General features: G+C 54.8%; 52 protein-coding genes (2 of these 52 cut by a window edge). 31 read left to right on the forward strand and 21 right to left on the reverse strand.

Going from position 1 to position 57,671, the window contains the following annotated elements:
- On the forward strand, window positions 1–187 hold the 3' end of the coding sequence (locus QWI16_RS15290; RefSeq protein ID WP_302714382.1) for a GNAT family N-acetyltransferase. It extends 371 nt beyond the left edge of the window; the window shows 187 of its 558 coding nt (coding positions 372–558); its start codon lies off the left edge, out of view; it ends in the stop codon at window positions 185–187.
- Here QWI16_RS15290 and QWI16_RS15295 read toward each other — a convergent pair.
- Window positions 144–866, reverse strand: a complete 723-nt coding sequence (locus QWI16_RS15295) for a glycerophosphodiester phosphodiesterase (RefSeq protein WP_302714383.1) — start codon at window positions 864–866, stop codon at window positions 144–146. The genes QWI16_RS15290 and QWI16_RS15295 overlap by 44 nt on opposite strands.
- Before the next feature lie 97 nt (window positions 867–963).
- Between QWI16_RS15295 and QWI16_RS15300 the strand changes: the two genes are divergently transcribed.
- Window positions 964–1,488, forward strand: coding sequence for a mechanosensitive ion channel domain-containing protein (locus tag QWI16_RS15300; protein ID WP_302714384.1), 525 nt, complete (start codon window positions 964–966; stop codon window positions 1,486–1,488).
- Here QWI16_RS15300 and QWI16_RS15305 read toward each other — a convergent pair.
- Both QWI16_RS15305 and QWI16_RS15310 read right to left on the reverse strand, forming a co-directional pair.
- Window positions 1,475–2,563: an EAL domain-containing protein gene (locus QWI16_RS15305; RefSeq protein ID WP_302714385.1), complete on the reverse strand. Its 1,089-nt coding sequence runs from the start codon at window positions 2,561–2,563 to the stop codon at window positions 1,475–1,477. The two genes, QWI16_RS15300 and QWI16_RS15305, sit on opposite strands and share 14 nt — an antisense overlap.
- A 158-nt stretch (window positions 2,564–2,721) precedes the next feature.
- Window positions 2,722–3,912: an amino acid aminotransferase gene (locus QWI16_RS15310; RefSeq protein WP_302714386.1), complete on the reverse strand. Its 1,191-nt coding sequence runs from the start codon at window positions 3,910–3,912 to the stop codon at window positions 2,722–2,724.
- Window positions 3,913–4,113: 201 nt separating this feature from the next.
- Between QWI16_RS15310 and hisC the strand changes: the two genes are divergently transcribed.
- On the forward strand, window positions 4,114–5,178 hold the full coding sequence (gene hisC, locus QWI16_RS15315) for a histidinol-phosphate transaminase (RefSeq protein WP_302714387.1): 1,065 nt from the start codon (window positions 4,114–4,116) through the stop codon (window positions 5,176–5,178).
- 6 nt (window positions 5,179–5,184) lie between these two features.
- Here the strand turns inward: hisC and QWI16_RS15320 are convergent, their stop codons facing one another.
- Entirely contained in the window at window positions 5,185–5,736 is a 552-nt protein-coding gene (locus QWI16_RS15320) for an STAS domain-containing protein (RefSeq protein WP_302714388.1), read from the reverse strand.
- Window positions 5,737–6,383: 647 nt separating this feature from the next.
- Here QWI16_RS15320 and QWI16_RS15325 point away from each other — a divergent pair.
- Window positions 6,384–8,657 (forward strand): putative bifunctional diguanylate cyclase/phosphodiesterase, encoded by a 2,274-nt coding sequence (locus QWI16_RS15325; protein WP_302714389.1) that lies wholly within the window; start codon window positions 6,384–6,386, stop codon window positions 8,655–8,657.
- 26 nt (window positions 8,658–8,683) lie between these two features.
- On the opposite strand, the gene QWI16_RS15330 is transcribed toward QWI16_RS15325, so the two are convergent.
- The 3 genes from QWI16_RS15330 to QWI16_RS15340 are packed head-to-tail and all read right to left on the reverse strand — an operon-like array spanning window position 8,684 to window position 11,164.
- Window positions 8,684–9,751 (reverse strand): succinylglutamate desuccinylase/aspartoacylase family protein, encoded by a 1,068-nt coding sequence (locus QWI16_RS15330; protein WP_302714390.1) that lies wholly within the window; start codon window positions 9,749–9,751, stop codon window positions 8,684–8,686.
- Entirely contained in the window at window positions 9,751–10,656 is a 906-nt protein-coding gene (rimK, locus tag QWI16_RS15335) for a 30S ribosomal protein S6--L-glutamate ligase (RefSeq protein WP_302714391.1), read from the reverse strand. The genes QWI16_RS15330 and rimK overlap by 1 nt, the downstream gene beginning before the upstream one ends.
- A gap of 40 nt (window positions 10,657–10,696) precedes the next feature.
- Window positions 10,697–11,164: an ATP-dependent zinc protease family protein gene (locus QWI16_RS15340; RefSeq protein ID WP_302714392.1), complete on the reverse strand. Its 468-nt coding sequence runs from the start codon at window positions 11,162–11,164 to the stop codon at window positions 10,697–10,699.
- Between the two features lie 257 nt (window positions 11,165–11,421).
- Between QWI16_RS15340 and QWI16_RS15345 the strand changes: the two genes are divergently transcribed.
- Both QWI16_RS15345 and QWI16_RS15350 read left to right on the forward strand, forming a co-directional pair.
- Window positions 11,422–11,619: a PA3496 family putative envelope integrity protein gene (locus QWI16_RS15345; RefSeq protein ID WP_302714395.1), complete on the forward strand. Its 198-nt coding sequence runs from the start codon at window positions 11,422–11,424 to the stop codon at window positions 11,617–11,619.
- Between the two features lie 169 nt (window positions 11,620–11,788).
- The gene (locus QWI16_RS15350) at window positions 11,789–13,093 is read left to right on the forward strand and encodes a GGDEF domain-containing protein (RefSeq protein WP_302714397.1); all 1,305 of its coding nucleotides are present in this window, start codon (window positions 11,789–11,791) and stop codon (window positions 13,091–13,093) included.
- 51 nt (window positions 13,094–13,144) lie between these two features.
- On the opposite strand, the gene QWI16_RS15355 is transcribed toward QWI16_RS15350, so the two are convergent.
- The 6 genes from QWI16_RS15355 to QWI16_RS15380 are packed head-to-tail and all read right to left on the reverse strand — an operon-like array spanning window position 13,145 to window position 20,016.
- Window positions 13,145–13,993, reverse strand: a complete 849-nt coding sequence (locus QWI16_RS15355) for a symmetrical bis(5'-nucleosyl)-tetraphosphatase (protein WP_302714399.1) — start codon at window positions 13,991–13,993, stop codon at window positions 13,145–13,147.
- Between the two features lie 7 nt (window positions 13,994–14,000).
- Window positions 14,001–14,369, reverse strand: coding sequence for a Co2+/Mg2+ efflux facilitator ApaG/CorD (apaG, locus tag QWI16_RS15360; protein WP_302714401.1), 369 nt, complete (start codon window positions 14,367–14,369; stop codon window positions 14,001–14,003).
- Window positions 14,362–15,183, reverse strand: coding sequence for a 16S rRNA (adenine(1518)-N(6)/adenine(1519)-N(6))-dimethyltransferase RsmA (gene rsmA, locus QWI16_RS15365; protein WP_302714403.1), 822 nt, complete (start codon window positions 15,181–15,183; stop codon window positions 14,362–14,364). The genes apaG and rsmA overlap by 8 nt, the downstream gene beginning before the upstream one ends.
- A complete protein-coding gene (pdxA, locus tag QWI16_RS15370; protein ID WP_302714404.1) occupies window positions 15,180–16,184 on the reverse strand; it encodes a 4-hydroxythreonine-4-phosphate dehydrogenase PdxA in 1,005 nt (334 codons plus the stop codon). Before pdxA ends, rsmA begins: the two co-directional genes overlap by 4 nt.
- On the reverse strand, window positions 16,184–17,509 hold the full coding sequence (locus QWI16_RS15375) for a peptidylprolyl isomerase (RefSeq protein ID WP_302714406.1): 1,326 nt from the start codon (window positions 17,507–17,509) through the stop codon (window positions 16,184–16,186). Before QWI16_RS15375 ends, pdxA begins: the two co-directional genes overlap by 1 nt.
- Before the next feature lie 14 nt (window positions 17,510–17,523).
- The gene (locus QWI16_RS15380) at window positions 17,524–20,016 is read right to left on the reverse strand and encodes an LPS-assembly protein LptD (RefSeq protein ID WP_302714407.1); all 2,493 of its coding nucleotides are present in this window, start codon (window positions 20,014–20,016) and stop codon (window positions 17,524–17,526) included.
- A gap of 184 nt (window positions 20,017–20,200) precedes the next feature.
- Here QWI16_RS15380 and QWI16_RS15385 point away from each other — a divergent pair, with 184 nt between their 5' ends.
- Both QWI16_RS15385 and murU read left to right on the forward strand, forming a co-directional pair.
- Window positions 20,201–21,274 carry an aminoglycoside phosphotransferase family protein gene (locus QWI16_RS15385; protein WP_302714409.1) on the forward strand — a complete coding sequence of 358 codons (1,074 nt, stop codon included), beginning with the start codon at window positions 20,201–20,203 and terminating at the stop codon, window positions 21,272–21,274.
- On the forward strand, window positions 21,271–21,951 hold the full coding sequence (gene murU, locus QWI16_RS15390; protein ID WP_302714412.1) for an N-acetylmuramate alpha-1-phosphate uridylyltransferase MurU: 681 nt from the start codon (window positions 21,271–21,273) through the stop codon (window positions 21,949–21,951). Before QWI16_RS15385 ends, murU begins: the two co-directional genes overlap by 4 nt.
- A 37-nt stretch (window positions 21,952–21,988) precedes the next feature.
- On the opposite strand, the gene QWI16_RS15395 is transcribed toward murU, so the two are convergent.
- Both QWI16_RS15395 and QWI16_RS15400 read right to left on the reverse strand, forming a co-directional pair.
- A complete protein-coding gene (locus QWI16_RS15395; RefSeq protein WP_302714414.1) occupies window positions 21,989–23,020 on the reverse strand; it encodes a hypothetical protein in 1,032 nt (343 codons plus the stop codon).
- The gene (locus tag QWI16_RS15400) at window positions 22,995–24,416 is read right to left on the reverse strand and encodes an MBOAT family O-acyltransferase (RefSeq protein WP_302714415.1); all 1,422 of its coding nucleotides are present in this window, start codon (window positions 24,414–24,416) and stop codon (window positions 22,995–22,997) included. Before QWI16_RS15400 ends, QWI16_RS15395 begins: the two co-directional genes overlap by 26 nt.
- 219 nt (window positions 24,417–24,635) lie before the next feature.
- On the opposite strand from QWI16_RS15400, the gene rpe reads away from it, so the two are divergent.
- The 18 genes from rpe to QWI16_RS15490 all read left to right on the forward strand — a co-directional run bounded on the left by rpe (window position 24,636) and on the right by QWI16_RS15490 (window position 45,772).
- Window positions 24,636–25,316 carry a ribulose-phosphate 3-epimerase gene (gene rpe / locus QWI16_RS15405; RefSeq protein ID WP_302715596.1) on the forward strand — a complete coding sequence of 227 codons (681 nt, stop codon included), beginning with the start codon at window positions 24,636–24,638 and terminating at the stop codon, window positions 25,314–25,316.
- Between the two features lie 438 nt (window positions 25,317–25,754).
- Window positions 25,755–27,290, forward strand: coding sequence for a hypothetical protein (locus QWI16_RS15410; RefSeq protein WP_302714417.1), 1,536 nt, complete (start codon window positions 25,755–25,757; stop codon window positions 27,288–27,290).
- Window positions 27,291–27,657: 367 nt separating this feature from the next.
- Window positions 27,658–28,716 carry an Ig-like domain-containing protein gene (locus QWI16_RS15415; protein ID WP_302714419.1) on the forward strand — a complete coding sequence of 353 codons (1,059 nt, stop codon included), beginning with the start codon at window positions 27,658–27,660 and terminating at the stop codon, window positions 28,714–28,716.
- Window positions 28,717–28,809: 93 nt separating this feature from the next.
- Entirely contained in the window at window positions 28,810–29,742 is a 933-nt protein-coding gene (locus QWI16_RS15420) for a peptidylprolyl isomerase (RefSeq protein ID WP_302714421.1), read from the forward strand.
- A 23-nt stretch (window positions 29,743–29,765) separates the two neighbouring features.
- Window positions 29,766–31,466: a GspE/PulE family protein gene (locus QWI16_RS15425; protein ID WP_302714423.1), complete on the forward strand. Its 1,701-nt coding sequence runs from the start codon at window positions 29,766–29,768 to the stop codon at window positions 31,464–31,466.
- Window positions 31,467–31,504: 38 nt separating this feature from the next.
- Window positions 31,505–32,707 carry a type II secretion system F family protein gene (locus QWI16_RS15430; RefSeq protein ID WP_302714424.1) on the forward strand — a complete coding sequence of 401 codons (1,203 nt, stop codon included), beginning with the start codon at window positions 31,505–31,507 and terminating at the stop codon, window positions 32,705–32,707.
- A 31-nt stretch (window positions 32,708–32,738) separates the two neighbouring features.
- Window positions 32,739–33,155: a type II secretion system major pseudopilin GspG gene (gspG, locus tag QWI16_RS15435; protein ID WP_368045301.1), complete on the forward strand. Its 417-nt coding sequence runs from the start codon at window positions 32,739–32,741 to the stop codon at window positions 33,153–33,155.
- Between the two features lie 12 nt (window positions 33,156–33,167).
- Window positions 33,168–33,623, forward strand: coding sequence for a prepilin-type N-terminal cleavage/methylation domain-containing protein (locus tag QWI16_RS15440; protein WP_302715598.1), 456 nt, complete (start codon window positions 33,168–33,170; stop codon window positions 33,621–33,623).
- Complete coding sequence (locus QWI16_RS15445) at window positions 33,607–33,993, forward strand: type IV pilus modification PilV family protein (RefSeq protein WP_302714426.1); 387 nt, start codon at window positions 33,607–33,609, stop codon at window positions 33,991–33,993. The genes QWI16_RS15440 and QWI16_RS15445 overlap by 17 nt, the downstream gene beginning before the upstream one ends.
- Window positions 33,983–34,564 carry a prepilin-type N-terminal cleavage/methylation domain-containing protein gene (locus QWI16_RS18805; RefSeq protein ID WP_502552982.1) on the forward strand — a complete coding sequence of 194 codons (582 nt, stop codon included), beginning with the start codon at window positions 33,983–33,985 and terminating at the stop codon, window positions 34,562–34,564. The genes QWI16_RS15445 and QWI16_RS18805 overlap by 11 nt, the downstream gene beginning before the upstream one ends.
- Window positions 34,565–34,636: 72 nt before the next feature.
- Entirely contained in the window at window positions 34,637–35,437 is an 801-nt protein-coding gene (locus QWI16_RS15455) for a type II secretion system protein GspK (RefSeq protein ID WP_302714432.1), read from the forward strand.
- A complete protein-coding gene (locus QWI16_RS15460; protein ID WP_302714434.1) occupies window positions 35,424–36,413 on the forward strand; it encodes a PilN domain-containing protein in 990 nt (329 codons plus the stop codon). The genes QWI16_RS15455 and QWI16_RS15460 overlap by 14 nt, the downstream gene beginning before the upstream one ends.
- On the forward strand, window positions 36,410–36,973 hold the full coding sequence (gspM, locus tag QWI16_RS15465; protein ID WP_302714436.1) for a type II secretion system protein GspM: 564 nt from the start codon (window positions 36,410–36,412) through the stop codon (window positions 36,971–36,973). Before QWI16_RS15460 ends, gspM begins: the two co-directional genes overlap by 4 nt.
- Window positions 36,966–37,559 (forward strand): hypothetical protein, encoded by a 594-nt coding sequence (locus QWI16_RS15470; protein WP_302714437.1) that lies wholly within the window; start codon window positions 36,966–36,968, stop codon window positions 37,557–37,559. Before gspM ends, QWI16_RS15470 begins: the two co-directional genes overlap by 8 nt.
- 27 nt (window positions 37,560–37,586) lie before the next feature.
- The gene (gene gspD, locus QWI16_RS15475) at window positions 37,587–39,776 is read left to right on the forward strand and encodes a type II secretion system secretin GspD (RefSeq protein ID WP_302714439.1); all 2,190 of its coding nucleotides are present in this window, start codon (window positions 37,587–37,589) and stop codon (window positions 39,774–39,776) included.
- Window positions 39,769–40,185, forward strand: coding sequence for a hypothetical protein (locus tag QWI16_RS15480; RefSeq protein WP_302714441.1), 417 nt, complete (start codon window positions 39,769–39,771; stop codon window positions 40,183–40,185). The genes gspD and QWI16_RS15480 overlap by 8 nt, the downstream gene beginning before the upstream one ends.
- Before the next feature lie 75 nt (window positions 40,186–40,260).
- A complete protein-coding gene (locus QWI16_RS15485) occupies window positions 40,261–44,979 on the forward strand; it encodes a glycosyltransferase (RefSeq protein WP_302714444.1) in 4,719 nt (1,572 codons plus the stop codon).
- A 13-nt stretch (window positions 44,980–44,992) separates the two neighbouring features.
- Complete coding sequence (locus tag QWI16_RS15490; protein ID WP_302714446.1) at window positions 44,993–45,772, forward strand: glycosyltransferase family 2 protein; 780 nt, start codon at window positions 44,993–44,995, stop codon at window positions 45,770–45,772.
- Here QWI16_RS15490 and QWI16_RS15495 read toward each other — a convergent pair.
- Genes QWI16_RS15495 through rfbB form a run of 5 tightly spaced genes read right to left on the reverse strand, consistent with a single transcriptional unit; the run spans window position 45,723 to window position 49,878 of the window.
- Window positions 45,723–46,469 carry a glycosyltransferase gene (locus QWI16_RS15495; RefSeq protein ID WP_302714448.1) on the reverse strand — a complete coding sequence of 249 codons (747 nt, stop codon included), beginning with the start codon at window positions 46,467–46,469 and terminating at the stop codon, window positions 45,723–45,725. The genes QWI16_RS15490 and QWI16_RS15495 overlap by 50 nt on opposite strands.
- Entirely contained in the window at window positions 46,466–47,350 is an 885-nt protein-coding gene (gene rfbD, locus QWI16_RS15500; protein WP_302714450.1) for a dTDP-4-dehydrorhamnose reductase, read from the reverse strand. Before rfbD ends, QWI16_RS15495 begins: the two co-directional genes overlap by 4 nt.
- Entirely contained in the window at window positions 47,343–47,933 is a 591-nt protein-coding gene (gene rfbC, locus QWI16_RS15505) for a dTDP-4-dehydrorhamnose 3,5-epimerase (protein ID WP_302714452.1), read from the reverse strand. The genes rfbD and rfbC overlap by 8 nt, the downstream gene beginning before the upstream one ends.
- Window positions 47,930–48,814: a glucose-1-phosphate thymidylyltransferase RfbA gene (gene rfbA, locus QWI16_RS15510; RefSeq protein ID WP_302714454.1), complete on the reverse strand. Its 885-nt coding sequence runs from the start codon at window positions 48,812–48,814 to the stop codon at window positions 47,930–47,932. Before rfbA ends, rfbC begins: the two co-directional genes overlap by 4 nt.
- The gene (gene rfbB, locus QWI16_RS15515; protein WP_302714457.1) at window positions 48,811–49,878 is read right to left on the reverse strand and encodes a dTDP-glucose 4,6-dehydratase; all 1,068 of its coding nucleotides are present in this window, start codon (window positions 49,876–49,878) and stop codon (window positions 48,811–48,813) included. The genes rfbA and rfbB overlap by 4 nt, the downstream gene beginning before the upstream one ends.
- A 186-nt stretch (window positions 49,879–50,064) precedes the next feature.
- Between rfbB and QWI16_RS15520 the strand changes: the two genes are divergently transcribed.
- From QWI16_RS15520 to trpC, 4 genes are all read left to right on the forward strand, one after another.
- Window positions 50,065–51,078 carry a hypothetical protein gene (locus QWI16_RS15520; RefSeq protein ID WP_302714459.1) on the forward strand — a complete coding sequence of 338 codons (1,014 nt, stop codon included), beginning with the start codon at window positions 50,065–50,067 and terminating at the stop codon, window positions 51,076–51,078.
- A gap of 68 nt (window positions 51,079–51,146) precedes the next feature.
- Window positions 51,147–51,731 (forward strand): anthranilate synthase component II, encoded by a 585-nt coding sequence (locus QWI16_RS15525; protein WP_302714461.1) that lies wholly within the window; start codon window positions 51,147–51,149, stop codon window positions 51,729–51,731.
- 11 nt (window positions 51,732–51,742) lie between these two features.
- Window positions 51,743–52,774, forward strand: coding sequence for an anthranilate phosphoribosyltransferase (gene trpD, locus QWI16_RS15530; protein WP_302714463.1), 1,032 nt, complete (start codon window positions 51,743–51,745; stop codon window positions 52,772–52,774).
- Between the two features lie 327 nt (window positions 52,775–53,101).
- Window positions 53,102–53,917, forward strand: coding sequence for an indole-3-glycerol phosphate synthase TrpC (trpC, locus tag QWI16_RS15535; RefSeq protein ID WP_302714465.1), 816 nt, complete (start codon window positions 53,102–53,104; stop codon window positions 53,915–53,917).
- Between the two features lie 93 nt (window positions 53,918–54,010).
- On the opposite strand, the gene QWI16_RS15540 is transcribed toward trpC, so the two are convergent.
- A complete protein-coding gene (locus QWI16_RS15540) occupies window positions 54,011–55,669 on the reverse strand; it encodes a methyl-accepting chemotaxis protein (RefSeq protein WP_302714467.1) in 1,659 nt (552 codons plus the stop codon).
- Window positions 55,670–55,997: 328 nt separating this feature from the next.
- Here QWI16_RS15540 and QWI16_RS15545 point away from each other — a divergent pair, with 328 nt between their 5' ends.
- A protein-coding gene (locus QWI16_RS15545) for a beta-N-acetylhexosaminidase (RefSeq protein ID WP_302714469.1) crosses the window boundary here: on the forward strand, window positions 55,998–57,671 show its 5' portion. It continues 882 nt past the right edge of the window; only the first 1,674 of its 2,556 coding nucleotides appear in the window; its start codon is at window positions 55,998–56,000; its stop codon lies off the right edge, out of view.

Below are 57,671 nucleotides of genomic sequence, written 5' to 3' on the forward strand. Positions count from 1 at the left end.
ATCATTCCTGATTGATACTGTGGTGGACCATACGCTCGGTTTGGGCCTGGACAGCCTCTGGCTAACGGCGACCGAGAAAACAGATTACTATCAGCGCCGGGGATGGCAGCGCGTGCGGCGTGTGCGCCTTGGAGGCCAGTGGGTCAATGTGATGTGCCGGCAGCTGGGTCCTGGCAGTAGGCAGTAAACTCGGCAGCCCGGTCGGTAAAGCAGGCGTCGATGTCATAGTCGAGAATGCACTGCCAGTCGGCGGGAACATTGGCGGTGTACACCCAGTGCTTAAAGCCCCGGGCATGAACATCGTCTGTCAGAGCTCTGCTCAGCCAGGACACGGCGCTGTTAAAAGAGTAGGGCTTGAGCGGCTCGGCGCAGGCGGCGTAATTCAGAGGCAGGCCTTCGAGCAGCACGCCAAGCTTGATGTTTGGCAGTTGCTGGCGACAGGCGAAAAGCTCGTGATGATTGAAGCTGGAGATCACAATGTGGTCGAGCTCCGCAGCTGACTCTTGCCGAAAATCATCGAGCGCTTTGGCTAAAAGTGTGCTGCCGCCACTGTTTTTCAGCTCGAGGTTCAGCAGGCAGCGCCCCTGCACTAAACGCAAAAGCTCCGGCAGGTCTGCCAGGGGTTCGCCGTTGCTGAGTGTCTGGGCTTCCAGCTCGGTGCGACTCAGGCTGGTAATCAGTTGTTTGTTTCCGGACATGGTGTCGATAAAGCGATCGTGGGTGATCCAGAAGCGATTGTGTAGAAACCACAAATCCACTTCGATACCATCGACGCCAAAGGCGAGCGCCGCCTCGACAGCCGCAAGGGAGTTTTCCGGACGATCGGCCGCAGTGCAGCCTCTGTGGGCAATACAAAGAGGTTTCAAAGGAGCCTCTGTTTAATGATGTTTAGCCAGTACAGGTGTTGCGCGCTTTGCAAGTACCACCTGATGCTAGAGTACAAGTGTTCCTAGGAGTAAGCCAGTGCTAAAAGTGTTGTTGATTAGCTGTTGCATCGTTTTCTTTTTGCTGATGTCCCGCCTGGTGGAGCGCCTGGTGCGCGATTTGGCGGCCAAGCGATCTGTCAGCGAGTTTCGGGTGGAGTACATTACCAAGATTACCCGATTTGCCCTGCTGTTTTGCGTTGTCGCAGTAATCTGCCTTTTGATGGGGCTGGGGTATGGCGACGTCGCCTTATTCTTATCGTCTATTTTTGCGGTAGTGGGTATTGCGCTTTTCGCGCAGTGGTCCATTTTGAGCAACATCACTGCCAGCGTGATTATCTTTTTTGGTTTTCCCTACCGGGTAGGTGACCGTATTCAAGTGTTGGACCCCGATGCCAAATTGTGCGGCGTCATTACCGAGATTACCATGTTTCACGTTATCGTCCGCCTGGACGACGATAATACTGTCACTTACCCGAACTCACTGATGCTGCAGCGCGCTGTTCTGAAAGTGAATGGCGAGCCTGCATTGGCGCCACCGGAAGAGACAACTAGTCCTCAATAATCGGCTCTGGTCTGCCGTAGAGAAAACCCTGAATAAAGTCGATACCGATGTCCCGGCACAACTGAGCGGTTTGCTCGGTTTCCACGCCTTCGGCGAGGGTTTTAATGCCCAGACCGCTGATCAGGCTGTTGAGGGTGGAAAGTAACTGGTAGCGGCCGCTGTTGGGGCTGTCCAGATTGCGCACCAGGGCAATATCAAATTTCAGGTAATCCGGTGGTACTTCCACGACCTCCAGTAAGCGGGCCTGGCCGGCGCCGAAGTCGTCGTAGGCGAGGCCAATATTCAAGTGGTTCAGGGAGCGGCGCACCTCGGCCATGGCGTCCAGATCAGTAATGGCCGCCTCATGCACTTCAAAGATCAGCTGCAGTCTGGGAAAGAGCGTCCGCAATCGGGTGAGTTCCGCCAGTAGGGTGTCAAAGTCATTGGATTCACTGGGGTGTGTGTTAAAGAACAGAGGTACCTGGAGGTTGGCCCTGGCCGCGTCTTCAAAACAGCATTCGCGAAACAGGCGGCTGAGAGCGACTTCCGAGTCGAGCGTTTCGGCGAGATTGAACAGTGCGCCAGGGCTCTCACCCAGTACCGGATGAGTGCCGCGCCCCAGCAACTCAAAGGCGAACGGCGAGCCGTCGTTTTTGGCAATCAGCTGTTTGAATCCGCGCACCTGGCGTCTTTGCAGCAGCTCAAAGAACTCGCGGGTGTGCAGGGGAAACTGATTGGGCAGATTGCCGATGCCGACGCGGGTGGAGTCACGCGCCGCCTGGGTTTGCGGCGCCAGTTCGACCATCAGGCGAAACTCGTGATCACCCAGATGCAACACAAAACCGGCTTCGATTTCAGTGGGCCGCTTGATGCACTGACGGTTGACGAACGTGCCATTGGTGCTGCCGAGGTCGGTGAGGATCAGTTTATCCCCCGAGAGTTCAAAGCGGGCGTGCTGGCGGGAAATACTCTCCATGTTCAGTTGCAAATCACAGTCGGCGTGGCGACCGACCACCGATGGGAATTTGATCAATTCATAGCGGCGTGAGCGCAGGCTGTCCCCTGTATAGCCTTCCAGATAGTAGTGCTGTGCCACGTTTGCTCCGCTCGCCCGATCAAAACATCAGAAGTCCTTTAATAGTAGACGTTTATCACATGTTCTTGAATGTGGCGAAATATGCCGAATTGGCATAAAACGGCAGCCTCTATAGAAGGCCGCTCTCTGGCATCCTTGCCTGCACTTCGCCCTCAGCCTCAGAGAACGGCGCTGATGGCGTCCGCCGCGTACTCGAGGTTACTCGTGTTAATACCCGCCAGGTTAATCCGGCTGTTGTCCGTCATATACACGCTGAACTCGCTTTTCAGGCGCGCTACCTGTGGTTGGCTGAGCCCGAGAAAGCTAAACATACCCTGTTCGTGCGCGATGAAGCCAAAGTCGCGTTGTGACTGGCGGCTGTTGAGTGCCTGCACCAGTTTCTCTCGCAGTGAGTGAATACGTTCGCGCATTTGGGCCAGTTCGCTCAGCCACAAGCCGCGCAATGCGTCGTCGTGATACACCCGCTCGACGATAGCGGCGCCATGAGATGGCGGCATGGAGTAAAGACCCCGAGCCAGGCTTAGCGTCTGACTGAGTACCGCCTCCGCTCCCGTGGGGCTGTTGCTGACAATGCTCAGGCTGCCCGCTCGCTCGCGATACAGGCCCAGGTTTTTCGAAAAGGAGGTGGCCAGTACCAGTTCTGGCAGTCGCTCTGCCATCAGCCTCAAGCCGAATGCATCCTCTTCTAATCCCTGGCCAAAGCCTTGGTAGGCCATATCGATAAACGGGGTAAATCCGCGAGTCTCGGCCAGCTCGGTCAGGGCCTGCCACTGCGCCTGAGTCAGGTCGGCGCCGCTGGGGTTATGGCAGCAAGCATGCAAGAGCACGAGGTCGTCCTTGCCGGCGTGCTCCAGCGCAGAATACATGGCATCAAAGTCAATGCAGTGGCGCTCAAAGTCATAATAGGGATATTCGCGCAGGGTAAGTCCTGCACTGCCGAGCAACGGGATGTGATTGGCCCAGGTGGGGGTGCTTACCCAGACGCGGGCATCGGGTTTTGCCTTGGCAATCAATTCGGCCGCTAACCTCAAGGCGCCACAACCCCCGGGGGTTTGCACAGTGGCGACCCGGCCGTCAGTTAAAACGCTGTGATCTGCGCCGAAAGCCAATTGCGCGGCGGCGCGATTGGCGCCTTCAATACCGGCAGGGGGGGTGTAGACTTTGGTGGTCTGTTCTTCGAGCAAGGCGGCCTCCGCCTGACTGACACAAGCCAGTACCGGTGTTTCCCCCGCTTCGGTTTTGTAGACGCCGACACCCAGGTCGACTTTGAGGGGGTTGGGGTCACTGCGATAGGCGGCACTCAACCCGAGAATAGGGTCGGGATTAAGGCGGGGTAGACGGTCAAACATGGGGCTTCCTCGGGCAGTCATCACTGAGGCCGAGGATGATAACGTATAATCGCGCTGAACGCTGAACGCTGAACGCTGAACGCTGAACGCTGAACGCTGAACGCTGAACGCTGAACGCTGAACGCTGAACGCTGAACGCTGAACGCTGAACGCTGAACGCTGAACGCGATATACTTGCGCTTTTGTTTTCCCGGAGTCCCCATGACCAAATACTGGAGTGACGTGGTTCGCACCATTGAGCCCTATGTGCCCGGCGAGCAGCCGCAGGTGGAAGGGTTGATAAAACTCAATACCAATGAGAGTCCTTACCCGCCATCTCCGAGCGTGGTTGATGTCATCACCCGCAGTGTTATCCAGCGGTTGCGCTACTATCCGGACCCCAACGCCAGTGCCCTGCGCGGCGCTATCGCTGAATATTACGGCGTGGAGCCTGACTACGTGTTTGCGGGCAACAGCTCAGATGAAGTTTTGGCGCAGACTTTTATGGCGTTTTTCCAGCAGCCAGAACCCATTTTGTATCCGGACATCACCTACGGCTTCTACCCGGTGTACTGCGAGCTGTTCGGAATCGAGGCAAAAATCCTGCCTTTGGCGGACGACTTTCGCATCGACCTCGCGGATTATCGCCAAAGCAACGGCGGTATTATTTTTCCCAACCCCAACGCGCCGACGGGGCTGGAAACACCTCTTGAGCAGATCGAGTCTCTGCTGCGGGATAACACCGAGTCACTGGTGGTGGTCGATGAGGCTTACGTGGATTTCGGTGCGCGCTCTGCGGTGGAGTTGGTTTCGCGCTACGATAACCTGTTGGTGGTGCAGACCTTTTCCAAATCCCGTGCTCTGGCGGGTATGCGCGTCGGCTTTGCCATCGGTCAGCCCTCGCTCATCGACGCACTGGAACGGGTAAAGAACTCCTTTAATTCCTACCCTCTGGATGCCATCGCCCAGCTGGCGGCGACCGCCGCCATGCAAGACCGTGACTATTTCGATGAGTGTTGCCGAAAGGTGATCAGCACCCGCAAGGAAACCGAGCAGGGTTTGCGTGAGCGCGGATTTGAGGTTTTACCGTCCAAGGCTAACTTTTTGTTGGCTCGCCCCCCAGAGTCACTGAGCGCGGAGTCACTGGCAGAAGCGCTGAGGCGTGAGAAAATACTGGTGCGCTATTTCAACAAACCCAGAATCAGCGATTACCTGCGGATCAGTATTGGCTCAGACAGTGATATGCAGGCACTGCTGGCCGCCCTCGACAGAATTATGTCCAGCTGAGCTATTCTACAAATCCCGCCGTGGGCGCACGATAAACTCGCGGGTCAGCCCGCTCCAGGATAGGCGCTGGTAAAGGCTGCGATTGCATTGGTTGAGGCTGATATCCCGGCTGCCCGCCTGTTTATTGTCTTTGAACAGCAGCAGCATGGCCAAGCCGGCCAGGCTCAGTACCTCGGTTTCGCGCAAATCAAATTCGAACTGGTGCACGCCATTGCCCGCCGTTTCGCGCAGCAGCTGGCGCCATTGGCGCATGGCGGCTAGATCGATGTTGCCGTGCACACTGATTTTAATGCTGTGGCCATTGTTGATCGGACGCCAATCGATCCGTGTCTTCGAAGCGCTAGGCTGCTCCCGAGGCTTACCTTCCGGGCGGGTGACACTCGCGCGCACCCGGGTATTGCGCGCCTTGGCGCTGGCTGGGACCAGATCATCCCAGCTGCTGTTTTCCAGCTCAGCCTCCAGCAACTGCTCGATCAATTCGCTGTCGCTGCCCTCTTGCGAAGTTGCTGCATCGCGGGAGAAAAATTCTTCGCCAACAAATGGAACCTGCTTTTTCATGTGTGGATCCCGGTGTTTAGTGTGGCGGGATCGTCCCTGTTTTGCCGCTTGATTATGGTTATTGCTTTATAAAGAGGTACTCAAAGTGAGTATAGCGTCAGATGGGGTCGTTTTTTAACCGCTGCCTTCCTCTGACGCGAGCGCTTATTGCCATACGCCACTCATAAGGCCCTTTGATCGCCCAAAATGGCACGTTAATCTTCTTTTTATAGGCTAAAAGTCGTTTTTTTGTTGCTTTAAGTGCCAATCAGTCTAATGCCTGAGGCTCTGCTGGACGTTTTATGCGCATAAAATAGACGAAGTAAAAATACTTTCAGGCCGGCGCTTGCGTCCTCGGGTGTATTCTAATAAATTGGGGTTATTAATAGCCCTCATAAAGAATGACTTAGGCATAACAGTGCCCCAGGCCAGCCTCTTGTCGACGCCTGTTACTGATAGATCCAGACGTCAGCGTGGCCGGCTCTTCGAATGTCGGGGTAAGGAAAATTGGGGGTAACCGGCTTCGGCTGGTATCGCCACAGAGCAAGGTAGCGTTACAGTCTTCCGCTCTCGCTTGTTGCGACAGCGCCTCTGGCCATATTAGGGCTGAGCGTGTTTGGATCGCCGGGGTGGAAGCATTGCGAAATGTTCGTCTGCTGTGGGAAGGTATGCAACAAAAACAAAGTGCCGCTGAGCTGATTAAAAAGTATCAGCAGTTGTTTAAGCGGCTGAATCATAAGCAGATAGCGGAGCGCCTGGCGGGCATGGTAGCCGGTCGGTCGGGCATTACCCGCGTAGCCGTTGTGCTGGACAACGACGGCAATCTGTTACTCGAGGCTCTGGCCCGGCGCGATGCCGCCGGCAATGTCGAGCCGCGTGGTCTGAGCTCGCCATTATCCAACTCTCGCAACCTGCCGGTCGACCTTATCGAGCGTGCCTATGGGCGGGGCGAGCCTGTCTACTTCGATCCTGAACAATTGCCGGGCGGCACTTACCAAAGCGCCATGCTGCAACCGATCGAGGAGTGTGGCCAAACCATAGCCGCCTTTTATATAGAGGCCAGTCTGGATGCGGCAGAACTCTCGGCCTTGGTCCAGGAACTTGAGCCCGTCTGGCTGATCAGTTCGCTGGTGGCGCGGCAGATGCTGGATATGCAGCGTTTCGCCGAACAGAGCGAGCGCAGCCGCATGACGGAGCGGGCACTCTGGGCGAGTGAAACCTACCTCAATGCCATCCTGCGCTACTCGCCGGCGTTAATCGCGGTGAAAGATCTCAACGGCAATGTCGTCATGGCCAGCGACCACTACAAGCAGCTAGCCAATATTGAAGACGGTTCTTTGATCGGCAAAAACGCTTACGATATTTACCCCAAGGAGCTGGTTGAGTCACTCAAATCGGTAGAGGCTGCGGCGCTCGACAGTGGCAGGCCGTTTGAAACCGAAGTGGAGCTACTGCATAAAGACGGCAGTTTGCACACTTACCTGATGGTCAAGTTTCCCCTGAGTGACAAGAGCGAGGAAGTCTTTGGGGTCTGCACCATATGCACCGATGTGTCAGATCGCAAACTCGCGGAGAGCGCCTTGCGCGAGCAGCAGTCACGGCTGAATTACCTGGCCTTTCACGACGCTTTGACCTCTTTGCCCAATCGCTCCTTGTTCTACGACCGGATCAACCACGGTATCGCCCGTGCCCAGCGCGCCAGCAGTAAGCTGGCTCTGATGCTGTTGGATGTGGACCGTTTCAAAAACATCAACGACAGCCTCGGGCACGATTCGGGCGACCTTCTTCTGAAAGCTATTGCCGGTCGTTTGAACGACGGCGTGCGCGATATGGATACTGTGGCCCGCCTCGGTGGTGATGAGTTTGTGGTGCTACTTGAGGGTGTGCATGACCTTGAAGACGTGCGTTTTGTCGCCAATAAGTTGCTGGCCCAACTGTCCAGACCAATGGAGATCGCCGGTCACGATATTTCTATTACCGCCAGTATCGGGATCAGCGTTTATCCCACCGATGGTGAAGACACCGACGAGCTATTAAAAAACGCCGACATTGCCATGTATAAAGCCAAGGAGGCTGGCAAAAACAACTGTCAGTTTTACGCCAAGGGTATGAGCGCCTCGGCGGTTAACTTCTTGCTGCTGGAGAACGATCTGCGCCGAGGCATTGAGCAAGACCAACTGATCCTGCATTACCAGCCGCAAATCGACCTGGCGAGCGGCGCTCTGACCGGTGTGGAAGCCTTGGTGCGCTGGCAACACCCCGAGCGGGGGCTGGTCTCCCCGGCACACTTTATCCCTCTGGCAGAGGAAACGGGTTTGATCGTACCTCTGGGGGAGTGGGTATTAAAAGCGGCCTGTCAGCAGCAAAAAAGTTGGATTGACGCGGGCCTTAATGTGCCGCAAATGGCGGTAAACTTGTCTACCCGTCAGTTTCGCCAGCGCGACTTTCCGGGCAAAGTCGCCAGCGTCTTGCGTGAAACGGGCTTGCCCGCTCAGTATCTGGAGCTGGAAATTACCGAAAGCTGCGCCATGGAGCATGCCAGTGAAACCATTAACCAGCTCAACCAACTCAACCAGATGGGGCTGCAATTGTCGATTGACGATTTCGGCACCGGCTATTCTTCTCTGGCTTATCTCAAGCGTTTTCCCATCGATAAGTTAAAAATCGACAGCAGCTTTATCCACGACTTACCCCTGGACCAAAACGATGCCGCTATCGCCAAGTCGATTATTGGACTCGCGCACAATATGCAATTGACTGTGGTGGCCGAGGGCGTGGAGCAGGAACATCAGGTCAAATGGCTGTGCGAACAGGGCTGTGATCAGGCTCAAGGTTTCTACTACGCCAAGCCCATGGCGGCCGCGCAGTTTGTCAGTCATTTTACCGCGCGGGGCGAATTTGATTTTGGCGGGAATGTCGTATCGCTGCAAGATTTTGCCTAGGCTCAGCCCAAGGCTTTAAAGCGCGGTCAATTTTCCAGTGAATCGTCCTCACCGATAAAAAAGGGCTCGTCCTCATCCTCTGCGGTACCGAAAGTATCGTGAAAGCTCACTACCTGATCTGCCACCTGGTGGATTTGCTTGCTGTAGTTCGCCAGGTGAAACAGCGCTTCGCCCTCATGAATTAGAGGTAGGTTGGTCAGCCCGATAACAATGGCCTCGGCCGGTGAATATACGGGTACTTGGGTCAGCCCGACCGGATCGGTGATATAGGCCAGTATGGTCTTTTTCTTGACCCGGGCGCCGAGCCTGACCATGGTGCGCATCACCCCGCTGCAGGGCGCGCGCACCCAGCGGCTGTCGTCTGCAATGGCCACGTCGGAGGGCTTTTTCGAGCGGCTTTTGCGCGGTAGCATTTCCAGCTCGCGCATCACGTTAATCACTCCCCGAGTACCGGCCCGAATACTGAATTCATCGAAACGCAGGGCTTCACCGGCTTCGTAGAGAAGCAGCGGGATTTGCTGGTCGGCGGCCGCCTGACGCAGGGAGCCTTCCCTGAGTTTGGCATCGAGCACCACCGGCGAGCCGAAGGCAACGGCCAGGTCGCGCGTCTCCTCCTGCGACAAGTCCACGCGCACTTGCGGCAGGTTGGTGCGGTGGCGTGCGCCTGTGTGTAGATCGATGCAATGGGTGCAGTGACCGAGTATTTCGTTGGCCAAGGTATAGGCGACTCGCCCGGCCAGCGACCCTTTCTGGCTTCCGGGAAAGCTGCGGTTCAGGTCGCGGCCGTCGGGCAGGTAGCGCGACTGATTGAGAAAACCGTGCACGTTGACCACGGGAATCGCCAGTAAGGTGCCGCGCAGTTTCGCCAATTCGCGAATGCCGAGCACCCGCCGGATAATTTCCACCCCGTTGATTTCATCGCCATGCACGACGGCAGTCAGTAGCAGGCAGGGGCCGGGGCGCTTGCCGTTAATCACATGAACGGTCAGGCCCACGTCCGTGTGTGTGTACATTGCAGCCAGTGGGATGTCCACAGTGCGGCTTTCTCCGGGTGCGATCTGTTCCCCGCCGATGCAGACGGTTTTATTGGGCACTAGCCTTTTCCCTTTGTGCGGTTGTTGTGGGGACGGGCATTCTCTTCGATGTATTGGACGATCGCGCTGGCGACATCGCGGCCAGTGGCGCCCTCGATACCCTCAAGCCCAGGTGATGAGTTGACCTCCATCGTCAAGGGGCCGCGCGATGAACGCAGGATGTCCACCCCAGCGATTTTCAGTCCCATGGTCTGGGCCGCCTTGATGGCCGTGCTGCGTTCGTTGGGCCGCAGTTTTACCAATTGGGCACTGCCGCCTCTGTGAAGGTTGGAGCGAAACTCCCCCTCCGGTGCGGTGCGCTGCATGGCGGCGATGACTTTATTGCCTATCACCAGGCAGCGGATGTCGCTACCGCCGGCCTCTTTGATGAACTCCTGGACCAGAAACTCGGCGCGCAGCTCTCTAAAGGCCTCGATAACACTCTCGGCGGCTTTGGCTGTCTCGGCCAGCACTACGCCGCGGCCCTGAGTGCCTTCACAGAGCTTGACCACCAGCGGCGCGCCGCCAACCAGCTGGATCAGCTCTTTGGTGTTGTGAACATTGTGCGCAAAACTGGTTCGCGGCATACCGATGCCTTTGCGCGACAACAGCTGCAGGGCCCGTAGTTTGTCCCGCGAGCGACCCAGGGCGACCGACTCGGTCAGACAGTAGACACCCATCATTTCAAACTGCCGAATGACCGCCAGGCCGTAGTGAGTCACTGAGGCACCGATACGTGGAATCACTGCATCAAAGTCTTCGAGTTGAACCCCGCGATACCAGATAGCCGGCTTGGAAGGAGTGATGTCCATGTAGCACTTTAATATGTCGATTACATGCGGTTCATGGCCGCGCTCCTCGCAGGCCTGGATCAATCGGCGGGTGGAGTAGAGCTTACTGTTGCGAGATAGAATGGCAATTTTCATTTAGAGTCCTAACTAATTTGTGTCGCGCCGGCTCTTTGTCTTAGCGGCGCTCGGTGTCTGGGGCTGAGGTTTTGTCGCCACCACAGAGAAAAGACAATTCGGGGTCGACCAAAAAGTGACCGCTCAGGGTATTGCGCCCGAGCAACATGCGAAACAGCATGGTTTCTCGATTGGTCAGGGTCATTTCGGTCAACAGGGTATTTCCGGCAATACTGATAGCAGTCTCAATCACGTAGCGCTCTTCTTTGTGACCGCCGGAGTCGGTCACTGTGCGTCTGTCGAGCACCGGGCTCTCACAAATGTACTCCGGCTCGTTTGAATGCTGTTTTGGATGCAGACCAAAGCGCACCCAGTCGTTGCCACTGCGGCTAAACGGTTCCACGAAAAAAGCGTGCAGTGCGGAGGTCTTTGCGCCCGTATCGACTTTGGCCTTGACATAAAATTGACCAAAATCCGGAAACATCACCCATTCGCGCCAGCCCACGCAAGTTTTGTTGTTTGATGTCATAGTCTCTTCAATTCCGCATTCTCCTCGAGGGCCTGGCAACTATAGCAGTTTCATGCCCTAGAGTATTCAGGGGCCAGCGCGCTGACAGAACAAAGTCGTTTGATAAAGCATAGTGCTCAAACAACCCTTACGCTAACGCTAAGAAAAAAGCTTTGTCCTGTCAAAAAATTGTGGTAAATAGCGCCCAAGAGCAGTACAGAGGGCGTCGACGTCTTCTGAGTGGCTCGTTTGCTGCGCTTTTCGTGTGAGGTAAAGCTATGACTGTAGACCACGATGACGACAACTTCACAGACGACGAAGGCGACTCCGCCGGTCAGGCTGAGGCCCTGCCTTCAAACACCAAGGACAGTAATCAGCGGCAGTTGGAGATGCGCCGCCGTCTTGAAGACCGGCTAGAGCGCCGGCGGCTCAGGGATGAACTCGGTTGTGACGACCTGTGGGAGCTGGATTTCTAGAGCCCCCCTTCGGCAGCTGCCTCCCAGCTGCCGTCCTTTCTACCGGTGCTTAGCACGGGCAAATCTTTACGCTTTTTTTGCATCCGGCCCGGCAGGCCGCCGACCTTTTATGTTATTTTTAGCGCCATATGCTATATAAATAATAACGAGTAATGCCCGGTGAAGCCCCATGGCCGCAAAACTGCGCTTGGAAAAAACCCTGTTTGTATTGGTGGTGCTGACCGCTGTGGCGATCTTCGGGCGAGATTGGTTACTGCGTGAAACCTTTGTCATTGATCCGGCGGCCGACTTTAATTCCCGCCTGTACGGCGACAAGAATGCTGGCGGTACCACGGACACGGAACTTCTCTCCAGAAGCCCGGAGGGATTTGAGTGGCGCTGTGATCTGCGTTCCGGGTCGGCTTACCCCTATTGCGGGTTCGAGATTTTTATCGGTGAGAGCCGCACTCGTGGTATCGACATGAGCGACTACCAAAAAGTCCGGCTCTGGCTCGACTACGAGGGGGTGAACACGTCCATTCGTGTATTTTTACGCAATTTCGACCGTCGCTACAGTTCTGCGGCCGATGACACCTCCACCAAATACAATCAAGTGGAGTTTGCCGCCGACTCGCCCCAGGATTTCTACGAGTTTGGCTTTGATGATTTCTTTGTCGCCAACTGGTGGTTGCGAGAGCACAACATCCCCCCCCACTTGAGTCATCCGCAGTTCAACAATCTGGTGAGCCTGGAAATCCAGACCGGCTCCGGGCATATGTTGGGAGAGCACCGATTTGCCCTGCGCCGAGTCGAGTTGGTGGGACAACGTTACGATACCGCTGATTGGTACTTGGGGATTATTCTCGCCTGGGCGGGTGTAATTCTGGGCTTTCTGGCTTACCGGGTTGCAGTGCTCACCGGCGAGGTGCGCGATCGCAAGATCCGCGAGCAGGAACTGATAGAGGTAAATGCCCTGCTCGACACTCGCAGTCGGCAGCTGGAAACCCTTGCCAAAACCGACTCGCTCACGGGGGCGTTTAATCGCCAGGGGATTGAAGAGGCCATTAAGCATGGCTTGTGGGAGTGGCGGCACGACCACAAGCCGCTGTCTATTGTGATGATGGACGTCGATCACTTTAAGCAGATCAACGATACCTATGGTCACAGCGTGGGCGATATCGTGCTTGCGGGTATCTCCTCTCTGGTCAAAGAACACATTCGCACCACGGATCTCTTTGCCCGCTGGGGTGGGGAAGAGTTTGTGCTGGTGTGCCGCAATACCCGCATTAACTATGCGGCGCACATTGCCGAGAAGCTCCGCCGGTTGATTGCCGAGCACGACTTTGAGGAGGTGGGGCAGGTCACCGCAAGTTTTGGGGTGGCCGCGCTCAGTGGCAAAAGCAGTATTGAGGATTTGTTTCAAGGTGCGGACGAGGCACTGTACCGCGCGAAAGACAAAGGCCGAAATCGCACCGAAGTCGCCGGCGGGCTCTAGCGGGCAGTCAGGCGTTTTCGAGAACCCCCGAAAGGGCTCACTTGCGCTGAATTAGCGAAAATCGCTGGCGCCAGCTTGACTGGGTTGGCCGGGACAGCGCGTGCGAAAGCGCTTGCCATCTTCGAGACGCAGTGCCGTCAGGCACCCACCCCACACGCAACCAGTATCCAGCGCCGTGACATTGGCGGCATCGGCTTTGCCTTCGAGCGCGGCCCAGTGGCCGAAAACAATACGCTCTTTGCGACACAGATGACTTGGGTGAGCAAACCAGGGTAGAAAACCGCTGGCGTGCCTTTTGCCCGTGGCAGTTTTGTTCTCAAACTCCAGCTCGCCGTCGAGCGTACAAAAGCGCATCCGGGTAAAGTAGTTGGTAATCACCCGCAGTCGCTCATTGCCGATGAGTCGGTTTTTCCACTTGGCCGGTTGGTTACCGTACATGTTGGCCAGAAAGTCGTTGACATAGTCGCTTTGCAGGACAGCTTCGACCTCACGCGCATGCGCCGTCGCTTGGGTTAGATTCCAAATAGGCGGTATACCGGCATGGACCATGGTATAGCCGAGCGCCCGGTCGGTGTGTAACAGCTTGCAGTGACGCAGCCAGTCGATCAGTTCTTCGCAGTCGTTGGCGCGCAGCAGCTGATCCAGAGTATCGAAGGAACTCTTTTTCTTGTGCCCGTAAGCCACGGCGATAAAGTGCAGGTCGTGGTTACCGAGCACGGCTGTGACCGCATCGCCCAATGAGTAAAGGTAGCGCAGGGTCGCCAGCGAGCTGGGGCCGCGATTGACGATATCGCCCGCGATCCAGAGCCGGTCGCTGGACGGGTCAAAGGCAATTTGATCCAGCAGGTCCTGCAGTGGTCGCAGACAACCCTGAATGTCGCCAATGGCGTAGGTACTCATAGGCTCTCTAATGCAGTGCGCCCGGACGCACTAGGGCGAAGGCGGGTATGGCAGCTTCAAATTCCTGGCCACAGGGGCGGCGCATATGATAGCTGCCCTCCATGGTTCCACCCTGGGTTTGCAAGATAGCGCCGCTGGTATAACGAAAGTAGCCACCGGGCGGGATGCTCGGCTGTTCGCCCACCACACCTTCTCCTTTCACTTCCTGTACCTGATCTTCGGCATCGGTAATACGCCAGTGTCGGCTGATCAGTTGTGCGCTTTCCTCTCCGTGATTATGAATCGTGATGGTGTAGCGAAAGGCGTAACGGCGCAATTCGGGGGCGGATTGCTCCGGCAGATAGCCGGTTTCAACTTCAATGTCTATATCACTCATCGGCTTGTAACAAATCGTCTATGGCATCGCTCAGGGCAACAAAGTCGGCAACGGACAGCGCCTCAGCGCGTTTGCCGGTATCAACCGGTAAACCGTCCATCTGCTCGGGTTCAAGCAGGGATTTTAACGCATTGCGCAGAGTTTTGCGGCGCTGACCAAAAGCCGCCGCCACCAATTTTTCCAGTGTTGCCACGTTTTTTGCCACGTGGGGGAGCTGATGGTAGGGCTCGAGTCGGACAATGGCCGAGTCGACCTTGGGAGCGGGGTCAAAGGAGCCCGGCGGCACGTCAAACAGCCACGACACCTTACAATAATACTGCACCATAACCGTCAGGCGCCCATAGGATTTTTCGCCCGGCTGCGCAGCGAGGCGCTTAACCACCTCCTTTTGCAGCATAAAGTGCATGTCTTTGACCTGGGCCGCGTAGCTGATCAGATGAAAAATCAAGGGTGTGGAGATGTTGTAGGGCAGGTTGCCGACTATGCGCAAAGGTTTACCTGGCTCCGCCAGCTCGGCAAAATCAAATTTCAGGGCGTCGGCCTGATGCAGGCTAAAACCAGGGTGCTTTTCAAAGCGGACCTTAAGCCAGGGGACCAGGTCGCGGTCCAGTTCAATCACATGCAGGGTCTCGGCGCGCTCGGCCAGAGGCTCGGTCAGGGCGCCCTGACCGGGGCCGATTTCCACCAGTATTTCCCCCGCGCGCGGGTGCACTGAGCGTGCAATCTGGCTAATGATGGCGTGGTCCACCAGAAAATTCTGGCCAAACCGCTTGCGGGCGCGGTGTGGATTGCCCGGGGTTATCGGGTGTTTCATAGTCTGCTCGATTGTCGGGCGCGGGCCATTTGACGGGCATAGTCCAGCGCGGTATCGAGGCTGCCGCCATCGGCCTTGCCGGTGCCTGCCAGATCCAGAGCCGTACCGTGATCGACCGACGTGCGGATAATGGGCAGCCCCAGAGTAATGTTGACCGCTTGGCCAAAGCCCTTGAACTTGAGAACCGGCAGCCCTTGATCGTGGTACATGGCCAGCACCGCATCGGCGCTGTCCAGATGTTTGGGGGTGAACAGGGTGTCGGCCGGAAGTGGGCCGAAAAGCTTCATCCCCTCGTCGCGCAATGCCTGCAGAGTGGGCTCAATAATGTCGATTTCTTCGCGTCCCAGGTGGCCGCTTTCGCCGGCGTGGGGGTTGAGGCCGCACACCAAAATCCTGGGCTCGGCAATCCCAAAATCTTGCACCAGATCGCTGTGCAGAATACGCACAATGCTGTCCAATCGCTCAGCCGTGATGGCACTGGCGACGTCTTTCAGCGGCAGATGAGTTGTCACCAATGCGACTCGCAACCCTTCTGTGGCGAGCATCATCACCACAAGAGGCGTGTGAGTGCGCTCGGCGAGATACTCCGTATGGCCACTGAAGGTGATACCGGCGTCGTTGATAATGCCTTTGTGCACAGGCGCGGTGACCAGTGCGTCAAAGTGTCCGGCCGTGCAGCCGTCGATGGCCGCGTCCAGGGTGTCGAGCACATAGCGGGCATTGGCCGGGTTCAGCTTGCCTGGCTCGGTGGGCGCGCGCAGTGCGACCGGTAACAGGTTGAGCGAACCGGCCGGCGCGGGATCAAAAGCTTGCCCGGCACTGATCAGGCGCACATCAATTGTCAGGCCAAGGGCGTGGGCGCGTTCTTTGAGCAAGTCCGGATCGGCAATGATCACACAGTCGCTGGCATCTCCGCGGGCGGCCAGGCCCAGCACCAAATCTGGGCCGATACCGGCCGGCTCTCCGGGGGTGATGGCAAGGCGCAGGGGCGGCTTGCGCATTAGCTCTCGAGGTCCTTAAGGTCGATAAAAGCGCTTTCTTTGAGCTCGGTTTGCCAGACTTGCAGCTCTTCATTAAAACGGCGCTCGCGCATCATTTGGGCGGCCTTGTTGCGCACCACCAGATCGCTCATGTCTTCCTGCCGGCGGTCCACGACCTGCAGGATGTGCCAGCCGAATTGGCTCTTGAACGGGCCGGTGATTTCCCCGATTTCGGTTTGCGCCATGGCGTTTTCAAAGGCCGGCACGAACATCCCCGGGTTGGCCCAACCGAGGTCGCCGCCTTCGAGCATGGAACCGATGTCTTCGGAGTTTTCCCGAGCCATCTCGGCGAAATCGGCGCCGTCTTCAATTTTTTGTTTTATCTCGGTGAGCTTTTCCTGGGCGGTTTCGTCGTCCATGATCTCGCTGGTTTTAATCAGAATGTGGCGCGCCTTGGTCTGTTGCACCAGCTGCTCGCCGCCGCCGCGCTGCTCGAAGTTTTTCAGCAGGTGAAAGCCAGCACCTGAGCGAATGGGCTCGGAGACCTCACCGACCTCCAGGCCGCTGACGACTTCACTGAACAGTTCCGGCAATTGCGCCAATTTGCGCCAGCCCAGATCGCCGCCGTCCAGAGCCGTTTGGTCATCGGAGTGGCCTATGGCCAGTTGGCCAAAGTCCGCGCCCTCTTGCAGCTGCTGGTAGAGCTTTTCGGCTTCGGCTTTGGCGGCCTCTACTTCCTCCTGGCTGGCGGACGATGAGGCGCTGATCAGAATATGTCCCAGGTGGTAATCCGGTGAGGTGGCAAACTTGCCATCGCTGGAGGCGAGGAAATTGTCGATCTCTTGGTCGGTGACGCGAATACGGCTGTTGACCACCCCCTGCTGGACTTGGTTAAGCAGCAGGTCGCGACGGATTTTTTCGCGCATGTGGGCGAGGGTCATTCCGTCCTGGGCGAGATTGGCGGCCAGCTCGTCCATGGAGCTCATGCCGTTGTTGGCCATAATTTGTTGCAGCGTGTCATTCAGCTGCTGATCGGACACCTCCATCCCATAGCGGGCGGCCTCTTCGAGCTGCAATTGCTCGAGAATCAGTTGGTCCAGAATCTGCTGATCCAGCACATCCATGGGGGGCAGTTGATCATACTGCCCCTGCAGGCGCTGCATGACGGCGCCTTTGCGGGCATCAAATTCACTTTGCAGGACAACGCCGTCGTTGACCACGGCGATCACCCGGTCGAGGATCTGGGTTTCCGCCAGGGCGGCAGGGGCCAGAGCAAGTGCCAGGGCGCCGGCGAGGCCAATGCAGGCCCGGCGCAGAGTAGAGGGTGGTGTGGATGTTGTTTGCATATCACTCACTAAATTTATTGGAAGTTGTCTTCGCGTTCGGCATAGCCAAGCAGGGTTTTGCTCAGCAAGCTGCCTACCCGGTCGCTGATGCTGGCCAGCCCCTTGAGTTGAAGATCGATAAAGTAGCCTCGATCGTAATCGTTGTTTGTCACGGTTTCCAGCTGATTGCCGCTGTTGTAGTCAAAATTCAGCCATTCGCGCCACATCAGGCGCACCCGGTAGCAGCAGTCGTTGTATTCGAGCCCGGCGTAGGTGTCGAGTTCCAGGTCGAAGGTAAAATCGTAGTTGGCCCGGGCAAAAAGGCTCCAGCTGTCGGTCACGGGCACAAAAGCGCCTACATCCAATTGATCCAGGCTGCGGTCGTCCGCCGGGGACGGGTTGAGATCGTTGCCGCTTACCCGGCGCTGGAAACGGTAGGTCAGGCTCAGCAGCCGGTCGGCGTCGTCCGCGTACTGGACGCTGGCACTGGCGCTGGTGAGCTGATGATCGTGCTGGTCATAAAGGGCATCGCCTGAGAGGCGGAAGCGGTCTGAGATCCTTGCACTGATGCGCCCGGCGTATTCCGATTGCCGGTAGCGCTCGGATTCGGGTTGGTTTTCCGGGTCCAGGGCCACGCGGGGCGGATCAAACCGGTAGATCTGCCCGAGGCTGAGTGCCAGACGCTCCTGGCCAGTGCGGGCCGAAATAAAGCGGGTGGTAATGCCGGCACTCAACTGGTTGGCATCGTCGATCCGGTCGCCACCGGTAAAGCGCGTGGTGCGGAACAATTGGTTGTAATCAAATGTGATGTAGCGCGTGTCAAAGGCGATGGGCGCATTGGTGTCGTTGAGCGGCTGGTAGATGGACGAGTGATCCTCGTAGTCACTATAAAAGTAAAACAGCCGCGGCTCGAGGGTCTGTATAAAGCTGCTGCCGCCGAGCTCGCCGAAGCGTTCGAAGAACAAGCCCGCGTCCAGGCTGGCTTGAGGCACGACCAGCGATGGCGAGTCGCTGTGCACCGCAGCGGCTGGCATCGCGCCGCTGGTATCAAAGTCGGCCTGCTGCAGCTGATAACTGAGGGTCTTGACGCCTACCTCGGGGGTGACAAATCCCCACTGCCAGCGCTTGTCCCAGGCAAGGCGATAATCGGTGTTGAGCCGTTCACCCACCACCAGTGAGTCGGTGGGGCGCTGGTAGTGGTTCACCAGGTCAAAGCGCGTGTAGTCGTTGTCCAGCTTCAGCAACCAGTCACCCTGCGCATAGCGGCCGCGTGCATAGAGATGGGGCAGTTCTTTGTAAGGTCTTTGCGATGCTTCGTTCAGGTAGCGAGTTTCTCGGGCGCTGGCCCCCAGATCCCAGTGATCGCTGGCGTAACTGACCGCGCCAAATTTCTGCAGGCTGGACTGGTATTCCACGTCCACATCACTGCTGGTGATATCGCGCAAGTAATCCACATCGCTGACATCGGTGTAGTCGATACGGGTTTTGAGCCTAGATTTGCGCCCGCCGGTCTGCTCGAGCTGAACCAGCCAGCGGTCCTCACCTTTATAGGGGTAGGCTTCTTCTTCGGTCAACTCGCCAGAGGCAATGTCGTTCTCCGCCTGGCGATCGTAGCCGCCTTTGTCATCGGCCAGAAAGGCACCGGACACGTCGGTGGCAAAATAGCTCGACAAGTGACGGAACTCGGCGTCCAGCAGGGTGCCGCGCTTTTCCAGGTAGCGGGGCGTAAAGGTGGCGTCCATTTGCGGCGCAATGTTCCAGTAGATCGGCTGGGCGTACTCCACGCCGTTACTGGTACTGGTGCTGAACGAGGGAAACAACAACCCGCTCTGTCGCTCATCGCCCACAGGAAAAATCATGTAGGGGATGTAGAGCACTGGCACATTCTTGATTTCCAGCCGGGCGTGTTTGGCGGTACCGTAATTTTGCTCCGGGTGCAGTGCGAGCTCGGCGGCCCGCAGACGCCAGAATTCGCTGTCTGGCTCGCAAGTACTGAGGCTGCCGTCGCTGAGTTTGAGAAGCCGCTCGCCGAACTTCTCCAGCCGGCTGGCTTCCCCATGAATCCGCGACTCGTGCAGAACAAACCGGGCGTTATCCAAAGTGGCATCTTCGCTGTGGGTAACCAGGCGGGCACGATCGGCGCGAATGAGCAACCCCTCTTCTCTGAGAGTAATGTCCTCTTCCAGGAGTAATTCCCGGGTTTGTTGGTTGAGTTGCGCTTTTTGCGTCTGCAGTAGCCGAGGCCCTTGACGCAGCTCCACATCCCCCTCCAACGTGATTTCACGCCCGCCGCTGGCACTGGAGCGGTTCGCCCTGACATTGATGGGGGTTTGGTCGAGCGGTGCGGCGTCTTCAGGTGGGGTGTAGGGGCTGATATAGGCGCCGCAACAGCCGGCTGGCAAACGCTCAAGGGCCTCGGCGGGCAACTCGCGGGCCGGTACCCAGTCCATCGGGTGAGCCGTTCGGTCAGTCTGCTCAGCGCGCGCACAGACCGCCGCCAGCACCAGCAGGGCAGTGGAGATTGTCACGGGGGCTGGCGATATGGGGTTTCTTGCGGCCATCAACACTTCTCGGGTTTGCCCAGGGGCGCGAATCAGCGGGCAATTCTACTGTATAAGTGCGCCATTAGACCAATTTGTCGCAGGGTGGTTTGGCTGAATCCTGTATTGCCGTAAAATGTGAGAACAAGTCTATAAAAGGAAACAAGATTTCGTGGTTGCCACCAATCAAGAGCAGGACCAACGCCGGGCGGCTCTAGCCCGGTGGGTGAGCGGCGTGTTGGCCCGCGACTGTCAGCTCGTCGCTCTGGGCGGTGATGCGGGCGCCCGCCGGTATTTCACCCTGGCCCAGCAGCCAGCTCTGCTGGCAGTGGATGCGCCCCCTGAAAGCGAAAATACCGCGCAATTTATGCGCGTGGCAGATATGCTCCGCCAGCGGGGGATACGGGTCCCCGAGGTTCAGGCGGCAGATGCCGAGAAGGGCTTTTTGCTGGTGGAGCATTTGGGGCAGACGCTCCTGGCCGACGCGGTGACAGTCGATACCGCGCCACTGCTTTACGGGGAGGCGCTGTTTACCCTTTTGGGGATGGCCCAGATTCCCACTGCCGGGGCGCAGGTCCCGGTGTATGACCGGGCGTTTGTGTTGCGCGAGCTAGAGATTTTTCGCCAGTGGTTTGTCTCACAGCTGCTCGGCATCACCCTTAGCGATGCTGAGCAGTTGTTGTGCGATAGCCTCTTTGAGCTCCTGGCCCAGGCGGCCCTGACTCAACCCCAGGTTTTTATGCATCGGGACTACCATTCCCGCAATATCCTGCTGCTTGAGCAGCGCCCGGCAGTGATTGATTTCCAGGATGCGGTTATCGGCCCTGTGACCTACGACCTGGTTTCCCTGCTCAAAGATTGCTACCTGAAATTGCCCGCCGCCGATCGGCGGCGCTGGGCTCTCGTGTACGGCGATCTCGCGCGCGATGCTGGTCTGATTGACCCACCTTCAGCCGAGGCTTTTCTGCGAGATTTTGACTGGATGGGGTTGCAGCGCCATCTTAAGGTCCTGGGCATCTTCGCCCGTTTGGCCCTGCGCGATAACAAGCCCCGCTATCTCAACGACTTGCCGCGGGTGCTCGGTTATGTGCTGGAGGTGCTCGATGGCTATACGGAACTGAGCGATTTTGGCCACTGGTTCCGCGCCCGAATCATGCCCGCCTGCGAGCAAAGCGACTGGTTTTTACAATCTGGCTTGCATTCTACGGCTTATCCCGCCCCCGCAGCACAGGGTGAGTCACCATGAAAGCCATGATTCTCGCCGCCGGGCTCGGCAAACGCATGCGCCCGCTGACAGACTCGCTGCCCAAGCCGTTGATAGAAGTGCGCGGCAAACCCCTGATCGCATGGCACCTGGAGCGCATTGCCCGCGCTGGCATTACCGAGGTCGTGATTAACCTCGCCTACCTCGGCCATATGATTCGCGATTACGTTGGCGATGGCAGCCGCTGGGGACTGAGCGTGCATTATTCCGAGGAGCCTGAGCCGCTAGAGACGGGCGGCGCCATAGTGCACGCCTCCGGTTTGCTGGGGCACGAGCCGTTTGTGTTGGTCAATGCCGATGTGTTTACACAATTCGAGATTTTGAAGTTAACTACGCCGGAGCTTCGGCCCGAAGAGATGGGCAGGCTAGTGTTGGTGCCCAATCCTGAGTTCAAGGAGATAGGTGATTTTTCGCTAGCCGATGATGGAGTCTTGCTGCCTTGCGGTGCAGACAGAAATTTCACTTTCGCCGGAATAAGTTTATTGCGCCCAAGCATGATCACCTCATACCCCCAAAGGCGCAGAGTATTTGGTTTAGCGGAAGTGTTTCGCTGGTGCATTTCTCGTCGGCAGTTGACTGGCCTGTTCTATGGCGGGCTTTGGAGCGACGTAGGTACAATCGCCCGCTTAGAAGCTCTTAATTTTCATCAGGCTGAGTGAAAGATGCGAACTCGTGGGCCCGCCCGAGATCGTGCTTCTATTTATGAATTGGCTCAGCTTCAATAAGGCCTGATTCGAGCAAATAGGTTATCAATAGCCTCGTATACTCTGATTTATCCTGCGGGGCTATATGCGACTCGTCTGGCAGCTGAAAACTTTGCATTCCTTGGATGTCGCGGAAACTGACGGTTGTTAGCGAATAACGAGCACTCAGTAAGTCCCAGTATGAACGCCGTGGGTAGGAGTTATCGGCCAGGCTCAATTGTCTGCCGCTTACTGGCGGTTCGTAGATGACTACCTTCCCGCCACGTGCTTCAATGGCTTTCACCCACTGTGGTACATCGGCAATATCGTTTATCCATTTCTCAGGCGTGGGCGGAGGGTGCTTCTCCAAATCCAGCGCTAGGGCTTGGGCAAAGTGCCTTGCCAGGTTTTTGGTGTTTGTGTCTGTAAAATGTATAAGCCCGCTTCTGTCGTCTGCAATTTCTGAGTTGAACTTGAAGGGTTTCGGGGCATTGTCGATTAGGCGGATCGTGGTAGCTGCTGCCCCCATCTCTGGCCTAGCGATTGTGGCATGTTTTTGCCAGACACTTAAAAGTAAGCGATGGAGGTGCCAGCTGGGTGTCCAGCTGTTACTAAAATAGCTGTTATAGCTCTCTTGAGCAGAGTGGTTGTTGTTTTGCAAGCCGCGAGAGTCGATGTCTAAAATGACGGTCGCGTTGAAGTGCTTGTCTGAGGCCAGAGACCTAAGTGTGGCGATAGGATAGCGGCCATTTATGGCTAACATGACCGGCTGGTAGCTTGGAACCATGTCTTCAACGGTGTCTAGATCAATACCGAATTGAGTGCGCGATGCACCAGCAAATACCAGTGCATTGGGTGCGCGCGCTTTACTGCGTTGAATTGACCACAGTTGGGGGGAGTCCAGTAATTGAGGATGATATCCGAGGCTGCGCCACTTAAACTCGATGAAAATAATTATTGCTGCACAGGTGCAAGCGGCCACAGTGGCAATCGTCAGCCACCGGCGTGGGCTGCCCGCCTTAAAACTGGAAGTAGATAAAAGCATGACTTTCTCCGGGGGAAAGAATAATCAGTGCTAGTAAGGCACCTGTCAACAGACCGACTAATACAGTCGGTGTCTTTACAATAACCTCGGCTGCTTGTCTGTCTCCCATGAGCCATTGGCCCGCTATCAGGCCAAGCGCGCTCGTCAGGGCTAGCCACTCAGCGCCAGACATGTCAGTCGTACTATTGAGTAGTTGAGGTAAATCAAAGAGCAGAACTGTGCTGTGTAAGGCCTCTTCAAGGCTGGGTGATCGAAACCAGACCCAAGTGACCAGCACACACAAAAGAGTGCAGAGGCGGTAACACCAGCGGCTCAGTGCCGTATTTTTGATTGTTGTCGGTAAAATAGACCCAAGGGCCCTCTCGAGGATCAACAAAAGCCCATGCAGACCGCCCCAAACGACAAACGTCCAGGCGGCGCCATGCCATAAGCCGCCGATTAGCATCGTCAGCATAAGGTTGCGAGCGGTACGGAATTTGCCCCCTCGGCTGCCTCCCAAGCCAATATATAGGTAGTCGCGCAGCCAGCTAGACAGGGTAATATGCCAGCGACGCCAGAAGTCTGAGAAGCCCAGTGCTGTGTACGGGTTTAGGAAGTTGATGGGCAGGCGAAACCCCAGAATTAATGCCGCGCCCAGAGCGCAGGTGGTGTAGCCTGCGAAATCGCAGAATATTTGTCCACTAAAGGCAAGGGTCGCCACCCAACCTTGTTGAGCCGTTTGGTCGATGGATGCCGAGAAGTAGGCATCGGCCACCGGAGCAAAAATGGTATCGGCCAGGACGATTTTTTCGAACAACCCCAAAATCATTAGACACAACCCCAAGCCTGTACTTGACGTCGTCATGCGCCGAGGTGATTGTATCTGAGACTTCATTTCGCTCCAGCGCACAATAGGTCCTGCCACAAGCTGCGGAAAAAAACTCACGTACAACAAGTAGTCGCGTAAGCTTTCAACCGGGTCAAATTTGCGCCTGTAGATGTCAATACAGTAAGACAGCGAATGAAAAGTATAAAAAGAGATACCTATGGGCAGCACGATGCTAAAGGGCTCTGCCGTCCAGTCCATTCCCAGTGCCTGGGCAGCGTTGGCAAGGCTGCTGCTAATAAAAAAAGCGTATTTGAAGTAAGTCAGCACCCCTAAATTGATAGCGATAATTGCCCATAGCCAATACTTCCTTTTTACCGGGTTGGTCTCCTTCGCTAAAAAACCGGCAAGATACCAGTCCAGAAAGCTGGTGGTGACGAGCAGAGGCAAGAACAGGGGGTTCCAGGCGGCGTAAAATACGTAGCTGCTCAGCAGGAGCAGGTTTTTTCTGTGCCCCCAGTCGCCTACACAGCGGTAACTCAGTGCTACCAGGGCGAAAAAGACAATAAAAGTGAGCGAATCAAACTGCATGGAGCTGGTGTCTTTTCTTTTTATTGGGTTGGAGGGCTTGGATTTGGATTATGGCGGTTACCGTTCAGCGGCCTATTCTAGCAATAGCGGAGCTGTTATGTGAGGCTTTAATCGGCGTAGACATACCGGCCAGCTATTACCGCTGGTCGGCAGAAGCTTGCCGAGGTGACATTTTCGACTAAAAAGTGACAAAATCCAGCTTTTGCCGCTTTATGGGAGATCGCTGTGCCACAACAGGAATTTATCATCGCCCCCTCTGTGCTAAATGCGAATTTCGCTCGTCTGGGAGAGGAGTGTGACACGGTGTTGGCCGCAGGTGGCGACATGATTCATCTGGATGTCATGGATAATCATTATGTTCCTAACCTGACGGTGGGGCCTATGGTCTGTCAGGCGCTGAGAGATTATGGCCTGAAGGCACCCATTGATGTTCATCTAATGGTAGAGCCGGTCGATGCGCTGATCGAGGCCTTTGCCAAGGCGGGGGCCAGCTACATTAGCTTTCACCCCGATGCTACACGGCATCTAGATCGCTCAATTGAGCTGGTGCGAGAATTGGGCTGCCGACCGGGGCTGGTGCTCAATCCTGCTGTGCCCGTGGCTTCCATCGGCCAGGTTTTGCACAAGCTGGATATGCTTTTGTTAATGTCGGTCAATCCGGGTTTTGGCGGTCAGGCGTTTGTGCCCTACGTGCTGGACAAGCTAAAGGAGGCGCGCGCCATGATTGACGCCTCGGGGCATAGTGTGCGGCTGGAGGTTGATGGCGGCATTAAGGTGCATAATATTGCCGATGTGGCTCAGGCTGGTGCGGACACTTTTGTCGTGGGCTCGGAAATCTTTTCCGCTGATGATTATAAGGCGGTTATTGACCGGCTGAAGACCCGTTTGACGCAAGTTTAGGGGGCTTAGCGGCAATGCCCACCCGGGGCTTGACTTGGAACGGATTTCGCTTAAGGTTTGTGGTGTAAGCGCTTGGTTGGGCTGAAAAACTCGGGTGCCAAAAAAGTCCGTGCCGGGGCTTCCCACTGGCGCTGCCAGCAGGTAAACTGCTGGCGTCGATTAGAGGTAGGCTCAGTCTTTGGTTGGTTTGACGTTAAAATCACCACCTGTGACGGCAGTCAAACTTTTTTGTACCGACACAACCCGGCGGCTTCAAGCCTGCTATTTTGCGTTTGTAGGCTATTGTTAAGGCCCAAATGCTGTGGTAAGTTAGAGCGCGATTGGGTGTTCGTAGAGCATCTGGCCGGTCATGTGCTGGTGGTAATCGAGTTTGTAAGGCTGCCCTGCGGCCTGCTAACAGAAAACAATACGATACTTTGTAACTCTAGGAGCTAGACAATGAAGAAAAAACTTCTACCTTTGGCAATGCTGGCGGGGCTGGCTGGTGCAGCGGGTACCGCCCAAGCTGTATACATCAATTCTGATGGCGTTGGTGAAACCTTGATCTACCCCTTCTACTCAGTAGAAGAAGGCCAGAACACCTACATCAACATCACCAACACCACTGAATACTACAAAGCGGTGAAAGTGCGTTTCCTGGAAGGTCAGAACTCTGCTGAGGTTCTCGACTTCAACCTTTACCTGTCTCCCGAAGACGTTTGGACTGGTGCTATTGTGCCGGTTGAAGGTGGTGGCGCTAAAGTTATCACTCGCGACAACTCCTGTACTGTGCCTTGGATTCCGCGTCCGAACGAAGAGAACGAAGTTGACGGCGTAAACTTCCGTACCTTCGAATTCACCGGTGACGGCGGCGACCAGACTGTAGCTCGTACTCAAGAAGGTTACGTTGAAATCATCGAGATGGGTGTGATCCTGGACGCTGACGTTCAAGACGAAATCCAGCACGACGCCAGCGGCATGCCCGGCGACTGTGATGGCCTTCGTGCCCGTTGGTTGACTGCCGGTGTAACCCCGTCTTCTAGCAGCTTGAACTTCGAAAACCCCTCTGACGTTACCGGTACTGGCTTCTGGCTGGCTCCGAACGATCCGAACGTTGGTTTCGCTGATCAAGCTGACCAAGACTCCGAGTACTCTCTGGGTGGTCTTTACGGTTACGGCGTACTGATTAACCCGGCTGAAGGCTCTGGCTCTGCTTACAACGCAGTTGCTCTGGATCAGTTCTTCGGCGCCGCTGTTGTCGATTCAGCTTACCTGCCTCAGCACACCAACCCAGGTACTACCCTGCCGTCTTTGGGTAGTGCTTACGAAGTGGCTCAGGTTATCGATGGCAACACCATCGTTGACGAGCTGATGGTTAACGGTTGGGATGCTGTATCTGCTGTGTTCATGCACGATACACTGTCTAACGACTTTGTACTGGACGCTGCTGTAAGCGCTGACACCGACTGGGTTATCACCATGCCCACCAAGCGTTTCTACGTAAACCAAGGTGATACCGATGGTGATGCGAACCCCGCTCTGCCTCCGTTCACTAATCCTTGGTCAGCTGGCCAAGCCTGTGAAGTGGTTGGCATTGAAGCCTGGGACCGTGAAGAAGCGGTTACTGAGCTGACTGGCGACATCGACTTCTCTCCACGTCCGCCGGCCGGTGAAGGTCCTGATCCGTCTTCTATCTGTTCAGAAGTGAATGTGCTGACCTTTGGCGACGCCTCTGCAGTACATCCTTCTTCACGCATCCAGTACGGTATGCCAGAGCTGGGCTTTGAGAATGGCTGGGTTCGCCTGACTTTCTCTAACGACACCGTTGGTGAGCGTGAGCTGGAGTCTGATAGTGGTGTGATCTTCCAAGGTCTGCCTGTGACTGGCTTCGCGGTTCAGAAGTTCATCAATGGCGCAATGGAAGGCGGCACCCTGGCCAACTACGCGTGGCTGGTGCAGCACAACTACACTCGTGACATTTCTTCTGCTCCGTAAGCTTTACGAAGTAAGTCAAGTGTAGTACCGGAAACGCGGCCTTAGGGCCGCGTTTTTTATTGCCTCTCTGGTTAGAAAATCCCCTCGTTTCTACGTGCGCTCTACGCGCTTGGCTTATGCTCTAAAGATTGATTGCTGTCACTTGGTTGTAAAAAATTGTGCACAAATTTGACAAGCGGTAGTCAAAAGCGCCTAATAGGCAATAGAAATTTTAAAATACGTGCATATAATGAACTCTAACAAGGGTCTGTGATCAAAGCCAAGCTGGCGCAAACCGTGCATATACAGATTTTAAGTCCTTAAGCCGCGCCAAAAGCGGTAATAAGTTGACACATAAGATTGATAAACTTTGAAATGAGAGGGTGGTATGAAACTATTTACCAAAACAGCCTTGGCCTGTGCCTTGGCGGCTGGCAGCGTTGTGGCCAGCGCCGACACTGTTGAAATTCGCGACACTCAGGGCGGCCTGCTGGTGACCTATTCAGCGGATGCCGTGACCGTTCAGGGGGGCGTTATTACCCTGAGCAATGGTGACTACATTAGCGGCAGCTTGCCTGGTTTTGAGCCGGGCGATGTGATGTGTGGTGAGAATACCGATGAAGTCAATGGTGTCTGCATTGGGACTGGAGGTGGCGCAAACTGCGGGCCCGGTACTGAGCTGAACCAGGCGGAAGACCAGTGTGTACCCGCGACGCCGCCGACACTGAATATCAGCAGTAGCCCGTCTTCCCTGGCCGACGGTGTAACCTCGGCGACGCTGACCTTCCAGTTCAGTCGGCCGGTGACAGGTTTCAGCATCAATGACATTAACGTCAGTCCGTCCATCCACACCCTGAGCGGCTTTACCACTGTGGATTCGGATACCTACCGGGTGACCTTTAACCGCAGTGGCAACAACTCGGGTAGCGCCTCGGTGAGCGTCAGCGCCGGCAGCTATCAAGGCACTAACGGGACCAGCGGTGGCAGTGGAAGTCGTTCAATTACGCTAGTGAGCGACGGACCCGTGGTCGTTGGTTGCGACGGGGGCGTGCCGGATCACGTGACGCTCACTACATTGAAAGCCTTGAGCAGCTTTGGTACTGCTACCGGCCTGATGGAGTTTGACATACCGCGCAGTCCCGGTGTTCTGTCTTACGGCTTTACCACCACAGGTGGATCGGCAAGTGGCCAGATCAATTTGGGGGGTGACTCTGGAACCAGCACGGACATCCGCAACATGTGGATTTCAGATTGTCCCGGTGGTCCAGCTCTGCCAGGCCGTTGCGAGCGCCCGGGTAACCTGACCACCATGCGCTGGAGTCAGAGTTCATCCAGAACGGCTTGTGAGCTCGACAGAAATAAGACCTATTACTTCAATGTAGACTCTGAGTCGTGTAATCGTCTTTCTGGTTGCAGCGGTATTATTCAGCACCTGGGCGGTTGGTAATAATTAGCCCCGGAACTCCCGGGGCTTGGTACAATCCAAATGGCGCAAGCTCCGGCTTGTGCCATTTTTTATTGGAGAACGAGGAGGAATACCTTGAGCGCAAGACGTTTTGGGCTGGTGTTGGCTGTCGTTATGATGCCGGCTCTGGCCGTCTCGGTGTATGCCGAGGATGAGATTTTAGCGCAGTACGGTGATATCACCGTAACTCAGGAAGATATGCAGCGGTATGTGGATTTTTACCTGCCTCCCGAGGATCAGGCCAAGGCGCTGGAGGGCAATTTTCATCAGTACGTGGGCAACATATTGATGATGCGTGAGCTGGCACGGCGGGCGCAGAAAGAGGACGTTGGCGCCGATGCAGAGCAGCTGGCCTGGCAGCAAGAATATCAGGCGGTGGTTTGGCGGGTGAAGGCTTATCAAGAACATGCCATTGCCGAAGCACAAAAGAACGTTGACTGGGAGGCGCGGGCTCGTGAGCTATACATTGCCGAGCCAGAGCGTTTTATCAGCCCTGATAAGGTAGATGCTGCGCATATTCTGGTGCAGCCAAAGGGGCGCACGGATGAAGAGGCGCTCAAGCTGATTGCCGACGTTCGCGAGAAAGCCCTTGCGGGCGAGTCCTTTGCCAAACTGGCAGAGCAGTTCTCAGAAGACAAGGGGTCTAGCGCTAAGGGTGGCAATCTGGGCGAGTTTGAGGCCAGCCAGATGGTGCCCGAGTTTGCGGATGCGGCTTTTGCTTTGAATGAGCCTGGCGCCATTAGCGACGTGGTAAAAACGCAATTTGGCTACCATGTGATTTTGCTGAACAAAAAGGTCCCAGGCGCCAAGCGGCCCTTTGAAGAAATCAAACCTAAGTTGATTGAGGAGCTGCAACGCAACCTCGCTAAGCGCACTGTCGATAATATGTTGGCGGATTTGCGCACCGAGGCGTACAGCCAGCAGTTGAATATAGAGGCTGCCAATGAATTCCGCGCAAAGTACGGTCTGAAGCCTTTGCCGGCCCTCGATTCGGCAGCGGATCAATAGGCGATAGGCGGGTAGGGAAAATCGTGAAGCTTGGTGAAATACTGGCGGCAAACAATAAACTATCGGGTCGTGACCTGGAGCGGGCGCTATTAGCGCAAGGGGAAATGGGCGGTTACCTTGGCCAGGTACTGATCAAGCTGGGTTTACTGTCCGAACAGGACGTGGCGCAGGCTCTTGCTGGCCAGCTTCAGGTCCGTCTGTTGAAAGCGGATGACTACCCGGCGGAGCCAGTCAGTTTGCCGGGGCTTTCGGAAGCATTTCTATCAGCGAATAATATTGTGCCCGTGGCTGCAGGGGAAACGCCGGAATTTGCGGCGACGATACCTCAGGATGCTTTTGTCAAAAAAGCGCTTGAGATGGCTCTGGGGCGGCCAGTGTTGTTACACCTTGGTCTTGAGGCCGATGTCTCCGCTGCCTTGGCGCGCCAAGTGCGGGATGACTCTGAGGTGGACGACTCTGATGCCGAGGACGTCTACAGTGGCGGGTTGGATGACAACGAATTTGTCGAGCACCTGAAGGACCTCGCCAGTGAAGCGCCTGTGATTCGGTTGGTCAATCAGATCATTCACAGGGCGCTGGATATGGGTGCTTCTGATATACACATCGAGCCTTTCGATGACCAGCTGCATTTGCGCTATCGCGTGGATGGTGTTATCCAGGATATGCCCGATCCGCCAGAGCTTTCGTTGGCGCCAGCGATTGCTTCGCGTATCAAGTTGCTATCACGCATGAATATTGCCGAGCGACGCTTGCCGCAGGATGGTCGGATCATGACCAGGGTTAAAGGGCACGAGCTGGACCTGCGCGTCTCTACCATACCTACAGTGCATGGAGAGAGTATAGTCATGCGTGTGCTGGATCGTGACAGTATTCAGCTTAGCCTGGAGAGCATGGGGTTTGCAGCAGATACCCTCACCCGCTACCAAGAGCTGCTCGATCGTCCCCACGGCGTATTGTTGGTTACCGGCCCTACTGGCTCGGGAAAGACGACCACTTTGTACGCTTCTCTGGCCACACTTGACGCTGCCGAGTTGAAAATTATTACGGTAGAGGATCCTGTTGAGTATCAGCTCGACGGCGTGAACCAAATCCAGGTGCAATCTCAGATCGATTTGACCTTTGCCCGCTCTTTGCGAGCTATTCTGCGGCAAGACCCGGATATCATAATGATTGGTGAAATGCGCGATGGTGAAACCGCGCAGATTGCTGTGCAATCGGCTCTTACGGGCCACTTGGTGCTGTCAACGCTTCACACCAACACCGCTGCGGGCGCGATTACCCGCCTTGAGGATATGGGCATTGAACGCTACTTGATCACCTCGTCGGTCAATGGTGTGCTAGCTCAGCGGCTGGTGCGAACTCTTTGCGGTAGCTGTAAGGGTATGCTCCCGCTAGAAAATATCGAGGGCTTGGCCAGCTCCGGCCTTGAGCGCTTTCTCACGCAGGGGCAGAACAGCATCTGCGTGCCTGTGGGTTGCGAGCGATGCAAGCATACCGGCTATAAGGGCAGGACGGCTATTCATGAGTTGTTTGTGATGGATGGCGCCATGCATCGTGCTATTCAATCCGGCGCTGATGCCACGCAATTGCACGCAACGGCTCGAAGCCGTGGCATGCTGACCCTGTTTGAAGATGGGCTGCGCAAAGTGGCCGCTGGCGTCACCTCTCTGGAAGAGGTGTTGCGTGTTACTCAGGACCAAACTGAATCAGCCGAGGTGGCTTAGCCTTAACAGGTATGCCTACTGTCTAACCGGTAAACGATATGCCATCTTATAACTACAAAGCCGCTCGCCGCGATGGATCTTTGGTGGAGGGTACACTTGAGGCCGCAACCGAGCAGTTGGCGACCCGTGAACTGCGCAGTCAGGGTTTAGTGGTGCTGTCTCTCGGCAGTGAATCGAGAAGCTCCAAACGCAGTATTGGTCGCAGTCGTTTTGGTAAAAAGCAGGTGTTGTCATTCACCTCGGAGCTGTCCGTATTGCTTCGTGCTGGCTTGCCGATAGATCGCTCTTTAAAGGTGATGATCGATATGAGCGAGGAGCCGTCGGCGCACGAACTGTTCAGTTCTGTGCTGGCAACCGTTAAGTCGGGAAAAGGCTTAAGTCAGGCTCTGGCCGCTAACCCCGAAATTTTTGACGAGTTTTACATCAGCATGGTGCGCTCGGGTGAGGCCAGTGGAAACCTTGCTGATGTTTTGAATCGGCTCAGCGAGCAGCTAGAGCGAGCTCGGCAAGTTCGATCGGGTGTGGTTTCTGCGTTGATCTATCCAGCTATTTTGGCTGTTGTGGCGCTGGTATCTGTTTTGGTTATGCTCGGCTTCGTAGTGCCTCAGTTCGAGGCTCTGTTTAGTGACATGGGAGAGGGGCTTCCCCTGCTGACCCAGTTGGTGATCAGCGGCGGAGAAGCGATAAAGAACAACGGTATATGGATGCTTCTCTTGGGTGTTGCCGGTGTTTTTCTTTTTCGTCGCTGGGCGCAAACTGCAGAGGGTAAAGCGCGGCTCGACGCAACAATGCTGCGCTTACCTATGCTGGGTGGAGTTGTGTTTAAGTATGAGGTAGCACGTTTCGCCCGCACAATGGGAACTCTGTTGGCCAGTGGTGTCTCATTGCTGCAGTCAATCAGTATTTCTGTTGGCACCGTAGGCAATGTGCAGGTTAATCAGGCGCTTGCAACGCTTGCCCCAGAGGTGAAGCGTGGTGGGCGCATTTCCAGTGCTTTGGCTGCAGCCGGCACTTTCTCGCCATTAATGATTCAGATGGTGCGCGTCGGCGAAGAATCGGGTCAGTTGGATGAAATGCTGTTGGAGTTGGCCAAAGTGTATGACGATGAGGTCGCCTCAGGCATCAAGCGCAGTCTTACACTTTTGGAGCCAGTGCTGATTCTGGGCATGGGTGGCGTGATTGGTTTAATTATTGTCGCCATATTGATGGGGATATTGTCGGTAAATGATCTGGCCGTATAAGTCGCCAGGGTCACAAGAAAAGGTAATGCGTATGCGAAAGCAGTCGGGTTTTACGTTAGTAGAGCTATTGGTGGTGCTGGCCATAATCGGGTTGTTGGCAGGGCTGGTCGGGCCTCGGGTATTAAACCAGTTGGCGGGCGCAAAAAGTGACACTGCAAAAGTTCAGATTCGGGATTTTGAGCAGGCGCTTGAGATATACAGCTTGGATATCGGTGAGTTCCCGCGAACTGAGCAGGGGCTTGAGGCCCTGATTGAAAATCCGGGTAATGTGTCTGGTTGGAATGGGCCGTATTTACGCCGCAATGAGATACCCCTTGACCCTTGGAACCGTGAGTATCAGTACAAGTATCCGGGAGAACATGCGGATTTTGATATCACCTCTTTAGGTGCTGATGGTAAGCCAGGTGGGGATGGCGACAATGCCGATATTGGAAACTGGCAGCTCTAGAGTGTAGTGGTGATGATTGTCGGCTCACAGCGCGGTTTTACTCTGCTTGAGGTGATGATTGCTATCTCTATCGCAGCACTATTGGTGGCAGTTTCAGTGCCGGCGGCATCTAAAATGTATGAGGCTATGGCCTATCGCACTGCCGTGCGCGATGTAAGAAGCACCCTTGAATCGGCGCGTTTACAGGCAATGAGTAAAGGTCACTTTGTCGATGTATTGGTTCGGCCGCGTGATCGACAAGTCTTTGTCGAGGGCGGTAAGGTTGTTTCCATTCCCGAAGCGCTCTCCCTGTCTGTTACGGCTGCGGAACAATTGCAACGGGATAGAGATACCGCTGTGGTACGTTTTTATTCCGACGGCATGTCCAGCGGTGGTGCTGTCAGCCTTTTGCGTGCCAAAGGCGCAGGGGTGAGTATTGAGGTGGGTTGGCTACTCGGAGAGGTAAAACAGCATGCAATCGCGCCATAGCGGCTTTTCATTGCTGGAAATGGTGGTAGCGGTTGCGATTTTAGGGTTGTCCGTAGGTATGCTCTATCAGTCTGCTGGAGGCTCTGTGCGAAGCGTCAGCACGAGTGAAGACTATGCATATGCCGTAACAATGGCGCGCTCGCTTTTGGCGCAATACAGTTCAGTACCTCCGGCGGGGGTCAGTACTAGCGCTGAAACGCACGATGGTTATCGCTGGCAGGTCAGAACAGAGGCGATTGCCAATCCCAATGGCGAGCCCGTGCTCTATGCCATTGAGGCCACTGTATCCTGGGGAAACCGATTTAGTCCTCGGGAGTATGTACTCAGTTCGATAGTGCCCGTGAGGCTGGAGCCCTCAAGTGAGCAGTAGGCAGCGTGGGTTTACATTGGTGGAAGTGGTCGTAGCGCTAACGATTTTATCGCTGGTGATTGCGGCTACTCTAACGGCGATGCGCACCCTTGCATTAACCCAAACGCGTTTGGATGCCCGGACTGAGGAGGTTGCTAGGTTACGTGCAGTCAGCGACTTCTTGTATAGGTCGATCTCCCAGGCGCAGCCATTGCAGGTATTTTTACTAGGAAGCCCAGAGGGCTACTTATTTTACGGGAACCAAGACGAGCTATACTGGGCAGCTCCTGTCCCAGTGCCGGCAGTAGAGGGCGGCTTGCTTGCATTGAGACTTTTTCTTAGTGAAGATCGGGAGCTAGGCCTCCAGATTAGGGAGTCTGCGGATTTGACTCCGTGGTCCGAAGAGAGCAACTATCGCTTGACCGACAATGTAGAGCAAATGCAGATCCAATATCGCAACAGTAGTGAAGATCAGTGGGTTAGCGAATGGTTGATGGCGCCTGACCGAACTCTGCCCTCACATGTAAAAATATCGCTGAAAGTGGATGGGCGATACTGGCCCGAGATCATCATCCCTGTGCGTGGTTGGTAACTCATGTTTCGCGGAAATCGAGTGCAGGTAGCAGGAGGTTCACGCTCTCAGCGAGGAGTGGCTCTTGCTATTTTGTTGTGGTTTGTGGCCGCATTGACTTTATTGGTAGGCTCTCTGGCGTTGACAGCGAAAACCGACAGCCAGCTCTCACGCGGTTTCATGGACAAAGTGCGCGCTGAGGCTGCCGCCGATGGTGCTGTTCAGCTTATTTTAGCCACTTCACCGGTCGAGGGGCAGCAGCTGTACCAGCGAGAGTATCGAATTGGCGCTCTCCCAGTTAAGGTTCGGGCAGTACCGGTCAGCGCACTGATCAGCATCTACGATGCTGATGAGGTGCTGCTTAACGCGTTGTTCGAGGTTGGCGCTGGGCTTGACTCGGCTCGTGCAGCTGAATTGACGCAATCTGTGGTACAGTGGCGCACCCAGACGGTTGACGAGGAGCAGGCGCAGCGGCGGAGGGTGAGTATTCAAGTGCTTGAAGATGTGTTGGCCGTACCAGGCGTGACGCGAGAGGTTTTTGATGCCATTCAACCCTTCATCCGTCCTAGGGCTGGCAGGGGTGGGGCGTTGGATATTACTCATGCTCCTGCGGAAGTTTTACATGTCCTCGCTGCGGGACAGCAGGTAGACCTCGAGTCAGCACTTGAAGCAAGAAGTACTCAGCAGCCGGATACTCTGTCAGCTGTTAAGCTGAGTCCTCAGCCGTTGCGTGTGGATGCCCGGGTTAAGATGGCTAGCGGTTTTGTGTATGAAAGAAGTGTTTGGGTAACGCCTGGTGGCGGAGCTACCGGTTGGCAGATAACGCGCCGTTATCCTGTACGGGCTGTTCCTCAACTAACATTCGATAGATCAGATAATTATGGCGACATCTAGCCACCAGTGGGTGCTGTTTGGCATCGATTTGAAAAACCTTTGGCAGGAGTATCGCGCTGCCTGGCGCGAAGTCTTTTGGCAACAGGGTGCGGTGGTACGTACTGCACTGGATGAGCCTGTTCAGCTGGTACCCGTAGATGAGGTTTCGAGCCTGCTCTCAGAAGATAGGGCTTTAGCGGTAGAGTTGCCGGATAATCTCGTGCTTGAGCGCCAGATACGTTTGCCGAGAAGCGCCCAGGCGAATGTTTCGAATGTGATTGACGCTGAAGTTAATGCGAGCAGTCCTTTTGCAGCCGAAGACACTGTGTACGGCTGGAAGGTACTGGAGAATAACTCTAACACTTTGGTCGCAGGGTTGGCGTTGTGTTCTAAGAGCTTGATTATGGAGTATCTTCACCGTGCTGATCTAGAGCCTCGTGAGGGCTTGGAAATATGGGGAAGACTTGGCCATGAACATATCGTCATTGACGGTTTTGGCGAGGGAGCTCGCCATCGGCGCTACCGTCAGCGTCTGCACCGTCTAACCATCTTGGGCACTATTGTGTTTGTGTGCCTTTTGTTGATCTTTACGACACCGGTTTTTTACAAATTGCAACAACTTGAGGCGGTCCAAACCGCCTATGATCAGGTCCGGCTTGAGGCTGGTGAGATTGCTAGTTTGCGGGCCAAGCTTGCCAGACGCAATGAATTGGTCGAAAAGCTTAATGCGCAGGTTGATGATACTACACACCCTTTACTGGCGTTGAACGCCCTAACCGATCTCTTGGATGATGATGTTTGGCTAAGTGCCTATCAGCAAGAGGGGCGAGTAGTAGAGATTCAAGGTACGGCGACCAATGCCGCGGCGATGATGCAGGCGCTTGCTGGCAACGATATCTTTGACCGTGTGCGCGCTACATCAGCTTTCCGCAAGCTAGGCAATCAGAATAAAGAGCGTTTTCAAATCGAGGTCACCTTCGCGGAGCGTAGTTTGTGAGTAAGGTACAACTGCCGATATTAACGCGATCGCAGTGGCTGGTCTTGGGCAGCTTTGCCACTGCTTTAGTAATCTTGTTGATCGTGGCGTTGATATCGCTTGGCAGCTTTTTTAGCTACAGAGAGCAGGTGGCGGACCTTCAACCCAAGTTGGCACGGATGGAAGGCATGCTATTAGCGCAAGATCGTATCCGCGAAGCCGGGATGACAGCTGATCAGGGTGTTGAGGGGTTGGTCTATAGTGACGAGGATACCAACTCTATCGGCGTTAATATGCAGCAAAAGCTGCGTTCGGCGCTGTCCTCTGGTGGGATGAGTGTCAGTGGAAGCAATATCCAAAATGCTAGGGAGTTTGAAAGTCTTATTCTTATTGGCGTCAGTATTACTGCTGAGGGAACTTTGGCGCAGCTAGAGTCCGTACTGGAAAAGATTGTTAGGGCTCGGCCTATCGTTTTAATTGATCGTTTGGAAATAAGGCCGGAGAGGCGTCGAGGCGCTGATACATCGCAAGTAATTGAAGTGCAGATTCAATTGTACAGTATGAAACTGAAGAATGATTAAAATCACTAAGCAGAGCATAAAACGCTCGCTAACGCAGGTGCTATCCACGTCACTGTATCAATATGTGCAGTGGCTTGCTTTTGCGACGGTTATTGCTTTGTGTGCGTGGGTCGCTCTGTTTATTTTCATGTATCTAGTAAAGACCTACCCCGAACCTATTACCCCAAGCCAGAGCATGCTTGACTCTATCGAGTTCAGACCCTATGCCAGCGTGCCAGAAACCGGTCTACAGATCGCGGAGCGGCCATTGTTTTGGCCTGAAAGAAGGCCACCTGCCGCTGAAGTTGAAGCTCCAAAACCGCCAAAGCGAGATGTGAAAAACCGGAATATCGATGAATTTACTCTTAAAGGTGTGATTGGCGCTGGAGCTGCATCCACTGTGAGTGTCAGTTATAAAAATAAAACTTATCATATGAGTATTGGAGATGCGTTGGCGGGCTGGACTTTCCAAGATGTTTTTCAGGATGAGGTGGTGTTTGTTGAAAGTGAAACTGTAGGCAGCGGAAAGGAAAATTTCCACTCGCTGAAGCTCTATCCTGCAGTTCAGCTGCCGTCTCATTGGTCACGCGAAAAGGCTGACTTGTAAAAGCGATAGAAAATTGAGAGCTTTTGAATGAATAAATTTTACCCTCTAATCGATAAACTCCTTGCTATTGCGCTTGTGGTGTTCGTAGTTGGCTGTGCGTCGCAGACAGTGGTTGATGATACGACGATAGATGCGCAAAAGATGTCGTCAGACGATGCGCCTGATGTTCCAGATGCTGATAAGCCTGTTTTTGGTGCTAACAAGAATGGTTCGGCTAATGATGAGCGGGACGATCGCAGAGTTCCCGATTTGTATGCCGGCACTGGAAAATTGGTAAACATGCCGCCTGTAGACTCACCCGTTCGTATTACTGGTGAGGCGGTTATGCTCAATTTCGATGAGACGCCTCTCGCGGACGTCGTACATGGAGTGCTTGGCGATATTCTTGGTTTATCTTATACGCTGGATGCTCCACTTAAGGGTACGGCCACCTTGCGTTCACGTAATCCGTTGCAACGTGAGGAGTTGCTTGGAATCGTGGAGTCGCTATTGCGTAGTAACGGCTTTGTCATGATTCGTGATGATTCCAATCGCTTTGTTATTACCCCGAGTGATGGGGCAGTACAGAAGAGTCTGAGGTATCGCAATAGTAGGGATTCTGGAGTCGGCTTCGCAAATATTATTGTTTCTCTAGATCATATCGGTGCGGAGCAGATGACGGATATTCTGAAGCCGGTTGCTCCTGAATCAGCTTTTGTCCGTGTTGATGGCGCCCGTAATTTATTAATCTTGTCTGGTACGCGTGCGCAGCTGGATAGCTGGCTAGACATCGTAGATATGTTTGATGTGGATATGCTTGAAGGTATGTCTGTTGGCATCTTTCCAATTGAGTACAATGCAGTGGCGGATGTGGTTGCTGCATTAGAGTCTCTTATGTCTACAGCTTCATCCGGTGATGAAGCCGCTCTTGATGGAATGGTGAAGACTGTTCCGTTGGAGTCTCTTGGTAGTGTATTAGTGGTTACACCCAGAGAGAGCTATCTTAAAAAAGTTGGCACATGGATCGAGCGCCTAGACAAGGCTCCTGAGTCAGGGGTAGAGCCTCAATTGTATGTTTACTCCGTCCAGAATGGCACTGCAGATCACCTTGCTCAATTAATCAGTAGTGTGTTTGGCGGGATGGGTGGCGGCTCTTCATCATCAGCCAACCGACAACGCAACGCCGGCGTTTCCCCAGGTTTGACGCCGAGCAGCCTTTCATCAGAAAGCGCTGGGGCATCCACTGCTGCTACTTCAGCGGGAGGAGGAAATAGCTCGCGCACTCAACGTGGATCATCTAGCTACTCCTTGGGCGACTCAGCCAAAATTGTTGCCGATCAGGTTAATAACTCGCTTCTGGTTTACGCCACCAGTTCTGAGTATCGGAAGATAGAAACGGCACTTAAACAGTTAGATGTTATGCCTTCTCAAATATTAATAGAGGCAAGTATTATAGAAGTAACGCTCAATGAGGACTTACAGTATGGTCTTGAGTGGTACATGGAAAATAATTTGAAAGGCGGTTGGTCTGGTACAGGCTATGCCGGTATTGGGCCCGATTCCAGTGGCAATGTCAGCGTAAATATTCCGAGTTTCGGCTATACCTTTACCAATCCGATGAGCAGTATTCAGGCCGTATTGGAGGCTGTTTCCGACAAGGAATTGATTAAGGTTCTGTCTACGCCCTCTATTATGGTTCTGGATAATCACGCGGCGAAGATTCATGTCGGAACTCAACAGCCTATTCGTACATCTTCGACCATTATCGAGGGTGGCGGTGTCTCCAATTCAATCAATTACAAGGAGACAGGGGTAAAGCTCGATGTGGTCCCGTCCGTCAACGCGGGTGGCCTGGTTACGCTTGATTTGATTCAGTCTGTGACTGATGTGGGAGATCCTGATGATGTAACCGGGCAGGTGAGCTTTTTTGAGCGTAACATTGAAAGCCGGGTCGCCGTCCGCTCAGGGGAAACGGTTGTGCTCGGTGGCCTCATTAGCGATAACCAAACAAAAGGCAAAACGGGGCTGCCCTTTCTGAGTGAGTTGCCAATTATTGGAAATCTTTTCGGTTCTACGAGGGTTATTGAGCGTCGAACTGAGTTGCTGGTGGTTATCACTCCTCATGTGATTCAGACAGAGCAAGATCTGCGAAATATTACGGAAGAAATGCGTGGCCGCATGAGGGGGCTAGAGGCGTTTGAGAGAACCTTCGATCCTGATAAGTTGGTAAATGAATAGAGGTTTAGAAAGCATGGGAAAGCGTTTTTTTTACGCAGTTGCCGTATTGTTTTGTGTCGCTGCGACAGGTTGCGCCACTCAGTCATCTAAGCTGACCCCGGAAGAGCGTGTTGCAGCTCTCTCTCAGAAACGTCTGGATGCTCTGTTGGCTGGCGACTTAAAAAAGGCTTACGGGTTTTTGTCCCCCGCGTATAGGTCAGGCGTTACTTTTTCACGCTATTCCGCATTTGTGGCAGGGGTTGGAACTTGGAAGGAGGCAGAGGTTAAGTCGGTGAATTGTGAAGAACAGCTGTGTAAAGTGGCAGTTGGGCTCACCTATAAATCACCGATGGTCAAGGAAGTTCTAACTACAACACTGAACGAACGTTGGTTAAATATAGACGGTAAATGGTGGTACTACCAAAAGTAAATTAAAGGTAGATCCTGCCGCTTTAAGGTTGTGCCTGAGCCGGGGTGCTTTAAACTTGAGAAATTACTGCCACCGATGAGTGTTAAGCATCCCGTTACCGTCGTTGTACCTGTTTACCGAGGCTTGAGGCAGACAAAAAGCTGCCTTGAATCGGTGCTCGCGAGTGAGCTGAACGGTGCTGAAGTATTGGTAATCAACGATGCATCCCCCGAGCCAGAAGTGGCTCAATACTGCAAAGAGCTTGGCCGCAAGAGTCTAGTAACACTCATTGAAAACCCTAAAAATCTGGGTTTTGTTGCTACTGTCAATAAGGCGATGATCGCTAAGCAAGGTTGCGATATCGTTTTGTTGAACAGTGACACTATGGTTGCTGGCGATTGGCTTGAGTGTCTGAGGGGAGCGGCGTATAGCCGGCCTAAAGTGGCGACTGTTACGCCTTTCTCTAACAATGCCGAGATTTGCTCCTTTCCGTTGTTTTGTCAGAACAATCGTCTGTACGAAAATGAGTCGGTTTCCCTTTTACAGGGTGCGTTTTCCGTCGCCAATCGACATCAAACATTAGAGCTTCCAACAGCTGTTGGATTTTGCATGTTTATTCGTCGCCAGTGCCTTGATGCTATAGGCCTGTTTGATGAAGAGGCCTTTGGTCGGGGATATGGCGAGGAAAACGACTTCTGCTTACGCGCAACAGCGGCCGGGTGGTTGCATTTACTTTGTGCAGATTGTTTCGTCTTTCACGAGGGCAATGTCAGCTTTCAGCAGGACAAGGTTGAGCTGACCGGTCATGCGGAAAGAGTCATCCGCGAGCGATACCCTGACTATTTCTCAGATGTGGCTCGATTTATTGCAGAAGATCCTCTCCTCCCGCTGCGAGAGCGTGCTGTCCGGCAGCTTGCGGCCACGGGATGGAGACTTAGTAAGCTGTTTGACGGTTACCCAGACGATCATTTAGAAGACCACTTATTTATGCAGACTACCATTACGCCCAATGCTGCGCAGGTGCTTGATCAGCTACTGCGATCTGATGAACCCGCGTTGCTTTTTATTACCCACTGCTGGGGTGGTGGTGTTGAACAGCATGTTCAGACGTTGGTTGGCTTAGTCGATTGTCATGTCGTTGTCATGCGCGGTTTGGGAGACGGCGGCATAGAGCTAGGTTTCTACCTTAAAGGGGGAGAACAAGAGATTATTCGTGCCGGAGGTTTTGATAAGGTGGGCCTGCCCAATTGGCTGGCTGTGCTCAAAACCATACGCATTGGACGTGTGCACTTGCACCACATCCACGGCTGGCCTTCGTCCCTGATTGAGCTTATTCTCGGGCTAGATGTGCCTCTTGATATAACCCTACACGATTACTATCTGGTGTCGCCGCAGTACCATCTGACTGAGAATGGCCCGGTATGCAGTGATTCCAGTTGGCCTCGGGAGCAGGCGGCCTGGCAGCGCCGCTTGCTACCGTTGGTAAAAAAAGCCGAGAGGGTCATAGCGCCGTCGTCGCAGGTAAAAGCCCGGGTGGGTGACGCCTTCCCCGGTGTGAATATTACTTTCAAACCGCACCCGGAATATGTCGAAGCCTCAGGACCGGTTTATAAGGTGGTTGTTCTCGGAGCTTTGACCGAGGAAAAAGGACTGCGGCAGGTCGAGTCGGTCGCTAAGCTTGCTGCAGAGCGGGCCCCTCAAATTGCCATAACCCTTATCGGATATCCTACGCACCCGACAGACGCCCCCATTGTGATTACTGGGGATTATGCGGCTGATGAGCTACCTCGCCTCTTGGCACAAGAAAAGCCCGATGCAATTTGGTTTCCTGCTCAAGTGCCGGAGACATACAGTTTTACGCTTTCACATGCCATGGCTTCAGGTTTACCGATAGTGGCGTCTAGCCTCGGCGCTTTGGAAGATCGTCTAGGGGCGTATCCCCTGGCAAAGTTGTTGGCAGCGAATTCTCTGCCGTCGGAATGGCTTGAAGCCCTAAAATTAGCTGTGGACTACTCCGAGACTGGTTCAGTCGTATATGCCGATACGAGAGATGCTTATCGGCAATGGTACCTTGAGCCACCTCTAAAGCAGACCGCGCAAGCCAGCGCCGACACAGTTGCGGTGCTAGAGCAGCTCCAGTGCTTCCCCGCACCTGCATCCGATCCAGATAGACCTATTCGATCATTGTTTGAGTTTGGCATCAGAACTCACCATAGCGGTGTTCTACGCGAGGTCCAGAGGCGTTTACAGTTCCTGGACGATACAGAGACAGAAGTCGCGGGTATGCAGGCCTATAGAGCTTTGAATGAGGAGTTGCAGCAATATAGACCACTCAAGGAGGTCGTAGAGGGCTTAAAGCATGAGCTTAGACAAGCGGCTGAGGATGCCCGCTCGCTTGAAGTAGGCTATGAGGTCAAACTCAATGCAGCCGAGGAAACTATTCAGCTGTACGATCAGAACCTCTCACTAGCGAAAGACGGCATTGTTGAGCTGCAACAGCAAGCGGAAAAAGCACAAGCTTATATCAATAAGCTGGAGGAAGAGTTCAAGCTCACGGTAGAGAGCAAAGATACGCAGATTAATGCTCTCAACACCAGGATTGACCAAATTGCCAGGAGCTTTTCATGGAGAGTTACACGGCCTTTGCGTGTTCTGAAGCGTGTGGTATTCAAATCAGCTGATCTTGCTCAGATCCTTTTAAAGCATAGTCTTCGCCCCGCCTCTTACTATAGGCTTGCATCACTAGTGCGTCGCGGACAATGGCGATCCATATTGGCTCGGCTCGGTATGGAGGTGCAAGGCCGCCAAGTCCAGCAAAACGCGATGGACGAAGCGGATGCCCAAGCGCAGAAGAAAGTTGAACAGTTTGAGGCATTCGCCCAAGCTGTACCAGAGAATGAACCATTACCCCCCGTTGTTTTGGTGACCTCTGCCGAGCCTGTTGTTTCAATAGTGATTCCGGTCTACGGTGAGCATGGAACAACGCATCAATGCTTGAGAAGTATCGCTACTTACCCACCAAAAGTGCCCTATGAGGTTGTCATCGCCGATGACTGCTCGCCGGAGTCGGCAGAGGAGGTTCTTAGTGAAGTAGACGGTGTGCGTTTTTGCCGTGGCGAGAAAAATCTTGGTTTTGTTGGCAATACAAATGCCGGAGCCTCTATGGCCAAAGGCGAATATCTGGTGCTGCTGAACAATGACACTATTGTCTGTGCCGGTGCCTTTGACCGGTTGCTAGCAACTTTCTCTGAGCATCGCGATGTGGGGTTGGTCGGGGCGAAGTTGCTCAATGCCGATGGTAGCTTGCAGGAGGCGGGCGGTATTATCTGGCGCGATGGTAGCGGCTGGAACTGGGGGCGCGGGCAGAGCGCTGCCGACCCCAGGTTTAACTACGTCCGCGATGCGGATTATTGTTCGGGGGCCGTGCTCGCAATACGCACAGATGTGTTTGCCGAGCTTGGTGGGTTTGATGAGTATTACATGCCCGCTTACTATGAAGATACAGATTTGGCCTTTCGCATTCGGGAAAAGGGCCTGAGGGTGGTCTACCAGCCAGCGGCAGAGGTTTTTCACATCGAAGGCGTGAGTCACGGGCGCGATGAAAATAGTGGAGTGAAAGCTCACCAGGTGACCAACGGCAAAAAATTCTTTGAGCGCTGGAAGTCGGTGCTCGCCAGTCATAGCGACAACGCTGTAGAGCCTGAAAATGAGGCAAACCGCTACAGCAAAGGCAATGTTCTGGTCATTGAGGCCTGCATGATCACGCCGGACCAGGATTCTGGTTCAATTCGCATGTTGAACCTGTTAAAGATTCTCCGTGACGAAGGTTATCACGTCACCTTTGTGGCTGATAATCTCGAGTATCGGGAAAAAGTTGTTGCCGAGCTCAACGCGCTCGGTATTGAGGTGCTTTACAACGATTGGGCGGGTTCTGTGCGCCGCGTCTTGCGCAAGAGAGGCCCGACCCTGGATGCCATTTTTATCAGTCGCCACTATATTGCTTCTCAGTATTTGGCGCTCGCGCGCGCTGTGGCGCCCAAGGCAAAGCTGATTTTTGATACCGTGGATTTACATTTTGTCCGTGAGGAGCGCGAAGCCGAGCTCAGTGGTGATCAAGCGCTGAAAGCGCAGGCGGCGGTAACCAAACGCAAGGAGCTGGAGTTGATACGCAACTGCGATATTACTCTAGTGGTCTCCGAATTCGAAAAGCAGCTGCTTGCCGATATCGTACCTGAAGCGCGAGTCGAAATCGTGTCAAACATTCACTCGCATACTCCTGAGCGGCCCGACTATGAACAGAGAGAAGGCATTTTGTTTGTCGGAGGCTTTCGTCATCCACCCAATATTGACGCTGTGCAGTGGTATGCCAAGGAGGTGATGCCGCATGTGCAGAGGCTCCTGCCGGGAGTGGTCACCACCATTATTGGCAGCCATATGCCCGACTCAATTAAGGCGCTGGCCAATGAGAACCTGCAAATTCTTGGCTTTGTAGAAGACATTGAGCCCGAGCTGCAAGGGGCTCGGGTGTCCATCGCACCGCTTCGTTATGGGGCGGGGGTAAAGGGTAAGGTGAACGAAGCCATGAATTACGGCATACCGGTGGTTGCCACCGCCTGCGCTGTAGAGGGAATGCACACCGTAGATGGTGAGGACGTTCTGGTTGCAGAGCAGCCTGAAGCATTTGCTGAAGCTATTGCGCGCGTTTATCAGAACGCTGAGCTTTGGCGCAGGATCTCGGCTGGTGGGGTGCGAAACCTTGAGTCCCACTTCTCTCCTGATGCGGCGCGCCCGGCCATTCGGCGGACAATGTCATAGAGGAAGAGCGTTCATGGCGGGCTCGATTGACGGCGACCAAGAAGAACCTCTAGTCAGTGTGATAATGCCGGTCTACAACGCAGCGGCCACCATCAGCCATGCGGTGGAGTCTGTGCGCCGACAAGGGTTTACCCAGTGGGAGCTTATTATTGTCGATGACGGCTCCACGGACGACACCGCGCTTTTGTGCCAGTCATTCGCTGCCGCTGACGAGAGAATCCGGTTTGTTACGCTTGAGACGAATACGGGTTCACCGGCCAGGCCGCGCAACGTTGGATTGGATCAAGTTCGTGGCGAGTGGTGTGCCTTTCTTGATGCCGACGACACCTGGCGGCCTGAAAAGCTTGGGCATCAGCTGCGTTTTATGCAGGAGCAGGGGCTGGACCTATGTGGCACTTCGGTTAGTCTAATGAACGCCAAAGGTGCCGAGACGGGCCGCCGTTTGTTCCCCGGCTCGCTGAGTTATTCTTCGCTTTTGCGTCACAATACGCTGGTTTGCTCCACCGTACTCTGTCGCTCAACGCATCTCGCTGACAGACGATTTCCGGAAATAGGGCACGAGGATTACGCACTGTGGCTTGACTTGGCTCGATCGGGCGGCAAGCTTGGGGTTTTGCCGGAGGTATTAGCCAGTTACCGAAAGCACCAAGGGTCGGTATCGGCCAACAAGCGAAAAGTGGTGGGTTATTTTTGGAATATCTATCACCACTATCTGGGTTATTCTGTTTTGGTGTCAGCTTTCTTTACTTGCCGTTATCTTTTTTTGGCTGCCATGCGCGCCACAAGAGAATAACGACACTCGCCAATAACCGGAGCCGGCTGATAAAAACGATCGGCAAGGCTCTTCTTTGACGTGATGATACGTTGTTAGCATGCGTGCGCTTTTGCAGTACGCTGTCTTCGAGATGATGAATCTCGCTCTCTAGGTTGGCCGCAAGGGCAATCCACAGATCGTGCGACTCCACAAAGCCGGGTATGGGCAGCAGTTGGTCGCGAAAGTGGCCTCTGAACGCCATGGTACACCCATAGTAGGGGCGCCTACCGAGAAATATTCCTAGAATGTTTGTCAGGTATTTTGTGCTGTCCGCGCTACGCAGCTGCACGGATGGGGCTGCCAGTGTTTGCCCTGCCTTGTCGATGCGATGAAAGTTGGCGGCGATGACAGCAACGCCTTGAGTGTTCATGGCGTTTACCATGGTTTTGACACGGCCTGGCGGCCAAATATCATCTTGATCACTCAGGAAAACAATGTCGCCTTTGGCTCGGGCAATGGCCTTGGCAAAACTCTTTACGTGGCCCAGTTGAGAGGTGTTGCCGTAAATTTGAATGCGCTCGTCGTCAAACGCCTGAATAACGTCTAGGGTGTTGTCCGTGGAGCAGTCGTCGACGATGATCAGCTCGTCCGCAAGGCTTAACTGCTCAAGGATACTGGCAATCTGCTCAGCGAGGTACAGAGCACCATTGTGGCTGGCCAGGCATACACTGATCATGGTTTTTCAGTGGCGAACTCGGGAAGCGCCAGGCGCAGCGAGTGCAGCCAATGGGGTGTTTCAACGGAGAAATCGTCAAGGGTACTCTGGCAGTTGAGCACGCTGTAGTGAGGGCGCTTAGCCGGAGTGGGATAGGCTTCACTCGCAATAGGATTGACACTGCAGTCCAGTCCGCTCTCATCCATGATGCAGGTTGCCAAGTCAAACCAACTGCAGACACCTGTATTGCTGTAATGGTAGATCTCGCCTTTGGTGTTCTGGAGTTTCTCGCTAAGACTGATACGGATAATGGCGCGTGCTAGGTCCTTTGCCCAAGTGGGACTGCCAACTTGGTCGGCTACCACACCCAGAGCGTCTTTTTCACGGCCTAGCCTCAGCATGGTGCCCACAAAGTTTTTGCCCAAGGCGCTGTAAACCCAGCTGGTGCGAAGTACTATACCCTTCGCCCCGGAGCCGATAAACGCCTTCTCCCCGGCAAGCTTGGTGGCACCATAGACGCTCTCAGGTGAGGGGGTGTCGCTCGGCAGGTAAGGGCGGTGGTGTGTACCATCAAATACATAGTCGGTAGAGACCTGGATCAGGCAGGCGTCCAATGCTTTCGCCGTATTTGCTATTTCCCTGACAGCAATATGGTTGATGGCATCGGCGATTTCTCCCTCAGACTCGGCTTTATCAACAGCAGTATATGCCGCGGCATTAACAATGACTTGTGGGGCGATAGCAGCAATAGTGGGGGCGATGCGAGTTGTCTCGGAAAGATCGAGCGTGCTGCGATCGAGAAAATGCCACTCAATGTCTGCGTAATGCTTCGCAAGCCCTGCCAGTTCCTGCCCAAGCTGGCCATTGGTGCCAGTGACCAGAATTCGTAGCCCACTAGTCATAGAGTGCCTGCTCATATTGAAAGAGGGTTTCGGGGGCGCTCTCCAACCGGTCTTTCAATGTGGGTAGCGCGCCATCCTTGTCTGAGGTTTGAATTTGTTCTTTCGGCAGCTGCCAGTCAATGGCGAGCGCAGGGTCGGAGTAACTGATGCCCCTGTCATGCTCCGGTGCGTAGGGGTTATCCACTTTGTAAGTGAAAATAGCCGTTTCGCTGAGCACGATAAACCCGTGGGCAAAACCGCGCGGGACAAACAGTTGGTGTTTGTTGTCGCTATTGAGTCTGGCGCAGACATGTTGGCCAAACGTTGGACTGCCAATACGAATGTCCACTGCCACGTCAATTACATCGCCGCTGACCACACGTACCAGTTTGCTCTGCGCGTAGGGCGCTTGCTGATAGTGCAAACCTCGCAATACCCCGCGCGCCGATAGCGATTCATTGTCTTGCATAAAGTGCAGGCGATGACCGGTGGCGGCTTCCAGGGCGTCTTGGCGATACGATTCAAAAAAGTAGCCGCGCGCATCGCCGAAAACCTTAGGCTCAATAAGAACTACCTCTGGAATGGCTTGTGGGGTGATCTTCACGGGGTCCACTCCTCCTCGGCACGTTTGAGCAGGTATTGGCCGTACTGGTTCTTGGCCAAAGGTGCGGCGAGATCCTTGAGCTGTTGCTGGCTGATGTAGCCCAGCTCGTAAGCAATTTCTTCGATACAGGCGATTTTCAGGCCCTGACGCTTTTCGATGGTTTCAATAAATTGGGCCGCCTCCAGCAGGCTTTCGTGGGTGCCTGTGTCGAGCCAGGCATAACCACGCCCCATAAGTTCGACTTTGAGCCGGCCCTCGTCAAGATACATTTGATTGACGCTGGTGATCTCCAATTCGCCGCGGTGCGACGGTTGCACGGCTTTGGCTTTTTTCACCACATCGTTGGGGTAAAAATACAGCCCGGTCACGGCGTAATTGGACTTGGGCACCGCTGGCTTTTCTTCAATGCTGACGGCGTTATCCTGCGCGTCGAACTCCACCACGCCGTAGCGCTCGGGATCGTTTACATGATAGCCGAACACAGTGGCGAAATTCTGGTCGGCGTTGGCAGCGGCACTTTGCAGGGTATCGCTCAGGTGGTGGCCGTAATAGATGTTGTCGCCCAGTACCAGGCAGACCGAGTCATCGCCGATAAACCCCTCGCCGAGGATAAACGCTTGCGCCAGACCATCCGGTGAGGGCTGTACAACATATTCAAAGGCCAGCCCCAGGTGCGAGCCGTCGCCGAGCAGGCGTTGAAAGCTGCTCTGATCCTCTGGCGTGGTAATGATGAGAATCTCCCGGATACCGGCGAACATCAGTATCGACAGTGGGTAGTAAATCATCGGTTTATCGTAGACGGGAATCAGCTGTTTGGAGACGCCCTGGGTGATAGGGTAGAGTCGGGTGCCGCTGCCGCCCGCGAGAATAATACCTTTCATTGCGCCAGTCCTATACGTGTCAGCTGATATTCGCCGCTGAGAACATGCTGCCACCAGCCGGTGTTTTCCAGGTACCACTGAACGGTTTTGCGCAGTCCCGTTGCGAAGCTTTCCTGGGGGGTCCAGCCAAGTTCACGCTCGATCTTGGAAGCGTCGATGGCATAGCGCAAATCGTGACCGGGCCGGTCTGTGACGAAGGTAATCAAATCGCGATATTGCGCAACGCCTTCTGGCTTTTGTGTCGGGGCCAGTTCTTCGAGCAACTCGCAAATGCCGTTCACTACTTCGATATTGCGCTTTTCGTTGTGCCCGCCGATGTTGTAGGTCTCGCCCGACTTGCCTTTTGTCAGAACTTGCACAAGTGCCCGGGCGTGGTCTTCCACGTAGAGCCAGTCGCGAATCTGATTACCGTCACCATATACCGGCAGGGGCTTTCCAGCCAGCGCATTGAGAATCATATGCGGGATAAACTTTTCCGGAAAGTGGTAGGGCCCGTAATTGTTGGAGCAGTTGGTGATGAGTATCGGTAGCCCGTAGGTGCGCTGCCAGGCGCGCACCAAATGGTCTGAGCTTGCCTTGCTCGCAGAATAGGGTGAGCTGGGTGCGTAGGCCGTTTGCTCTGTAAACAGCTCCTCGGTACCCTCGAGGTCACCGTAGACTTCATCGGTGGAGATGTGATGAAAGCGAAAGCTCGCGCGCCGGGCAGGATCCAGTGTGTCCCAGTACTGGCGAGACTGCTCGAGCAGAGTATAGGTACCGATGATATTGGTTTGGATAAAGGCGGCGGCATCGGTAATGGAGCGGTCAACATGGCTCTCTGCCGCCAGATGCATGATGGCATCGGGTTGATGCTTGGCGAACACAGCTGCTACGGCTTTGGCGTCACAGATATCCACCGGCTCAAAGCGGTAGCGCGGGCTCTCGGCCACGCCGACCAGCGACTCGAGATTACCCGCGTAGGTAAGTTTGTCCAGATTGATAACGCTGTGCTCTGTGTCCTTTAACAAGTGGCGGATAACCGCAGAGCCGATAAACCCTGCTCCACCAGTGACCAGAATATTCATGGTTGAAGTGTTGTTCTCTGAGTCTTTGTGTATGGCCAGCCAGTAGCGGCCGATTGGGGCGTCATGATAACGTAACCGCTTGGGTGGTAATAGTGAAAAAATGTCCGCTTTGGCGCGCTAATCTTCTTGTTGGCGCCGTCAGAGCGGGCCCACAGGGTTTTAATCGGCGATACAGGGGAGTTTCTGATGTGGGATTTTAACTTAATGGCGGCTGCCCGTTTGATGGGCCGCACTTCACCGTTTATTTTTTTGCGTCTTCTGGTCTACGTGGGCATTACTCTGGCGTATATCGTGGTGACTGGTCTTGGCGCTGGGATTGGCTATGGCCTGAGCTCCATGGGAGAGGGCGAGGGTGGCGGCGCAGCGATTGGCGGCTTGCTGGGTTTTGCGATTGTCAGCGGCATTCTTTACTGGGCCCGGGAATACTTGCTTTATTTGATCAAGGCCGGCCATATCGCCGTGTTGGTCGAGCTGATGCAGGGGCGCGAGCTGCCAGCCGGGCGCAGTCAGATAGAGCATGGTCAACAGGTAGTCAAAGAGCGTTTCAAGGAGGCCTCGGTACTCTTTGGGGTGGACCAGCTGATCAAAGGCATACTGAGGCTGCTTAATCGTATGGTCATGTCTGTCTCAAGGCTCATTCCTATCCCCGCGCTGGAGCAGCTGGCCGGTATTGTGAACCGCATTATTACCACCTCGCTGACTTACGTCGATGAGGTGATGCTGGGATACAACATTAAAACCGGCAGTGACAACCCCTGGCAGAGCAGCAAAGATGCGCTGATTCTCTACGCGCAAAACTACAAAGTCATGCTGAAAAATGCCGTGTTTCTCATGGTGTTTATGTATGTGTCGGCCTTTGTCATCTTTTTGCTGGTACTGGGGCCTGTGGCCGGTATTGCCGCGCTGTTTCCTGGCAGTCTGGGCTTTTGGTCGTTTCTCAGTGCTGCATTGCTGGCCTGGAGTTTGAAAGCTGCGCTTTTGGAGCCTCTGGCCGTGACGGCTATGATGGAGGTCTATTTCAAAACCATTGAGGGGCAGACGCCAAACCCCGAATGGGATGAAAAACTGAGCCAGGCCTCGGACAAATTCCGTGAATTGTCGCAAAAGGCGAGCGATTACGTGGGCGACACTTTCAGCGCTTCGCCCAAGCCGCAAGCGGCAAACGCGGCCGATGCGCCCTCGCCGAAAGCGGAACCTTGAATTTGTGCTGTCCAGGGCCTAGGATCGCGCATCCGTAACCTCTGAGGCCTGGCCCTGGCGCACCCCCAATGCTGTTGATGATCGACAACTACGATTCGTTCACCTACAACCTGGTTCACTATTTTGAAGAGCTGGGGGTGTCGGTGGAGGTCTATCGCAATGACGTTCTCACCCTCGAGACCATCGAGTCTCTGGCCCCGCGCTACATCGTCGTCTCGCCCGGCCCCGGCAGGCCTGAGGACGCCGGCATCTCCCTGGCCGTCATTCGGGCATTTTCTGGTAAAATCCCGATCCTGGGCGTCTGTCTTGGACATCAGTGTATCGCCGAAGCCTTTGGCGCCCGTACCGTAAGGGCTGCGCAGGTCATGCACGGCAAGAGCTCGCAGGTCCTGCATACAGGTGTGGGCGTATTTGCCGGGCTCAGTAACCCTCTGCAGGTGACCCGATATCACTCTTTGGTGGTGGAGCAGCGCAGCTTGCCCCCGGTGCTCGAACCGACCGCCTGGGCGACATCAGTGGCCGGTGATGATGAAATCATGGGCCTGCGGCACCGGAGTTTGGCGCTTGAGGGCGTACAGTTTCATCCTGAGTCTGTTAAAACCGAAGAGGGGCATGCCCTGTTGAACAACTTTCTGCAGCAGACCGGACAATAAACGGAGTGAATGTGGACATTAAAACAGCACTGGCTCAGGTGGTTGATAAAATCGACCTGAGCACCGATGAAATGATTGCCGTGATGCGCCAGGTCATGACCGGCGAGGCCACGCCCGCACAGATTGGCGCGCTGCTTATGGGCCTTCGAATGAAAGGCGAAACCCTGGACGAAATCACCGGCGCGGCCAGTGTTATGCGTGAGTTGGCCTCGGGTGTGAGCATACAGGCCGATCACTTGGTGGATACCTGTGGCACCGGTGGTGATGGCGCCAATCTATTTAATGTGTCCACCGCCAGCGCTTTTGTGGTGGCGGCCGCGGGTGCCAGCGTTGCCAAGCACGGTAACCGCTCGGTATCCAGCTCCACTGGCAGTGCCGATGTGCTTGAAGCCGCTGGTATTAATCTGAGCCTGACGTCGGAGCAGGTCGCGCGCTGTGTCGAGGAGCTGGGTGTGGGTTTTATGTTTGCCCCCAGCCATCACAGCGCCATGAAGCATGCCATTGGTCCGCGCAAAGAGCTGGGTTTGCGGACCCTCTTTAACATGCTTGGTCCTATGACCAACCCTGCGGGCGTGAAGCGTCAGGTCATCGGGGTGTTTAGCGACAAGCTCTGCCGACCCATGGCCGAGGTGCTCGGGCGCTTGGGCAGCGAACACGTCATGGTGGTTCATGCTGCCGATGGACTGGATGAAATTTCACTCGCTCGCGAGACACATGTGGCCGAGCTGAAAGGCGGTTCAGTCACTGAATACCAGATCAAGCCCGAGGATTTCGGCATCGCCAGCCAGAGCTTGATCGGGCTGGCCGTAGAGAGTGCCGAACAGTCTCTGGCGCTTATTAACAACGCTCTGGGGCGCAAGCCCGACGCGACCGGGCAGAAGGCGGCCGATATCATCGCGCTCAATGCTGGGGCAGCTATTTATGTCAGCGGAGTGGCCGATACTCTGGCCGAGGGTGTGGCCATGGCGCAGGACGCCATAGGTTCCGGTCTTGCCGGTGAAAAGCTTCGTGAACTGGCCGCTTTTACCCAGTGTTTTGGCTAGGGCCTGCTAACACTAATTGAGTACGGCCTGTTACACATAAAAATCCGCCAATTAAGGCGCGAGGAGAGAGGTTTGGTGGTTCCAAACGAACGACAAACAACGCAGAGTGGCGGATTTTTAGGTGCAACCCGAAGGGCTAGAGCCAGTTTTGCTTTCAGCGTTGTTGCCGAGACCCAAAGCACTCGCTGCGCTCATGGGGCCAGCTTTCGCTTATTTGGAATGACCAAACTTCGCTCACGGCGCCTAGCTGGAATCAAAACTGGCCCCCAGCAGGTATATTCCATTAGTGTTAACAGGCCCTAACTAAAAAAGCGAGGTACCGCGTCCATGAGTGAGACGCCGACGATTCTAAAGACCATTATCGCGCGCAAGTGGGAAGAAATTGCCGAGCGCAAGGCCCGTATCAGTGAGGCCGAATTGCAGGCTAAGGTCAGCGCCCAGGGCGCTCCGCGTGGTTTTGTCCGGGCGCTGGAGCGCAAAATCAGCCAGGGTCAGGCGGCCGTCATTGCTGAAATCAAGAAGGCATCGCCTAGTAAAGGGGTGATTCGCGAGGATTTTGTGCCCGCTCAGTTGGCGGCCAGTTACGAGGCCGGTGGGGCGGCCTGCTTGTCGGTACTGACGGACGTGGATTTTTTTCAGGGTGCCGATGACTATTTACGCGAGGCTCGCGCCGCGGTTTCCCTGCCTGTGATTCGCAAAGACTTTCTGGTGGATGAATACCAGCTGCTGGAAGCCAGGGCCATGGGCGCCGATTGTGTACTCTTGATTGTCGCGGCGCTGTCCGCCGAGAGACTGATCGAACTCAACCATTTCGCCCTGGCGCTGGGGCTGGATGTGTTGGTCGAAGTGCACGATGCGGCCGAGCTGGAGCTGGCCCTGGCGCTGCCCAATAAGCTTATCGGTATTAATAACCGCAATCTGCACAACTTTGAAGTCACGCTGGAAACCACCTTTGGGTTACTGGATCGTATCGGGCCTGAGCGTTTGGTGGTGACCGAAAGCGGCATCCTCTCGCCAGCCGATGTGGCGATGATGCGCGAGCGGGACGTGCACGCCTTTTTGGTGGGTGAGGCCTTTATGCGCCGGGACAATCCCGGTGCCGCCCTGGCTGAGTTTTTTGCCAGCTCTGAGGCTCAGGTGTAACAGAGAAGAGCGCAGTCTCGAGCGATGTACAAGAGCACCTGTGGGTGCTCTTTTGCTCGCAAAATACTGGGCGCCGGTAAAATTTCCCGTCGCTTAGAGGGTAAACTGATCCAGCTGCTGACTGAGCCCGTGAGCCGCATCGCGAATCTGGCGCGAGGTATTCAGCGTGCCTTGTGCGGCTTCTTTTGCACTGATGGACAACTGCTCCACCTGACTGACATACTCCAGAATCAGGCCGCTGGCCTCAACGTGCTCGGACATGGCTTGGCGAATGTGCGAGACAATGTCCTCTACTATGCGGGTTTCCTCGCGAATTGACTCTACGGTTTTGCCGCCCTCTTTGGTTTGCTCGATACCTTCTCGCAGTTCGCTCACCATGGCGTCCATGTGCTTTTTACTCTCGCGGCTACTCTGCTGTACAGCGCTGATAGAGTCGCTGATTTCACCGGTGGCTTGTGTGGTGCGCGAGGCCAGTTGCCGTACTTCGTCGGCAACCACGGCGAATCCGCGTCCTTGCTCGCCGGCGCGTGCCGCCTCAATGGCCGCATTCAACGCCAATAGGTTGGTTTGCTCGGCTACCGCGCTGATTACCGATACAACCGCTGAAATGCTGTCAATTTTTGAGGCAAGGGTATCAATACTCTGCTGGGTCACCGTCACGCTTTGGTCAATATCGGTAAAGCGGGCAACGGCGTTGGAAATCAGCAGGCGGCCGTGCTCAGACGTTTTCGAGGCGGAATGCGTCTGATCTCGCGCCTCTTCGGCCTGGGACATGGCGTGGCGGGTCTGCTGATTAAACTCTTCGGCAGAGCTGGCAATCTTTGCGGTGGTCGTGCTCTGGTCCTCCGCCATGGCGGTGCTGGTTTGCGCTTTTTCGACAATGCTGTCACTGATGCCGTCGAGTGTTTGCGCCGCCTGTCTCATGGCCGTCATCATTTCTCTGAGCGCATGACGCATTCTCAACACTGAGGCGTAAATACTGTCCTGAGGCGCATTGTGGATCTGGTCGTTCTCGGTGAGGTCGCCGCTGGAGACCTTGCGCACCAGTGCCAGTACCTCTTTCAACTCGCCCCCCAGACCTTTTTGGATCCCACTTACCGCCAGGTGCACAGGGACGACGATCAACAAAATGATGACGATGCAAATAATCAGCTGGTCGCCGGCACTGTCCCAAAAGCGGGCGTTGACTTCGTTAAAGCCGATACCCGTGCCCACGACCCAGCCCCAGCGGGGTGTGCGCTTGGCGATGGAGAGCTTTTCTTCCACAGAACCGTCCGCCTGGCGCTGATTCCAGGGGTACTTGGCCAGATCTCCATCTGCCGATTGCACCGCTCTGAGCATAATATCGCCGACGCTTTTGTTGTCCGCGTCTTTAAACTCGTGAAAGCTGGTGCCGTGCAGTTGCGGGTCGAGTGGAGCGGCAACAAAGTTCAGCTCCCTGTCTGCGACGTAGACGTATTCGGAGTCGTGGTAGATGTTGTTTTGCAAAATTCGAGCGGCAATGCTCTGCGCCTGTTCGTCGCTCAGCGCCCCCTCGGCGGCCAACTGTTCCATCTCCACGACCGTGGCGTAGGTGCTGGAGAGCAGCTGTTTGACCCGCGCTTCGTTGTCCTGGCTGGTGGCTTGGCGCAAGGTGTAAAGGCCCACGGAAACAATGACCAGCAACCCTGCCAGAATCAGACTGGTTAGTACCCACATTTTGAAGCGAAGAGTCATGCCCGCAACCTCGTGACAGCGTCTGTTATTTTTCATAAACCGAGTCTTGAAATTATGCCGAATGGACAACGTTGTCAAATAAAATAGGCGCATTATTCCACATTCGATGGATGTTTCATTCAGTCAGCGTAATAGGCTATATATTGCTCACTGTGTTGGTGCTTAGTGTTGAAAAAATGTATCAAAATGGTGCGAAAAAATTGTGTGTTTCTTTACAAAACTCAACGTTGGTTAAGATGGCTGGCACCTAAACTAATTTCGTGTACCCTAGACAACGTTGTCTTGATGCGGTGTGGGTTCGGTATGCTCTGTCGGCTCACCAGGAGTTCACTCCGCCAATCGCTAAGCTTTGAGGAAAATAACAATGAGATACTACCTAACCCTGTTGGCGCTTCTCAGCTGTGGTGTCGCGCAGGCGGCCAGCTGGTCTCAGCAGCAACTGGCTGAATTCGCCGACACGGCGCCCCTGACCTTTGGGGTGGTCAGTAACGCCGACGACCGGACCAAGAAAATGCGCCTGAGTCTGGATAATCAGTCCGACATGGCGCTGCCATCATCTGGCTGGTCGGTTTATTTTCACCTGGTCAGAAAAGTAGCGCCTCTCGCCGATGCGAATGTGCAGATAGAGCATGTTCAGGGTGACTTGCACCGTCTTTACCCAACATCAGACTTTAAAGGGCTGGAACCTGGCCAGTCGCTGAGTGTGGAGTTCTCACCTTCGGCGCACATGGTCAGCTACAGCGATTTTATGCCGAGGGCGTTTGTGGTGATGGGCGAACTTGAGCCCGAAGTCTTTGCTAACACCGATACAGAAACGCTGACAGATTTTGTCGAGCCGATTGTTCGCCAGGAGCAGCAGCTGCGTAACCGCCACGATAAGTTTCAGGTGATGACCGCCGAGACCCGCTATCAGGCCAATAAGCAGTGGTCGGCGCTGGAGCCACAGGCCGGCGAACACCGGATTGTCCCTAAGCCTTTGGAGTCCAAGTTTCGCCGGGGCTCCGTGACGCTGGATGACTCTTGGCAGATTCGCTATGCCGGACGGTTGAAATGGGAGGCGCAATATTTAATCGAGCGTCTGAAAACCGCCTATGGCATTGAGTTGGAGGCCGAACCCGATCACCACAGCACCAAAAAAGGGCCAGTGATTTACCTGCGAGTCGCCGGTGGCGGCGTTAAAAGTGCTGAACTGCCCGAGGTTAGTGAGGGCTATGTGCTGGAGGTGTCGGATGAGCGTATCGTTATTGACGGGAGCGACAGTGCCGGCGCCTTTTACGGCATCCAGAGTTTGCTGGGGCTGATGGGTTCCGATAAGGCGCAGCTGCCGGAGGTGCTGATCAGCGACGCCCCCCGAGCCCACTGGCGCGGTATGCACTATGACATGGGCCGAAACTTCCATGGCCTGGACGTGACCTTGCGCATGATTGAGCAAATGGGTCGCTACAAGCTCAATAAGCTTCATCTTCACCTGACTGAAGATGAGGGCTGGCGACTTGAGATACCGGGCCTGCCTGAGCTTACCGAGGTTGGTGCGAACCGCTGCTTTGATATGAGCGAGCAGCGTTGCCTGCTGACTCAGTTAGGCACCGGGCCCCATGAGAGCGGTTCGGGCAATGGTTTCTACAGCGCCGATGACTTTGTCGCGATACTGAAGTATGCCGCCGCCCGGCATATAGAGGTGATTCCCGAGATCGATATGCCCGGTCATGCGCGTGCCGCCATTAAGTCCATGGAGGCGCGCTATCAGCGCCTGATGGAGGCAGGTGATAAAGCGGCCGCCGAACAGTATCTGTTATCTGACCCAAAAGACGCCTCAGAGTACATTACCGTACAAAACTACACGGACAACTCCATTAATGTCTGCCTGGAGTCCACCTACCGTTTTGTCGACAAGGTGATCTACGAGCTGCAACAAATGTATCGCCGCGCCGGCATTAAACTCGATACCTTCCATATGGGGGGTGATGAGGTGGGCGCGGGCTCTTGGACGGCGTCACCGGCCTGTAGTGCACTCTTTACCTCGGAGTTGGGGGTGGCT

The organism is Gilvimarinus algae, assembly GCF_030518215.1.
Classification (GTDB): domain Bacteria; phylum Pseudomonadota; class Gammaproteobacteria; order Pseudomonadales; family Cellvibrionaceae; genus Gilvimarinus; species Gilvimarinus algae.

Excerpts from the sequence above, each read along its gene's own strand:
- pdxA (WP_302714404.1), bottom strand. The coding sequence starts at position 16,184 with ATGCGCAAGCCGCCCCTGCGCCTTGCCATCACCCCCGGAGAGCCGGCC.
- QWI16_RS15410 (WP_302714417.1), top strand. The coding sequence starts at position 25,755 with ATGAAGAAAAAACTTCTACCTTTGGCAATGCTGGCGGGGCTGGCTGGT.
- QWI16_RS15395 (WP_302714414.1), bottom strand. The coding sequence starts at position 23,020 with ATGCTTTTATCTACTTCCAGTTTTAAGGCGGGCAGCCCACGCCGGTGG.
- apaG (WP_302714401.1), bottom strand. The coding sequence starts at position 14,369 with ATGAGTGATATAGACATTGAAGTTGAAACCGGCTATCTGCCGGAGCAA.
- QWI16_RS15310 (WP_302714386.1), bottom strand. The coding sequence starts at position 3,912 with ATGTTTGACCGTCTACCCCGCCTTAATCCCGACCCTATTCTCGGGTTG.
- QWI16_RS15520 (WP_302714459.1), top strand. The coding sequence starts at position 50,065 with ATGTGGGATTTTAACTTAATGGCGGCTGCCCGTTTGATGGGCCGCACT.
- rfbB (WP_302714457.1), bottom strand. The coding sequence starts at position 49,878 with ATGAATATTCTGGTCACTGGTGGAGCAGGGTTTATCGGCTCTGCGGTT.
- QWI16_RS15320 (WP_302714388.1), bottom strand. The coding sequence starts at position 5,736 with ATGAAAAAGCAGGTTCCATTTGTTGGCGAAGAATTTTTCTCCCGCGAT.
- QWI16_RS15490 (WP_302714446.1), top strand. The coding sequence starts at position 44,993 with ATGGCGGGCTCGATTGACGGCGACCAAGAAGAACCTCTAGTCAGTGTG.
- QWI16_RS15525 (WP_302714461.1), top strand. The coding sequence starts at position 51,147 with ATGCTGTTGATGATCGACAACTACGATTCGTTCACCTACAACCTGGTT.
- QWI16_RS15495 (WP_302714448.1), bottom strand. The coding sequence starts at position 46,469 with ATGATCAGTGTATGCCTGGCCAGCCACAATGGTGCTCTGTACCTCGCT.
- QWI16_RS15485 (WP_302714444.1), top strand. The coding sequence starts at position 40,261 with ATGAGTGTTAAGCATCCCGTTACCGTCGTTGTACCTGTTTACCGAGGC.
- gspD (WP_302714439.1), top strand. The coding sequence starts at position 37,587 with ATGAATAAATTTTACCCTCTAATCGATAAACTCCTTGCTATTGCGCTT.
- QWI16_RS15470 (WP_302714437.1), top strand. The coding sequence starts at position 36,966 with ATGATTAAAATCACTAAGCAGAGCATAAAACGCTCGCTAACGCAGGTG.
- QWI16_RS15400 (WP_302714415.1), bottom strand. The coding sequence starts at position 24,416 with ATGCAGTTTGATTCGCTCACTTTTATTGTCTTTTTCGCCCTGGTAGCA.
- QWI16_RS15445 (WP_302714426.1), top strand. The coding sequence starts at position 33,607 with ATGCAATCGCGCCATAGCGGCTTTTCATTGCTGGAAATGGTGGTAGCG.
- trpC (WP_302714465.1), top strand. The coding sequence starts at position 53,102 with ATGAGTGAGACGCCGACGATTCTAAAGACCATTATCGCGCGCAAGTGG.
- murU (WP_302714412.1), top strand. The coding sequence starts at position 21,271 with ATGAAAGCCATGATTCTCGCCGCCGGGCTCGGCAAACGCATGCGCCCG.
- rfbD (WP_302714450.1), bottom strand. The coding sequence starts at position 47,350 with ATGACTAGTGGGCTACGAATTCTGGTCACTGGCACCAATGGCCAGCTT.
- QWI16_RS15340 (WP_302714392.1), bottom strand. The coding sequence starts at position 11,164 with ATGACATCAAACAACAAAACTTGCGTGGGCTGGCGCGAATGGGTGATG.
- QWI16_RS15440 (WP_302715598.1), top strand. The coding sequence starts at position 33,168 with ATGATTGTCGGCTCACAGCGCGGTTTTACTCTGCTTGAGGTGATGATT.
- QWI16_RS15325 (WP_302714389.1), top strand. The coding sequence starts at position 6,384 with ATGCAACAAAAACAAAGTGCCGCTGAGCTGATTAAAAAGTATCAGCAG.
- QWI16_RS15415 (WP_302714419.1), top strand. The coding sequence starts at position 27,658 with ATGAAACTATTTACCAAAACAGCCTTGGCCTGTGCCTTGGCGGCTGGC.
- QWI16_RS15480 (WP_302714441.1), top strand. The coding sequence starts at position 39,769 with ATGAATAGAGGTTTAGAAAGCATGGGAAAGCGTTTTTTTTACGCAGTT.
- QWI16_RS15355 (WP_302714399.1), bottom strand. The coding sequence starts at position 13,993 with ATGAGTACCTACGCCATTGGCGACATTCAGGGTTGTCTGCGACCACTG.
- QWI16_RS15430 (WP_302714424.1), top strand. The coding sequence starts at position 31,505 with ATGCCATCTTATAACTACAAAGCCGCTCGCCGCGATGGATCTTTGGTG.
- rsmA (WP_302714403.1), bottom strand. The coding sequence starts at position 15,183 with ATGAAACACCCGATAACCCCGGGCAATCCACACCGCGCCCGCAAGCGG.
- QWI16_RS15375 (WP_302714406.1), bottom strand. The coding sequence starts at position 17,509 with ATGCAAACAACATCCACACCACCCTCTACTCTGCGCCGGGCCTGCATT.
- hisC (WP_302714387.1), top strand. The coding sequence starts at position 4,114 with ATGACCAAATACTGGAGTGACGTGGTTCGCACCATTGAGCCCTATGTG.
- QWI16_RS15350 (WP_302714397.1), top strand. The coding sequence starts at position 11,789 with ATGGCCGCAAAACTGCGCTTGGAAAAAACCCTGTTTGTATTGGTGGTG.
- QWI16_RS15460 (WP_302714434.1), top strand. The coding sequence starts at position 35,424 with ATGGCGACATCTAGCCACCAGTGGGTGCTGTTTGGCATCGATTTGAAA.
- QWI16_RS15540 (WP_302714467.1), bottom strand. The coding sequence starts at position 55,669 with ATGAAAAATAACAGACGCTGTCACGAGGTTGCGGGCATGACTCTTCGC.
- QWI16_RS15345 (WP_302714395.1), top strand. The coding sequence starts at position 11,422 with ATGACTGTAGACCACGATGACGACAACTTCACAGACGACGAAGGCGAC.
- rimK (WP_302714391.1), bottom strand. The coding sequence starts at position 10,656 with ATGAAAATTGCCATTCTATCTCGCAACAGTAAGCTCTACTCCACCCGC.
- rfbA (WP_302714454.1), bottom strand. The coding sequence starts at position 48,814 with ATGAAAGGTATTATTCTCGCGGGCGGCAGCGGCACCCGACTCTACCCT.
- gspG (WP_368045301.1), top strand. The coding sequence starts at position 32,739 with ATGCGAAAGCAGTCGGGTTTTACGTTAGTAGAGCTATTGGTGGTGCTG.